Annotated in this window: 47 protein-coding genes and 1 tRNA gene; 26 read left to right on the forward strand and 22 right to left on the reverse strand. The window is 68.6% G+C overall.

The window, feature by feature from the left end:
• The first annotated feature begins 240 nt into the window (after positions 1-240).
• Positions 241-1,395 (forward strand): S-methyl-5-thioribose-1-phosphate isomerase, encoded by a 1,155-nt coding sequence (gene mtnA / locus KQ304_RS05865; RefSeq protein WP_259736181.1) that lies wholly within the window; start codon positions 241-243, stop codon positions 1,393-1,395.
• On the opposite strand, the gene corA is transcribed toward mtnA, so the two are convergent.
• Complete coding sequence (gene corA / locus KQ304_RS05870; RefSeq protein ID WP_259736182.1) at positions 1,360-2,463, reverse strand: magnesium/cobalt transporter CorA; 1,104 nt, start codon at positions 2,461-2,463, stop codon at positions 1,360-1,362. The genes mtnA and corA overlap by 36 nt on opposite strands.
• Positions 2,464-2,564: 101 nt before the next feature.
• Here corA and KQ304_RS05875 point away from each other — a divergent pair, with 101 nt between their 5' ends.
• A complete protein-coding gene (locus KQ304_RS05875; protein WP_259736183.1) occupies positions 2,565-4,646 on the forward strand; it encodes a bifunctional aldolase/short-chain dehydrogenase in 2,082 nt (693 codons plus the stop codon).
• A gap of 5 nt (positions 4,647-4,651) precedes the next feature.
• On the opposite strand, the gene KQ304_RS05880 is transcribed toward KQ304_RS05875, so the two are convergent.
• Complete coding sequence (locus tag KQ304_RS05880) at positions 4,652-6,079, reverse strand: sodium/glutamate symporter (protein ID WP_259736184.1); 1,428 nt, start codon at positions 6,077-6,079, stop codon at positions 4,652-4,654.
• A complete protein-coding gene (locus KQ304_RS05885; RefSeq protein ID WP_259736224.1) occupies positions 6,079-7,974 on the reverse strand; it encodes a prolyl oligopeptidase family serine peptidase in 1,896 nt (631 codons plus the stop codon). The genes KQ304_RS05880 and KQ304_RS05885 overlap by 1 nt, the downstream gene beginning before the upstream one ends.
• A gap of 115 nt (positions 7,975-8,089) precedes the next feature.
• Between KQ304_RS05885 and def the strand changes: the two genes are divergently transcribed.
• From def to rpsU, 4 genes are read left to right on the forward strand one after another with little or no spacing between them, the layout of a single operon-like run.
• Positions 8,090-8,695: a peptide deformylase gene (gene def / locus KQ304_RS05890; protein ID WP_259736185.1), complete on the forward strand. Its 606-nt coding sequence runs from the start codon at positions 8,090-8,092 to the stop codon at positions 8,693-8,695.
• A 6-nt stretch (positions 8,696-8,701) separates the two neighbouring features.
• Positions 8,702-8,899, forward strand: coding sequence for a hypothetical protein (locus tag KQ304_RS05895; RefSeq protein WP_006172075.1), 198 nt, complete (start codon positions 8,702-8,704; stop codon positions 8,897-8,899).
• 58 nt (positions 8,900-8,957) lie between these two features.
• Complete coding sequence (locus KQ304_RS05900; RefSeq protein WP_259736186.1) at positions 8,958-9,674, forward strand: DUF3747 domain-containing protein; 717 nt, start codon at positions 8,958-8,960, stop codon at positions 9,672-9,674.
• A 58-nt stretch (positions 9,675-9,732) separates the two neighbouring features.
• Positions 9,733-9,903 (forward strand): 30S ribosomal protein S21, encoded by a 171-nt coding sequence (rpsU, locus tag KQ304_RS05905; protein ID WP_006172073.1) that lies wholly within the window; start codon positions 9,733-9,735, stop codon positions 9,901-9,903.
• Between the two features lie 10 nt (positions 9,904-9,913).
• On the opposite strand, the gene KQ304_RS05910 is transcribed toward rpsU, so the two are convergent.
• Positions 9,914-11,473, reverse strand: a complete 1,560-nt coding sequence (locus tag KQ304_RS05910) for a YifB family Mg chelatase-like AAA ATPase (protein ID WP_259736187.1) — start codon at positions 11,471-11,473, stop codon at positions 9,914-9,916.
• Between the two features lie 79 nt (positions 11,474-11,552).
• On the opposite strand from KQ304_RS05910, the gene KQ304_RS05915 reads away from it, so the two are divergent.
• Genes KQ304_RS05915 through KQ304_RS05925 form a run of 3 tightly spaced genes read left to right on the forward strand, consistent with a single transcriptional unit; the run spans position 11,553 to position 14,141 of the window.
• The gene (locus KQ304_RS05915; RefSeq protein ID WP_259736225.1) at positions 11,553-11,897 is read left to right on the forward strand and encodes a histidine triad nucleotide-binding protein; all 345 of its coding nucleotides are present in this window, start codon (positions 11,553-11,555) and stop codon (positions 11,895-11,897) included.
• A 40-nt stretch (positions 11,898-11,937) separates the two neighbouring features.
• Positions 11,938-13,965 (forward strand): ABC transporter ATP-binding protein/permease, encoded by a 2,028-nt coding sequence (locus KQ304_RS05920; protein WP_259736188.1) that lies wholly within the window; start codon positions 11,938-11,940, stop codon positions 13,963-13,965.
• Positions 13,965-14,141: a chlorophyll a/b-binding protein gene (locus KQ304_RS05925; RefSeq protein WP_259736189.1), complete on the forward strand. Its 177-nt coding sequence runs from the start codon at positions 13,965-13,967 to the stop codon at positions 14,139-14,141. The genes KQ304_RS05920 and KQ304_RS05925 overlap by 1 nt, the downstream gene beginning before the upstream one ends.
• Before the next feature lie 4 nt (positions 14,142-14,145).
• Here KQ304_RS05925 and KQ304_RS05930 read toward each other — a convergent pair whose 3' ends face one another.
• The 4 genes from KQ304_RS05930 to psbX form a co-directional block, all read right to left on the reverse strand.
• Positions 14,146-14,667 (reverse strand): hypothetical protein, encoded by a 522-nt coding sequence (locus tag KQ304_RS05930; protein WP_259736190.1) that lies wholly within the window; start codon positions 14,665-14,667, stop codon positions 14,146-14,148.
• On the reverse strand, positions 14,664-15,188 hold the full coding sequence (locus KQ304_RS05935) for a Tol biopolymer transporter periplasmic protein (RefSeq protein ID WP_259736191.1): 525 nt from the start codon (positions 15,186-15,188) through the stop codon (positions 14,664-14,666). Before KQ304_RS05935 ends, KQ304_RS05930 begins: the two co-directional genes overlap by 4 nt.
• A 38-nt stretch (positions 15,189-15,226) precedes the next feature.
• Positions 15,227-16,228, reverse strand: a complete 1,002-nt coding sequence (locus tag KQ304_RS05940; protein WP_259736192.1) for a Ycf66 family protein — start codon at positions 16,226-16,228, stop codon at positions 15,227-15,229.
• A gap of 93 nt (positions 16,229-16,321) precedes the next feature.
• Entirely contained in the window at positions 16,322-16,444 is a 123-nt protein-coding gene (psbX, locus tag KQ304_RS05945; RefSeq protein WP_259736193.1) for a photosystem II reaction center X protein, read from the reverse strand.
• A 77-nt stretch (positions 16,445-16,521) separates the two neighbouring features.
• On the opposite strand from psbX, the gene KQ304_RS05950 reads away from it, so the two are divergent.
• Positions 16,522-16,848 carry a YggT family protein gene (locus KQ304_RS05950; protein ID WP_259736194.1) on the forward strand — a complete coding sequence of 109 codons (327 nt, stop codon included), beginning with the start codon at positions 16,522-16,524 and terminating at the stop codon, positions 16,846-16,848.
• Positions 16,849-16,887: 39 nt separating this feature from the next.
• Here the strand turns inward: KQ304_RS05950 and accC are convergent, their stop codons facing one another.
• Entirely contained in the window at positions 16,888-18,252 is a 1,365-nt protein-coding gene (gene accC, locus KQ304_RS05955; protein WP_259736195.1) for an acetyl-CoA carboxylase biotin carboxylase subunit, read from the reverse strand.
• 136 nt (positions 18,253-18,388) lie between these two features.
• Here accC and KQ304_RS05960 point away from each other — a divergent pair.
• The 3 genes from KQ304_RS05960 to msrB all read left to right on the forward strand — a co-directional run bounded on the left by KQ304_RS05960 (position 18,389) and on the right by msrB (position 20,220).
• Positions 18,389-18,470: transfer RNA gene (locus KQ304_RS05960), tRNA-Leu, on the forward strand.
• 17 nt (positions 18,471-18,487) lie between these two features.
• On the forward strand, positions 18,488-19,771 hold the full coding sequence (locus KQ304_RS05965) for a glycosyl transferase (RefSeq protein ID WP_259736196.1): 1,284 nt from the start codon (positions 18,488-18,490) through the stop codon (positions 19,769-19,771).
• Between the two features lie 29 nt (positions 19,772-19,800).
• Positions 19,801-20,220 carry a peptide-methionine (R)-S-oxide reductase MsrB gene (gene msrB / locus KQ304_RS05970; protein ID WP_259736197.1) on the forward strand — a complete coding sequence of 140 codons (420 nt, stop codon included), beginning with the start codon at positions 19,801-19,803 and terminating at the stop codon, positions 20,218-20,220.
• A 24-nt stretch (positions 20,221-20,244) separates the two neighbouring features.
• On the opposite strand, the gene KQ304_RS05975 is transcribed toward msrB, so the two are convergent.
• Positions 20,245-21,258 carry a PRC-barrel domain-containing protein gene (locus tag KQ304_RS05975; protein ID WP_259736198.1) on the reverse strand — a complete coding sequence of 338 codons (1,014 nt, stop codon included), beginning with the start codon at positions 21,256-21,258 and terminating at the stop codon, positions 20,245-20,247.
• 65 nt (positions 21,259-21,323) lie between these two features.
• A complete protein-coding gene (gene smc / locus KQ304_RS05980; protein WP_259736199.1) occupies positions 21,324-24,938 on the reverse strand; it encodes a chromosome segregation protein SMC in 3,615 nt (1,204 codons plus the stop codon).
• A gap of 98 nt (positions 24,939-25,036) precedes the next feature.
• On the opposite strand from smc, the gene KQ304_RS05985 reads away from it, so the two are divergent.
• The 3 genes from KQ304_RS05985 to KQ304_RS05995 are packed head-to-tail and all read left to right on the forward strand — an operon-like array spanning position 25,037 to position 26,495.
• Positions 25,037-25,453, forward strand: coding sequence for a YqjD family protein (locus KQ304_RS05985; RefSeq protein WP_259736200.1), 417 nt, complete (start codon positions 25,037-25,039; stop codon positions 25,451-25,453).
• Positions 25,450-25,863, forward strand: a complete 414-nt coding sequence (locus tag KQ304_RS05990; protein ID WP_259736201.1) for a phage holin family protein — start codon at positions 25,450-25,452, stop codon at positions 25,861-25,863. Before KQ304_RS05985 ends, KQ304_RS05990 begins: the two co-directional genes overlap by 4 nt.
• Positions 25,860-26,495: a hypothetical protein gene (locus KQ304_RS05995; RefSeq protein WP_259736202.1), complete on the forward strand. Its 636-nt coding sequence runs from the start codon at positions 25,860-25,862 to the stop codon at positions 26,493-26,495. The genes KQ304_RS05990 and KQ304_RS05995 overlap by 4 nt, the downstream gene beginning before the upstream one ends.
• Here the strand turns inward: KQ304_RS05995 and KQ304_RS06000 are convergent.
• Together KQ304_RS06000 and KQ304_RS06005 are read right to left on the reverse strand one after the other, a co-directional pair.
• Positions 26,492-28,126 (reverse strand): alpha-amylase, encoded by a 1,635-nt coding sequence (locus tag KQ304_RS06000; protein ID WP_259736203.1) that lies wholly within the window; start codon positions 28,124-28,126, stop codon positions 26,492-26,494. The two genes, KQ304_RS05995 and KQ304_RS06000, sit on opposite strands and share 4 nt — an antisense overlap.
• Before the next feature lie 72 nt (positions 28,127-28,198).
• A complete protein-coding gene (locus KQ304_RS06005; RefSeq protein WP_259736204.1) occupies positions 28,199-29,374 on the reverse strand; it encodes a class I SAM-dependent RNA methyltransferase in 1,176 nt (391 codons plus the stop codon).
• A gap of 545 nt (positions 29,375-29,919) precedes the next feature.
• On the opposite strand from KQ304_RS06005, the gene KQ304_RS06015 reads away from it, so the two are divergent.
• The 4 genes from KQ304_RS06015 to KQ304_RS06030 all read left to right on the forward strand — a co-directional run bounded on the left by KQ304_RS06015 (position 29,920) and on the right by KQ304_RS06030 (position 32,778).
• Entirely contained in the window at positions 29,920-30,879 is a 960-nt protein-coding gene (locus KQ304_RS06015) for a hypothetical protein (RefSeq protein ID WP_259736205.1), read from the forward strand.
• A gap of 117 nt (positions 30,880-30,996) precedes the next feature.
• Positions 30,997-31,707, forward strand: coding sequence for a MotA/TolQ/ExbB proton channel family protein (locus tag KQ304_RS06020; RefSeq protein ID WP_259736206.1), 711 nt, complete (start codon positions 30,997-30,999; stop codon positions 31,705-31,707).
• The gene (locus tag KQ304_RS06025; RefSeq protein ID WP_259736207.1) at positions 31,682-32,191 is read left to right on the forward strand and encodes a hypothetical protein; all 510 of its coding nucleotides are present in this window, start codon (positions 31,682-31,684) and stop codon (positions 32,189-32,191) included. The genes KQ304_RS06020 and KQ304_RS06025 overlap by 26 nt, the downstream gene beginning before the upstream one ends.
• Positions 32,182-32,778 (forward strand): hypothetical protein, encoded by a 597-nt coding sequence (locus tag KQ304_RS06030; protein WP_259736208.1) that lies wholly within the window; start codon positions 32,182-32,184, stop codon positions 32,776-32,778. The genes KQ304_RS06025 and KQ304_RS06030 overlap by 10 nt, the downstream gene beginning before the upstream one ends.
• Positions 32,779-32,889: 111 nt before the next feature.
• Here the strand turns inward: KQ304_RS06030 and KQ304_RS06035 are convergent, their stop codons facing one another.
• Complete coding sequence (locus KQ304_RS06035) at positions 32,890-33,372, reverse strand: hypothetical protein (protein ID WP_259736209.1); 483 nt, start codon at positions 33,370-33,372, stop codon at positions 32,890-32,892.
• A 138-nt stretch (positions 33,373-33,510) separates the two neighbouring features.
• Between KQ304_RS06035 and KQ304_RS06040 the strand changes: the two genes are divergently transcribed.
• The 4 genes from KQ304_RS06040 (at position 33,511) to KQ304_RS06055 (ending at position 38,579) form a co-directional block, all read left to right on the forward strand.
• Positions 33,511-34,494, forward strand: a complete 984-nt coding sequence (locus KQ304_RS06040) for a J domain-containing protein (protein WP_259736210.1) — start codon at positions 33,511-33,513, stop codon at positions 34,492-34,494.
• Positions 34,495-34,664: 170 nt separating this feature from the next.
• Positions 34,665-35,666, forward strand: a complete 1,002-nt coding sequence (gene hemB / locus KQ304_RS06045) for a porphobilinogen synthase (protein WP_259736211.1) — start codon at positions 34,665-34,667, stop codon at positions 35,664-35,666.
• Between the two features lie 64 nt (positions 35,667-35,730).
• The gene (locus KQ304_RS06050; protein ID WP_259736212.1) at positions 35,731-36,165 is read left to right on the forward strand and encodes a VOC family protein; all 435 of its coding nucleotides are present in this window, start codon (positions 35,731-35,733) and stop codon (positions 36,163-36,165) included.
• The gene (locus KQ304_RS06055; protein WP_259736213.1) at positions 36,162-38,579 is read left to right on the forward strand and encodes an endonuclease MutS2; all 2,418 of its coding nucleotides are present in this window, start codon (positions 36,162-36,164) and stop codon (positions 38,577-38,579) included. The genes KQ304_RS06050 and KQ304_RS06055 overlap by 4 nt, the downstream gene beginning before the upstream one ends.
• 21 nt (positions 38,580-38,600) lie before the next feature.
• Here the strand turns inward: KQ304_RS06055 and KQ304_RS06060 are convergent, their stop codons facing one another.
• Positions 38,601-39,869, reverse strand: coding sequence for an ABC transporter ATP-binding protein (locus KQ304_RS06060; protein ID WP_259736214.1), 1,269 nt, complete (start codon positions 39,867-39,869; stop codon positions 38,601-38,603).
• Between the two features lie 67 nt (positions 39,870-39,936).
• Between KQ304_RS06060 and cgtA the strand changes: the two genes are divergently transcribed.
• Positions 39,937-40,929 (forward strand): Obg family GTPase CgtA, encoded by a 993-nt coding sequence (gene cgtA / locus KQ304_RS06065; protein WP_259736215.1) that lies wholly within the window; start codon positions 39,937-39,939, stop codon positions 40,927-40,929.
• A gap of 95 nt (positions 40,930-41,024) precedes the next feature.
• On the opposite strand, the gene KQ304_RS06070 is transcribed toward cgtA, so the two are convergent.
• The 4 genes from KQ304_RS06070 to KQ304_RS06085 form a co-directional block, all read right to left on the reverse strand.
• Positions 41,025-41,243 carry a Calvin cycle protein CP12 gene (locus KQ304_RS06070; protein ID WP_259736216.1) on the reverse strand — a complete coding sequence of 73 codons (219 nt, stop codon included), beginning with the start codon at positions 41,241-41,243 and terminating at the stop codon, positions 41,025-41,027.
• An 89-nt stretch (positions 41,244-41,332) separates the two neighbouring features.
• Positions 41,333-43,297 (reverse strand): ribosomal protection-like ABC-F family protein, encoded by a 1,965-nt coding sequence (gene abc-f, locus KQ304_RS06075; RefSeq protein ID WP_259736217.1) that lies wholly within the window; start codon positions 43,295-43,297, stop codon positions 41,333-41,335.
• Positions 43,294-43,956, reverse strand: coding sequence for a DUF2301 domain-containing membrane protein (locus KQ304_RS06080; RefSeq protein WP_259736218.1), 663 nt, complete (start codon positions 43,954-43,956; stop codon positions 43,294-43,296). The genes abc-f and KQ304_RS06080 overlap by 4 nt, the downstream gene beginning before the upstream one ends.
• Positions 43,953-44,924 (reverse strand): glutathione S-transferase C-terminal domain-containing protein, encoded by a 972-nt coding sequence (locus tag KQ304_RS06085; protein WP_259736219.1) that lies wholly within the window; start codon positions 44,922-44,924, stop codon positions 43,953-43,955. The genes KQ304_RS06080 and KQ304_RS06085 overlap by 4 nt, the downstream gene beginning before the upstream one ends.
• Before the next feature lie 90 nt (positions 44,925-45,014).
• On the opposite strand from KQ304_RS06085, the gene KQ304_RS06090 reads away from it, so the two are divergent.
• Entirely contained in the window at positions 45,015-45,953 is a 939-nt protein-coding gene (locus KQ304_RS06090) for an aspartoacylase (RefSeq protein ID WP_259736220.1), read from the forward strand.
• 11 nt (positions 45,954-45,964) lie between these two features.
• Here the strand turns inward: KQ304_RS06090 and KQ304_RS06095 are convergent, their stop codons facing one another.
• The 3 genes from KQ304_RS06095 to KQ304_RS06105 are packed head-to-tail and all read right to left on the reverse strand — an operon-like array spanning position 45,965 to position 46,982.
• Complete coding sequence (locus tag KQ304_RS06095; protein WP_259736221.1) at positions 45,965-46,417, reverse strand: hypothetical protein; 453 nt, start codon at positions 46,415-46,417, stop codon at positions 45,965-45,967.
• Between the two features lie 52 nt (positions 46,418-46,469).
• Positions 46,470-46,799: a hypothetical protein gene (locus KQ304_RS06100; protein WP_259736222.1), complete on the reverse strand. Its 330-nt coding sequence runs from the start codon at positions 46,797-46,799 to the stop codon at positions 46,470-46,472.
• A gap of 45 nt (positions 46,800-46,844) precedes the next feature.
• Positions 46,845-46,982, reverse strand: a complete 138-nt coding sequence (locus tag KQ304_RS06105; protein ID WP_259736223.1) for a hypothetical protein — start codon at positions 46,980-46,982, stop codon at positions 46,845-46,847.
• Between the last annotated feature and the right edge of the window lie 315 nt (positions 46,983-47,297).

The raw sequence follows: 47,297 nt of genomic DNA on the forward strand, positions 1-47,297 counted from the left end.
CTCACGATGCAGTCGGGTCTGGGGATCCACGGGGGATTGGATTGGTTTCGCAGCCCCAAGCTCCCATGGCTCCCCGCCCACCCAATGAGCTGAGACCCATGCTGTTGCAAGGGCTCTCAGAGATGTGTCGGTCAGTCAGGCTCGAACCAGGTGACGGGGTTGATCGGCATCGCGCGTCTTGCCGGGAAGCTGACGGGCAGTTTGTCAGCATGAACCGGTTTCCGGGCGTGGGCGGCACCAATGAACATCGACGGCAGGGCCTGGCGCACGATCTGGCTGGAGGAGGGCGGCCGCTCGGTGGGGGTGATCGATCAGACCCTTTTGCCCCACCGCTTCTCCACCCGCTCGCTCACCACCCTCGATCAGGCGGCCGAAGCGATCGCCACGATGGTGGTGCGCGGTGCACCACTGATCGGTGTCACCGGCGCCTACGGCCTGATGCTGGCCCTGCAGGTGGATCCAGGCGATGCCTCGCTGGCCGCTGCCTTTGAGCAACTCAACGCCACCCGCCCCACCGCCATCAACCTGCGCTGGGCGCTGGAGCGGGTGCGTGATCGGGTGCTGCCGCTGCCGCCCTCCGAGCGGGCCACCGCCGCCGCTGCCGCCGCCGCCGCCATCGCCGAAGACGACGTGGCCATGTGCTCGGCCATCGGTGATCACGGCCTGGCGCTCTTGCAGCGGCTGGCGGCCGAGCGGCCTCCCGAGCGACAGCACGAGCCCCTGAATGTGCTCACCCACTGCAATGCCGGCTGGCTGGCCACCGTCGACTGGGGCACTGCCCTGGCCCCCATCTACAAGGCCCACCGCGCCGGTCTGGCCATCCATGTCTGGGTGGATGAAACGCGCCCCCGCAACCAGGGCGCCAGCCTCACCGCCTTCGAGCTCGGCCGCGAGGGGGTGCCCCACACGGTGATCGTCGACAACGCCGGCGGCCACCTGATGCAGCACGGCCGCGTCGATGCGGTGATCGTCGGCACGGACCGCACCACCCGCACGGGGGATGTCTGCAACAAGATCGGCACCTACCTCAAGGCCCTTGCCGCCCACGACAACGGCGTGCCCTTCTACGTGGCCCTGCCCGCCTCCACGATCGACTGGACCCTCGCCGATGGCCTGGCCGAGATCCCGATCGAGGCCCGCTCCCCAGGCGAGGTGACCCAGATCCAGGGGCTGGCTTTGGCTGGTGCCGCCGCCGCAGAGCTGGTGACGGTGCAGCTGCCGCCCCGGGGCAGCGCCGGCTTCAACCCCGCCTTTGATGTCACCCCGGCGCGGCTAGTGACGGCCCTGATCACCGAGCGGGGCGTGGCGCCCGCCAGTGAAGCGGGCCTGCGGGGCCTCTATGGGCTGGAGGCCACCTGTTCAGAGCCATCGCCTGCGGCGAAAGTAGATCAGTAGGCCCACCCCGATCGTGAACATCACGGCCAGGGCTCCGTGGTATCCAAGACGCCAGCGCAGCTCCGGCATGTTCTCGAAATTCATGCCATACACCCCGGCGATGAACGTCAGTGGGATGAAGATCGATGAGATGATCGTGAGGGTTTTCATCACCTCATTCATGCGGTTGCTGAGGCTCGAGAGGTAGGTGTCGTGCATGCCGCCGAGGATGTCGCGGTAGGTCTCCACCATGTCGATCACCTGGATGGAGTGGTCGTAGAGATCGCGCCAGTACACCCGGGTGCTGGCGCTGAGCACGGGCGAAGCCCCTTTCTCGATCGCACTGATCAGTTCACGGCAGGGCCAGGCCGCCTTGCGCAGCGACAGCACATCGCGCTTGAGGTAGTGGATGTCCTGGATGTCATTGGGGCTGGGATCCTCAAGAATCTTGTCATCGATTTCCTCGATGCGATCACCGATCTGCTCAATGGCCCGGAAGTAGTGGTCCACCACCGTATCCATCAAGGCGTAGGCCAGGTAATCGGCGCTGAGGTGGCGGATCCGACCCTTCCCCTTCCTGATCCGCTCGCGTACTGAATCAAAGACATCCCCCTCATCTTCGAGGAAGGAGAGCACCACGTTCTGGCCCACGATCAGGCTGATGTGCTCGATGCTGATTGAGGCGCTGCTGCGCTCAAATTCCATCATTTTCATCACGACCAGCAGATAGTGATCAAATTCCTCCACCTTGGGGCGCTGGGTGGTATTCACCAAGTCCTCCAGCGTCATCGGGTGCAGGCCGAAGTGCTGGCCGAGGCTTTCGATCAAGGCCAGGTCATGGATGCCGTTGACATTGATCCAGGTCACGCTGTTGTCGGCGAGGGCCTGCTCGAAGCACTGGTTCAGATCCACATCCTTGGCTTCACTCAGCTGCTCGGCGTTGTAATCGAGGATGTCGAGCCGGGCGCGCTCGCACTTGCGCTCGCCCACGAACACCATCGTTCCCGGCGCCAGTCCGGCCTTGATGCCACGGCCCACCGTGCGCGCCCTGCGGCGCCGAATGGACCTGCTGCTGTTGGATCTCCCCATCGCCGCGCTGGCAGCTGCCGGCCCCAGAGGGCTCGATGCTGGCACGGTTTGGCCGCGGCGCCCTTCCCTAGCCTCCTGGCCATTCGCCGCCATTCCGCCGGATGCCGAGTCAGAACCGCTGGTCGCAGGCCGATGCCGAGGCCGCCGTGGCCCGCTATGGCGCCGCAGGCATCAGCCAGGACCTGGCCCTGCGCACCTACAGCGCTCGCCTGCTGGGCGCCGACCCCGATCTGGTGCTGCATGGCGGTGGCAACACCTCGGTGAAAACCACGGTCACGGGCCTGCTGGGGGAGACCATCCCGGTGCTGTGCGTCAAGGGCAGCGGCTGGGACCTGGCCACGATCGAACCTCCGGGCCACCCGGCCGTGCGCCTGGAGCCCCTGCAGGCCCTGCGGGTGCTGGAGCGCCTCAGCGACGAGGACATGGTGGCCGCCCAGCGCTGCAACCTGATCGACCCCGCCGCCCCCAACCCGTCGGTGGAGGCCCTCCTCCACGCTTTTCTGCCCCACAAATTCGTCGATCACACCCACTCGATCGCCCTGCTGGCCCTGGCCGATCAGCCCGAGGCCGCAGCGCTCTGCCGCGAGGTCTATGGCGATCGCGTCGCTCTCGTTCCCTATGTGATGCCTGGTTTCGCCCTGGCCCTGGCGGCGGCTGAGGCCTATGAGGCGGCCGAGCAGCGGGCCCGGGCCGCCGGCGTGGAGCTCGAAGGCATGGTGCTGCTGCAGCACGGGCTCTTCTCCTTCGGCTCCACGGCCGAGCAGAGCTACGGGCGGATGCTGGCCCTGGTGGGCGCAGCCGAACAGCGCCTGGCCCGGGTGAGCGCCCGCAGCCAGCCACGGCCCCTGTCGGAGCCTCCCATCCCCGCGGCGGCTGTGCTGCCGGTGCTGCGCGGCCTGCTCAGCCGGGCCGCCGAGGCCGAAGCGGCCCCCCGCCGCTGGTTGCTCGATCTGCGCACCTCAGAGCCAGCCCTGGCGGTGGTCAATGATCAGCGCCTGGCCACCTGGGCCAGCCGTGGTGTGGCCACCCCCGACCACGTGATCCGCACCAAGGCCCAGCCCCTGGTGTTGCCGCCCGCCTCCACTGATCTGGCCAGCTGGTCGGCCGCCGCCGCCACGGCGCTGGAGGGGTTTATCGCCGCCTACAAGGCCTATCTGGCACGCCAGAACGCTCGAGTGGGCGGCGGTCGCACACCGCTGGATCCGCTGCCGCGGGTGCTGGCACTGCCCGGCCTCGGGCTGGTGGGCCTCGGCCGCTCCGCCCAGGAGGCCGCTGTCACCGCCGACATCGCCGAGGCCTGGGCCCGCACCCTGCTGGCGGCTGAGGCCCTGGGCCGCTTCCAGCCCGTCGGCGAGGACGACACCTTCGAGATGGAGTACTGGAGCCTGGAGCAGGCCAAGCTCGGCAAGGCCAGGGACCTGCCCCTGGCTCGCCAGGTGGTGCTGGTGACCGGCGGCGCCGGCGCCATCGGCGCGGCCACCGCCCGCGCCTTCGCCCAGCGCGGCGCCGATGTGGCGGTGCTCGATCGCCTGGCGGAGCCGGCCCAGGCGGTGGCCGCCAGCTGCGGCCGCCGCGCCCTGGGTCTGGCCTGCGATCTCACCGATCCCCAGGCGGTGCGTCAGGCCCTCTCGGCGGTGGCGGCTCACTTCGGTGGCCTCGACATCGTCGTCAGCAATGCCGGTGCCGCCTGGAGTGGTGCGATCGCCGAGCTCAGCGATGCCGACCTGCGCGCCAGCTTCGAGCTCAACTTCTTCGCCCACCAGAGCGTCGCCCAGGCGGCGATGGCCCTGTTCCGCGCCCAGGGCCTGGGTGGTCAGCTGCTGTTCAACGTCAGCAAGCAGGCGCTCAACCCCGGCCCCGGTTTCGGTGCCTACGGCATCGCCAAGGCGGCCCTGCTGGCCCTGATGCGTCAGTACGCCCTTGAGGGCGGCGGCGAAGGGGTGCGCGCCAATGCCATCAATGCCGATCGCATCCGCTCCGGCCTGCTTGATCAGGGCATGATCCAGAAACGCTCCGCCGCCCGGGGGGTCAGCGAGGAGGCCTACATGGCCGGCAATCTGCTGGGCGAAGAGGTGCGGGCCAGTGACGTGGCCGAGGCCTTTGTGGCCCTGGCCCAGCTGGAGCGCACCACCGGCGCGGTGCTCACCGTGGATGGGGGCAATGTGGCGGCGATGGTGCGCTGATGGCCTCAGGCGGCCGATCGCGAGCCGGCCATCAGGGCCAGCCCCAGGCCTCCCCAGAGCAACACCAGCGCCAGGCAGAGACCGGTCCAGGCCGGCAGCCCCCAGCTGCTCACCGCCAGCGGCGCCACCACCGTGATCACCCCGCCGGCCACGATCGGCTGCAGCAGCAGTTGCTTGATGGAAAACGGCTGCAGGGCCTCGCTGCGATCCAGGGGATCAGCCATGCGCAGCAGCAGCAGACCGCTGGCCGCCACGCCTGTGGCCTGGCCGAACTCGATGATCGCCCGCTCGAACCAGGCCGAGGGCAGGATGCGCGGGGCCAGCAGCAGCACCACCCCCAGATTCCAGGCCAGGCCGGCCAGGGCCAGGGTCGTGAGCGACACCCAGTCGTGGGCCAGCAGGGTCAGATCGAGGCAGGCCGTGGCTGCGGTGATCAGCAGATCGGCCGACACCGTGCCCAGACGGTTCTGCACCCGGGTCGAGACCCAGTGGTCCTTGCCGGATCGCTCCAGCAGCCAGCGCACCAGCAGAGACCCCACCAGGGCCAGGGGGAAGACCGGGAACACATCGATCACCATCGCCAGCCCACCGCCCACGTGGTCGGCCACCAGTCGCAGGCCGGCCAGGGCCACCACGCCGATGGCCACCGCGATCCCCGTCAGGGCCAGGTTCAGGGCCAGGGCCGGAAACCTCAGCTCCGGCGGTGGCGGCAGCGGCAACATGGCCTGGACCGGGGCGCCGTCGTCTGGCTCCGCTGGGGCACTGCGCTCCGTCTCAGGTGGGTTCTCCACGCCTGAGGCGATCGTGGAGCCCCCCATCAGCCAGCCCCGGCTGCGGGCCAGCAGCACCACCAGCCCCCCCACCACCGTGGAGATCAGCAGCCCCACCGTGGCCATGGCCAGACCCAGGGCCTCACCGCCTTCAAAACCCAGGCTGGAGTAGCTGGCGCCCATGGCGGCGGCCGAACCGTGGCCGCCCTCGTAGGCCACCTCGATCAGACAGGCCATCAGCGGATGGACCCCCAGCAGCGGTTGCAGCACCAGCAGCACCACCAGGCCACCCACCATGTATTGGCCGAAGGCCAGGGTGAGGGCCAGCAGCACCTGCGCCGAGAGCGGCCGCCACAGCCCGGCCAGCTTTGGCAGGGGTTTGGCCAGCAGCAATGTGGCGAACACCAGGGTCAGCAGCACCATCGGCAGCTGCTCCCAGATGTCGATCACTGGTTGGCTGAGCAGGGGCAGCAGCCCCACCGGCGCCACCATCAGGCCCAGCACCCCGGCCAGCAGGGCTTCGGGAATGCCCCAGTGGCGCAGACCGAGCACATCGCCGAGGCTGCGGCCCACCACCAGCACCAGGCCCAGGGCCACCAGCGCCACCGCCGGGGTTTCGACGGCCTCCACCAGAATCCTGACGCTGACGGGGATGAAGGGCATCAAAGGGCGAGGTGCTGACGGAAGAAGGTTTCCGTGGACTCCAGTACCTCAATCTGCACGGCGCCATTGCGGAATCCATGCCCTTCAGCGGTAAAACGATGCAGCTCCACCGGAATCCGCTGGGCGGTGAGCGCCGCCACGATCCGCTCGGTCTGCTCCGGGGGCACCACCCGATCCTGAAGACCCTGAAAAAAGATCACCGGGCAGCGGATCTGTTCGGCATGGCGCAGGGGCGAGCGGGCCTCGTAGGTGGCACGCTCCTGCGGCCATGGCCCCACCAGGCCGTCGAGGTAGCGGGCTTCGAAGCGGTGGCTGCTGCTGGCCAGGCCGCTGAGGTCGGCCACGGCGTAGCGGCAGGCACCCACACGGAAGGTGTCGCTGAAGCAGAGCGCGGCCAGCACGGTGAACCCTCCGGCGCTGCCCCCCTCGATCGCGATCCGCTCGGGGCTGGCGCGGCCTGCCGCCACCAGGGCCCTGGCCGCCGCGGCGCAGTCGACCACGTCCACCACACCCCAGAGCCCGTCGAGCCGTTCGCGGTAGGCCCGCCCGAAGCCCGTGGAGCCGCCGTAGTTCACATCCACCACGCCCCAGCCGCGGCTGGTCCAGAACTGGATCGCGGGGTTGAGGCCGGTGCGGGCCATGGCCGTGGGGCCGCTGTGGCCCTTCACCAGCAGCGGCGCTGCGGGGCTGCCTCCATCCTGCGGGGGGTAGTACCAGGCGTGGGTGGGGCGGCCGCCGTAGCCCTCGAACCAGAGCGCCTCAGCCACGCGGCCGCCCGACGCCTGCTGGGCCGGGGTTGCCTGCAGCCCAGCGGCCACCTGGTGCCGCCAGCGGCCGCTGACCAGATCCAGGCTGAGCAGACCCGCTTCGGTGCTGCCGCTGGCGGCCACGGCCACCAGCTGGCCGTCCTCGGCCCAGAGCCCCTCGAGATCATCGAAGGGGCAGTCCATCGGCTGCCAGCTCGCCGGAGCCTGCTCGGCCTCGCCAGCTGAGCCAGCGGTGCCAGGCAGCACGCGGCCCAGCTGCCAGCGGCCTTCGACGCAGGCGGCGGCCACCAGCTGGTGGCCGTCCCAGGCCGTGGTGCGCATCCCGTACACCCACTGCGGCATGGCGAACTCGGCCTCCATCGGCAGCAGGGGCTGCCAGGCCCCCGGGCCAGTGGTCCGCAGCCGCTCCAGGTTCCACCAGCCGTTGCGGTCGTTGGCCACCACCAGGTCCCCGCTGGCCAGCCACAGGGGCTGGAAGACCGAGCAGGCCTCCGGCTGCCCCGCGGCGCCGGAGCCGGCGACCAGTCGCGGCGGGCCCAGGTGGCCTTCGGGCTCCACGTCCGCCAGCCAGAGCTGGCTGCGGTCCCAGGGCATGTGCGGCTGCTGCCATTCCACCCAGGCCAGCTGGGCGCCATCGGGGCTGAGCGCGGCGTAGCCACAGAAATCGAGGGCTCGGCGCAGCAGCAGCGGCCCGCCCCCCTCCAGCGGCACAGCCACCAGCTGATCAACGGCGCCGGCCTCCATCACCCCGATCCAGCGCTGCCGCCGTGCATCGATCAGCCCGTCGGCGAAGTCCCGCTCCCCCGGCTCGGTGAGCCGCATCGGCGCCTCCCCGGGTCGGTCGGTCTCCAGCCGCCAGAGGCAGCGATCGCCATCGTTCACCACCACCACCCGCTCCCCGCCGCCGGGCCTGGCGGCCCCCCGCTCCACCGCCACCACGCCGCCGCCGTAGTCATGGACGCGGCTGCGCAGGTTCCAGTCGCCGGGGGTGAGCTCGATGGCGCCGGCTGTGGGCGCGGGCCTCAGCATCAAGGTGGTGCGCCCCTGCTCGGCGGGACGCTGCTCCAGCCAGAACAGCCGGCCACGGTGCAGCTGCGGTTCCTTGATCCGGGGTGTGTGTCCCACCACCGCCGCCGCCGCCAGGGGCCGGGCCCAGCTGGCGGCCGGATCCCCGCCTGCACCCCGGGCTGAACCGTGCTCCACCAGCGGCTCCTACAATCTGACCATCGTTTCAGGTGACGCTTTGGCCAGCAGCTTCGCCAAAATGGCCCGCCAGGCGGAGCAGACCAGCCGCACGGTCCAGGTGCCCAAGGAGGTGCTTGAGTCCCCGCCGCTCACGATCCACACGCTGGGCGATCAGGTGCTGCGCCAGCCCGCCAAGCGCATCAGCAAGGTGGACGACTCGGTGCGCGAACTGGCTCGCGACATGCTGCGCAGCATGTACAGCGCCCACGGCATCGGCCTGGCGGCACCCCAGGTGGGCGTGCACAAACAACTGCTGGTGATCGACCTCGATCCCGAAAATCCGGCCACGCCACCGATGGTGCTTGTGAACCCGGAGCTGAACGGCACCAGCGCCGCGCTCAACACCTACGAGGAGGGCTGCCTGAGCATTCCTGGTGTTTATCTCTCCGTGGTGCGCCCGAGCGAGGCGGAGGTCAGCTACCGCGATGAGCAGGGCCGTCCGCGCCGCCTCAAAGCCGATGGCCTGCTGGCCCGTTGCATCCTGCACGAGATGGACCACCTTAAAGGGGTGCTCTTCGTTGACCTGGTCGGTGATGAGCTCAGCCTCAACGAGGAGCTCAAGGATCACGGCTTCCGCCGTGATGATGTCCACTCCCAGCGCTGATTCCCCATGCCGATGCAACCCCTCGCCGGGGTCTTTCTCGGGCTGGCCTGCCTGCTCGGCATCGCCGCCACCGGCTCGGTCTTTGAGCTCTCCTACGGCGAGCCCGACCTGGGGGTGCTCACCACCCGACTGATTCTGGCGGCCTGTCTGCCGGGCACGGTGATCAGCCTGTTGGTCGCAATTCGTCTCAACAAGGCCAGTTGAGTGGCCTGGCGTCCCTGGATCGCACTTCTACGATCGGGCTCCATTGCTCCCTTCAACGATGCGTCTCGCGCCACTGCCGCCCGTCTTGAAAACGCTCCGCACGCTGGTGCCCTCCCTGCCGGTGCTCCTTGGCCTCGGAGCCTTCGGACCCGCTGAGGCCCAGGCCGCTCTCTTCAACGCCCTGGAACTCGATCAGTCGAAGTTCGTGCTGGTGGCGGCACCGATCGGCGACGGCCTGCGGGCCCAGCTGAACATCTACGAGCAGGTGAGCGACCGCCGCCCGTGCTTCTCCACCAGCGGCTCGTCCCCGGCCCGGGTGGAGCCCCTGCTGGGCAGTTTCGACTTCACCGGGATCTGCTCGCGTTACCTCGATGCCAACGGCTACTCCCTGCGGGTGGGCGGCAGTGATCTGGGCACCGTCTACCGGCTGAGCGTGGTGCGCCAGGGCAGTGACAACATCCTGCTGGCCGCTCCGGGCCGCAACCAGGGGGGGCCTGAGATGGTGGTGGCCCGCACCCAGGGCCACAGCGATGGCTTCCTGCAGTTGGTGCCCGAGCCCGGCTGGAGACTGATGCGCCGTCAATTCGGCACCCGTGCCCTCGGCCACGTCTATCTCTACCGGGACACCTGGCCTGGCCAGGAGGCCAACCAGCCGGAGGCGGCCCTGCCAGGCACCAGCGATCCCGCCCCCGGCTCCCAGTGGCCTGATGCCGTAGCCCCTGCGTCCCTGGTTCCACCGCCGGTCGTCCCTGCCAGCGCCCAACCCAGGCCCTGATCAGGCCCCGCTGGGTCGATTGCTACATTGACGTTCAACTAGCCCCACTGCGTGGTTCATGACCCAGGTCACCGTCGGCGAAAACGAAGGCATCGAATCGGCCCTGCGCCGCTTCAAGCGGCAGGTGTCCAAAGCCGGCATCTTCGCCGACCTCAAGCGCCTGCGTCACCACGAGACGCCCACCGAGAAGTACAAGCGCAAGGCCCAGCAGCGCCGTCGCCGTCGTTGATCGGCTTCGCTCAGCTCTGGTGCTCTCGGCAGATCTGGTCGAAGGAGCGGTAGGTGAGGGCCTCGGCCAGATGCTGAGGCCCCACGGCGCCGGTTTCCTCCAGATCAGCCAGGGTGAGGGCCACCCGTAACAGCCGTTCGCCGCCCCTGGCACTCAGGCTGCGTTGGCTGATGGCCTTCTGCCACAGCTGCAGCGATCCGGCTTTGAACTTCACCAGCTTTCTGAGGCTTGAGCCCGGCAGCTGTCCATTGGGTCTGCCACCTGGATTGCGCTGCGCCATTCTCTGCCGTGCCTGCAGCACCCTGGCGGCCACCACCGCTGAGCACTCGGGCTGCTGTGCCGGCCCCTGGGCTGATTCAGCCCCCAGGCCGTAGCTGCGCGCCAGAGCGCCGGGCTCCAGGCGGCCCATCACCACCTGCAGATCGAGGCGATCGAGCAGGGGACCCGAGAGCCGTGACCAGTAGCGGCGCTGCAGCGCTTCGCCGCAACCGCAGGGACGCTCTGGATCGCCGAACCAGCCGCAGGGACAGGGGTTTGTGGCGGCCACCAGGGCTGCCCGGCAGGGGAAGCGGCTCTGCTGCCTGGAGCGGCTGATCCACACCTCTCCTTCCTCCAGGGGTTGGCGCAGCTGCTCCAGCACCTCACGGCGAAACTCCGCCAGCTCATCGAGGAAGAGCACGCCGTGGTGGGCCAGTGACAGTTCTCCCGGCCTGGGCATGACGCCGCCTCCCACCAGGGCCGTGGCCGTGCAGCTGTGGTGGGGCGCCCGGAAGGGCCGCGAACCGATCAGGGCCCCACCGTCGCTCAGCAGCCCGGCCACGGAATAGAGCTGGGTGAGCTCCAGGGCCTCCTGGCGGGGCAGGGGCGGCAGCAGGCCCGCCAGCCGCCGCGCCAGCATGGTTTTGCCGCTGCCCGGTGGACCCACCAGCAGCAGGTGATGGCCGCCGGCTGCGGCGATCTCCAGGGCCCGGCGCCCGTGGGCCTGACCGATCACCTCGGCCAGATCGGGCTGGGCGGCCCCAGCCCGCGCCCGCGCAGGTGCCGGGGCCGGAATCCCCTCTGGGTCCGCCAGCCAGCCCATCAGCTGCCCCAGATCAGCCGCCGGCCACACCGCCAGCCCCGACACCAGCGCCGCCTCGCCGGCATTGGCCCGGGGCACCACCAGCGCCCTGGCCCCGCCCCGCTGGGCGGCCAGAGCCAGGGCCATCACTCCGCGCACCGGCCGCAGGCTGCCATCGAGGCCCAGCTCGGCGGCGCTCCAGATCCCCGCCATGCGCTCGGGTGCCAGCTGGCCCGAGGCCAGCAGCAGCCCCAGGGCGATCGGCAGATCAAAGGCCGGCCCCTCCTTGCGCAGATCCGCTGGGGCCAGGCTCACAATCACCCGGGTGAGGGGCACGCGGAACCCGCTGTTGCGCAGGGCCGCCCGCACCCGCTCGCGGGCCTCACGCGCGGCCGCCTCCGCCAGACCGACGATCTGAAGGCCCGGCAGGCCGGGGGCGATATCCACCTCCACCGCCACCTCCCTGGCTTCCAGGCCCTGCAGGGTGGCGCTGCTGCAGCGTGCCAACATCGGCGCTCGGGCGGCTTACACCCAGTCAGTGCCCTGCCTGTCCCATCCCCATCCGTTGCCGGGTTCCGGCGGAGGCGCCATGGCCGAGAGCGACACGATCTTCGCGCGCATCCTGCGGGGTGAGATCCCCTGCGATCAGGTCCATGCCGACGACCTCTGCCTGGCCTTCCGCGACATCCAGCCCCAGGCGCCGGTGCATGTGCTGGTGATCCCGCGCGAGCCCCTGGTGAACCTCACTGACGCCGAGCCCCGTCACCAGCTCCTGCTGGGGCATCTGCTGCTGGTGGCGGCCCAGGTGGCGAAGCAGGAGGGCCTGGTGGGATGGCGCACGGTGATCAACAACGGCGCAGAGGCGGGCCAGACGGTCTTTCACCTGCACGTGCATGTGATCGGTGGCCGTCCCCTGCTCTGGCCTCCCGGCTGACGCCCGCCAGCGGCGACAATGGGCTGACCCGCAACCGTTCATGAGTCCCCTGAAGGCCCTTCGCGAGCAGTTGGCCAAGCTGCAGCGCCTGGCCCAGCCCTACTTCCTGCCCCTTGACGAGGGGAGTCGCGGCAGCGGCCAGTTCTTGCTGCTGGTGATCGCCCTGCTGGCGGTGGTGGTGGGACTCACCTTGGTGCTGCTCACCGGGACGGTGGCCGCCACGGGTGCCTGGATCCCCGAGCTGCGCAACCGCTTCCTGCCCGGGGTCCCTGAGCAGGTGGCGGCGATCTGGAACGGACCGATCGGCGCGGTCGTGATGGTGTTGTTCGTCGCCGGCCTCGCCTGCTTCGTGGCCCTGCGCAGCAAGCTGCGCCAGGGACGCTGGCTGCCCTGGGTGCTGCTCGGGGTGATCGCCCTGCTGATCCTGGTGATCAATGGCATCAACGTAGGCATCAGCTACATCGCCCGGAACATCGACAATGTTCTGGTGGCCTACAAGGAGGAGGAGTTCTGGAAGATCGTTGCGATCTATGCCTTCTGTCTGGTGCTGGCCCTGCCGATCCGTGCCATCCAGAGCTATCTGATCCCCAAGCTGGGCCTCATGTGGCGGGAATGGCTGAGTGGCCGCATGCTGGGCCGCTACCTCACGAACCGGGCCTACTACGTTCTCAATCCCAACGACGAAAGCATTGAGGAGATTGACAACCCGGACCAGCGGATCTCCCAGGACGCGGCGAGTTTCACGGCCACCAGCCTGAGCGTAACGGTGGAAATCATCGCCGCCTTGCTCACCTTCTTCAGTTTCATCATCGTTCTCTGGAGCATCAACCAGACCCTGGCTCTCTGGCTGCTGGCCTATTCGGTGGGCGGCACAGCTCTGATCGTGTTCGCCAGCCGCAAGCTGGTGAACCTGAACTATCAGCAACTCAAGCTGGAAGCCGATTTTCGTTACGGCCTCGTCCACATCCGCGACAATGCCGAATCGATCGCCTTCTACCGCGGGGAGCGCCAGGAGCAGAAGGAGGGCGAACGCCGCCTCGACGGGGTGATCGTCAATTACAACCGGCTGATCATCTGGGAAGCCCTGATCCAGGTGATCCAGCGCTCCTACGACTACTTTTCCCGCTTCCTGCCCTGGTTGGTGATCGCGCCGATCTATTTCGCCAAGCAGGTGGATTTCGGCGTCTTCGGTCAGGCCAGCATCGCCTTCTCCCAGGTGCTGTTCTCGGTCAGCTACATCGTCAACAACATCGACCGGCTGGCCGCCTTCTCCGCCTCCATCAGCCGTCTCGAGGGTTTCCAGGGCAAGGTGGAGGCGATCAGTGCCGAGATGGCCGAGTTCATGGCCGCCGAGCAGGCCTCCGCCGGAGGGGCCATGGGTGCCGCCGCCGCGGCCGTCCGTCCCGAGTCGATTTTGGTGAGCCACGTTGATCTGGTGCCACCCCGCACCAGCCGCATGCTGGTGCGCGATCTCAGCCTGGAAGTGACGGCCCACCAGCGTCTCCTGGTGGTGGGCCCGTCGGGCTGCGGCAAAACATCATTCCTGCGGCTCGTCAGTGGGCTCTGGCCGCCGGCCGCAGGCCATGTGCAGCGCCCGCCGGTCGGCGAGCTGATGTTCATTCCCCAGAAGCCCTACATGCTGCTGGGCAGCCTGCGGGAGCAGCTCTGCTACCCCCAGCCCGCCGATCGCTTCAGTGACGGCCAGCTGCGCCATGTGCTCGAGGAGGTGCGCCTGCCGGATCTGGTGCGCCGCTACCCCGATCTGGACATCAAACAGGACTGGCCTCGTTTGCTGTCGCTCGGCGAGCAGCAGCGCCTGGCCTTCGCCCGGCTGCTGCTCAACTCCCCCCGCTTCGTGGTCCTCGACGAGGCCACCAGCGCCCTTGACGTGGCCACCGAAAAGGCCCTGTACGACCTGCTGGTGGAGCGCGAGATGGCCTTCGTGAGCGTCGGTCACAGGCCCACCCTGGTGGCCTTCCACGACACCGTGCTCGAGCTCGACGGCCAGGGCGGCTGGCGGCTGCTCCCAGCCAGCGGCTATGACTTTGGTCGCAACAGTGAGACCTGATGACATCTCCAGTTCCCTCCACCAGTGCCACCACCTCCGATGTGCCGGCCTTCGGCTGGAGCGGCTACGCGGAGCGGGTGAATGGGCGCTTTGCCATGCTCGGCTTTGCCGCCGTGCTGCTGATCGAGGCCCTCAGCGGCGACACCTTCCTGCACTGGGCGGGTCTGGTGCCCTGAGGCTTCAGGGCAGCTCGATCAGATCCACCTGCCAGAGCCCGCCGCGGCTGACCTGCACCGCCAGCACACGGCCGTCGGCGGCCAGCTGCAGCTGGCGGGGCACCCCGGGTGGATCCAGGGGCAGGGGCTGCAGGCTTTGCCTGCTGCGGCTGTAGAGCGCCAGTTCGGTGCGGCCGTCGCGCTGACGAATCAAAGCGATCCGCTCGCCGCTGGCATCGACACTGACGTTCAGGGTCTGGGCATCGGGCCGGTTCAGCCCCGGCAGGGGAACGGGCCGGTTCAGCTCCAGGTCGATCAGCTCCACCCGCTCCCGCCCGTCGCGGCCGCTGACCAGAGCCAGCCAGCGGCCGCTCAGGGACGGATCGCGGCTGCTGCCGTTCTGCTCCAGCCGTTGGTTGATGGCCGGCAGGGGCCGCAGGGGAGTGGCCGCACAGGCTGTGAGCAGGCCTGTGGCCAGCAGGAGCAGGGTTGCGCCCAGCGCGCCCAGCGCGCCCAGCGGCAGTGGGATTCGCTCTGAGGCTGTCATGGCCTGGCTCCGGCTGGGGTGCGCAGCAGCGCCCCGGCGGGCGGATCCACCTCCAGCACCCCCCCCAGCTCGAACACCTCCACCCGCCAGCGCCCGGCGGCCACCAGTTCCAGGGCCAGCCGCTGGCCATCGGGGGCCAGCGTCAGCCGCACCGGTTCGCGTCCGCCGGGCAGCGGCAAGGGCAGTAGCCGGTTGGTGAGGCGATCCTCGATCACCGCCTGGCGTCTGGCGCCCCGCTGCACGATCACGGCCAGGTAACGGCCTCTCCAGCTCAGGGATGGGGAGCTGTGGGGCTGCCAGCGGCTGAGGTGGCGCAAGGGCAACACCCGGCCAGTGCTGCGCTCCTGCAGCAGCACAGTGGCGCGCCCCTGGCGTTCGATGACGCTGGCCAGCAGGCGACCATCACCGCTGAGGGCTGGATCCTGTCGGCTGAGGTTGGCTGCCCAGCCAGCGGCGGGAGCAGGCCGGGACCGTCGAGCCCAGGGCAGGGAACAACCCCCCAGAGCCATGGCCAAGGCCATGGCCGTCGCCGCCAGGGAGGCGGCCTTCGGCGGGGTGATCAGCTGTCGAAACGGGAGCTGTTGTCCCTGGGCCGGTTGCTGGAGGGGGTGGGCCGCAGGGGAGTGAAATCGGCGTCGCTCACGGGGACGACAGGACTGCCAGCGGGGGGTTTGGCGCTGGAGCTGGCACCGGCTGGAGCGGCCGCTGCGGCTGGACTGTTGCTGGGGTTGGTGTTGGAGCGGCCGCGGATGGGGGTGCCCATGGGAACGCCAGGGGGAGGCCCGGAAGCCTGATCCGAGGCTCCGGCAGGGCCTGGTCGACGGCTGGAGCGCGGCATCGTCTCGGAGCTGGGTACCGGCCGGCTGCCGCGACGTGGTTCAACCCCGCTGTCGCGCTCCCGACGGCGGGAGCCGAAGGCCGGGCCGGAGGCTGGAGCGCCGGCTGAGGAATAACTGGCTGACGAAGGGCCGGAGGCCATGGCACCGCGGGAGGCGTAGGTCTCGGGTTCCGGGCGGGGGCTGGATTCGTCCTGCGCCCGCCAGCTGTCCTCAGGTCCCGAGCGTCGGCTGGCGGCCCGCTCGGGGATGGCCGGCCTGGCGGCCTCGCGGCGGGGCCTGTAGAAGCTGGGATCTTCCTCGGGTTCCTCGCTGAGGGGGGAGCGGATCCGCCTCCTCAGGGGCTGGGGCTCCTCGAAACGCTCCACGTCGTCATCCCAGCCGGTACGGCCGCCAACCCTGGGCCTGGCGGGCAGGGGCTCGTCGTCGTCGAAGTAGGAAGAGCGCCGCGCCTGCTCGGTGGTGACGCCTCGCAGGCGCACGCTTTCGTAGGCGAAGAAGACGGTGGTGCCTGCCAGGAGGAACTGGCCGAACTGAAGGATCGGATCGAGCCTCCAGCCCTGGAAGAAGAGAATCCCGCCGCAGAGCAGGCCAACGGCCGCAAAGAAGACGTCATAGTCGCGGGCGAGGGCTGGCTTGAAGCTCCTCATGAAATAGAGGAACGCACCACCGACGGCCAACACGATGCCGACGATGCTGGCCCAGTTCAGGCTGGCATTGACCACGTCTGAAACCTCAGGCGAACGACTTGGTCCGTTCGCCAGGGGTGAACGGCTGCACCCACTTTAGGCACGTGAGCCGGCAGAACCAGGGTCCGCTCAGAGCTTGCGGTCCACCTGGTCGCTCTGGCTGATCAGCACCAGAGCGATGCTGACTGGGATCACCACAATCATCGCCCCGTAGACGAGGCTGCTGAGAAAGTTGGAAAGGGAAGGGGTCATGGCGCCATGAGGTCCGGCTGGGATCTTAGGCAGAGGCGTCCACTTCCTACGATGGGACCACCGCTGCTTACCGCTTTGTGACGGCCGATTCCCTCCTGGCCTCTGCCCTGCCGTTGCTGCACACCGTTTTGGCCCTGGCCCTGGCGGCCTGGACCCTGCTCTTTCTGTTTCGCATCGTGCTCACCTGGTATCCGCAGGTGGACCTCAACCGTGGCGCGATGCGGCTGATCGGTTGGCCCACCGAGGGGTTGCTGCGCCTCAGCCGCCAACTGATACCCGCCATCGGCGGTGTCGACGTGACCCCGGTGATCTGGGTGGGGCTGATCAGCCTGCTGCGGGAGCTGGTGGTGGGTCAGCAGGGCCTGCTCACCCAGGTGATGCGCCAGAGCCAGTCGCTGGCCTGATCGAGGGCTCAGGCCAGAGGCCGTCGCTTCGAGGCTGAGTCAGGCCCGGGGTTCCGCTGGCGGCAGCATCTCCTGCTCCACGAACTTGGTGTGCACATCGCCGCGCTGGAACTCGGGCCGATCCAGCAGCGCCAGGTGGAAGTCGATCGTGGTGGGGATGCCTGTGATCGCACATTCGCTCAGGGCCCGGCGCATGCGCCTCAGGGCTGCCTCGCGATCGAGCCCCCAGACGATCAGCTTGCCGATCAGTGAGTCGTAGAAGGGGGGGATCTCGTAGCCCGTGTACACGTGGCTGTCGACCCGCACCCCTGGACCCCCCGGGGGCAGCCAGCCGGTGATCCGGCCCGGGGCCGGCCGGAAATTCTGCTGGGGGTCTTCGGCGTTGATGCGGCATTCGATCGCATGGCCCCGCAGCTGCACGTCCTCCTGGCGCATGCTCAGGGGCTCGCCGCCGGCGATGCGCAGCTGCTCGGCGATCAGATCAAACCCGGTGACCATCTCGGTGACGGGATGCTCCACCTGGATGCGGGTGTTCATCTCCATGAAATAGAAGCTGCCGCTGCGATCGACCAGGAACTCGACGGTGCCGGCGCCTTCGTAGGTGATGCTGCGGGCCGCGGCGATCGCCGCTTCGCCCATGCGCCGGCGCAGCTCCGGATCCAGGGCCGGGCTGGGGGCTTCCTCCAGCAGCTTCTGGTGGCGGCGCTGGATCGAGCAGTCGCGCTCACCGAGGTGCACCACGTTGCCGTGGCGGTCGGCCAGGATCTGCACCTCGACGTGGCGGGGCCGGTCGATGAACTTCTCCATGTAGAGGCCAGGGTTACCGAAGGCCGCTTCCGCTTCCCCCTGGGCGGCTTTGAACAGCCCTTCGAGCTGCTCGGGCTCCTGCACCAGACGCATGCCCCGCCCGCCACCGCCGGCCGTGGCTTTGATCATCACCGGGAAGCCCATGTCTGCCGCCAGCACCGAGGCTTCCTGGGCGTTCTCCAGCAGACCCTCACTGCCGGGAATGGTGGGGACGCCCACCCGCTGCATGGTGGTCTTGGCGGTGGATTTGTCCCCCATGGCCCGGATCGCCTCGGGGGAGGGACCGACGAAGGTGAGGCCGTGGGCGGCGCAGATTTCGGCGAAGCGGTCGTTCTCGGCCAGAAAGCCATAGCCGGGATGGATCGCATCGGCGCCGCGGGAGATCGCCGCGGCAATGATGTTGGGAATATTGAGGTAACTCTTGCTGCTCGGGGCTTCGCCCACGCAGACCGCCTCATCAGCCAGCTGCACGTGCAGGGCGTTGCGATCGACCGTGCTGTAGACCGCCACGGTGCTGATGCCCAGTTCTCGGCAGCTGCGCAGGATGCGGAGGGAGATCTCGCCACGGTTGGCGATCAGCAGCTTGCCGATGGGCATCCGTGGAGGGTCCAGGCCGCTGCGGACTGTATCAGTGCTGACCCTTGGGACCTACGGCCGGCGCAGGGCAGCGGAGGGCGGGACGGTTGATGGGTATATTGACGAGCCGAAGGGAGTCCAGACTCCTGACGGCCACGCGGATGTGGTGGAATTGGTAGACACGCACGTTTGAGGGGCGTGTGGCTTCGGCCTTGCGAGTTCAAGTCTCGCCATCCGCATTTCTCTTCCCCACAATTTGAGAGAGCCGCCGCTGAGCCGCACGCCCACCACAGCGATCGTGCTGGTGTGCAACGGTCCCGGCGAGCTCACCACCTGGGTGCGGCCCTTGGCCCAGCGTCTGCATCGGCAGCTGGAACTTCAGCCCGTTGTGCCGGGGGCGGCCTGCTCCCTGGAGCTGGTGCTGGTGCCCTGCCCCAACGCCACCGGCAGCGAAGCCCGGGTGGCCCGCGACCTCGGTCTCTTCTCGCGCATCGTGCCCGCCCGCCGCTTCTGGGATCTGCTGCTGCGGCCCCGGCGCCATGGACCCTGGCCGGCCCAGGGGGTGGTGGTGTTCCTGGGGGGAGATCAGTTCTGGACCGTGCTGCTCTCGGCGCGCCTCGGTTACCGCCACCTCACCTATGCCGAGTGGGTGGCCCGCTGGCCGCGCTGGAACGACCGCATCGCCGCCATGGGGCCCCAGGCCGCCACCCGCTTGCCGTCCCGCTGGCGTCAGCGCTGCACCGTGGTGGGCGATCTGATGGCCGATCTCTCCGAGGAGGCGCGGGCTGAGGCTCCTCTGCCCGAGGGGGAATGGGTGGCTCTGCTGCCCGGCTCGAAACGGGCCAAATTGCAGGTGGGCGTTCCCTTCCTGCTCGACACCGCCGATCGTCTCGCCCACCTGCGGCCCGGTTGCCGCTTCCTGCTGCCAGTGGCGCCCACCACCAGCGTGGCCGACCTGCTGGCCTACGGAGGCCCTGGCAACCCGATTCAGCACCACTACAGCGCTCAGCCGCCCCGGCTGCTGGAGCCGGAGCCGGGCAGCGGCCAGCGCTGGCTGATCAGCGGCGCTGGCACCCCCATCCTCCTGTTCGAGCAGCATCCGGCCCACGGCCCGCTCAGCCAGTGCGCCCTGGCCCTCACCACCGTGGGGGCGAACACGGCTGAGCTCGGGGCCCTCGGCGTGCCGATGATCGTGCTGGTGCCCACCCAGCATCTGCAGGTGATGCAGGCCTGGGATGGCTGGCTCGGTCTGCTGGCGCGGCTGCCGCTGCTGCGTTGGTTGCTGGGGCTGGCGCTGACGGCCTGGCGCATGCGCCAGCGGGGGTTCCTGGCCTGGCCGAACATCTCGGCGGGCCGCGCCGTGGTGCCTGAGCGGGTGGGGGCGATCACGCCGGCGGAGATCGCCGCCGAGGCCAACGAGTGGCTGGCCCATCCCGAGCGGCTGCGGGGCCAGCGCGACGACCTGCGCAGCCTGCGGGGTCAGCCCGGGGCCGTGGCGGCCCTGGCGGCGATGGTGCAGGAGCTTCTGCCCGCTGCCTAAATTGATCGCAGCAGTCCCTTTCTTGCCCCATGGCCAGCTCCGACACGGCCGGCGCCACGCCAGTCCCCTCTTCTGATGCCGACTGGCGCGAGCGGCTGACGCCCGAGCAATACCAGGTGGCCCGTGGGGGCGGCACCGAGCGGGCCTTCACCGGCACCTACTGGAACACCAAGCAGGAGGGCCGCTACGACTGCATCTGCTGCGGGTCGCCCCTGTTCGGCTCCAGCGCCAAGTTCGATTCCGGCACCGGCTGGCCCAGCTTCTGGGACGGACTGGATCCGGCCGCGATCACCACCATTGAGGACCGCAGCCATGGCATGGTGCGCACGGAGATCCGCTGCGCCAACTGCGAGGCGCACCTGGGCCACCTCTTCCACGACGGTCCCGGTCCCACGGGCCTCCGCTACTGCGTCAACTCGGCCTCGCTGGATTTCAAGCCGGCGGAGTGAGGCCAGGCCGGTCGATCCCGCGGTTCACCAGGGATCGGAGAAGCGTTCCTCATTCGTGCGGGGCCGCGCCGGTGGTTCATCCAGCACCTCCGGTTCGGGCTGCTGCCGCTCCCGGTAGGGCTCGGGCTCCACATCAAGGGGCTGGCCCTGGTCGCCACTGGAGCGCAGCGGCGCCTGGCGGGGTTGCTGCGGCAGGGGGTTGCGGCGGCGAGGCTCGTCGTCGAACTCGTCCTCGTCGAGGTAGCGGCGCTGGCGCAGGGGTTCCTGCCGCCGACGCTCCAGCTCCACGTACTCCAGTTCCTCCTGCTCCTCCACCTGCACGGCCCGGCTGGAGGCGGGCTGGATCCGGCGCTGCTCCTGGACGCTGGGCTGGCCGGAAGCCAGCTGGTTCTCCACCGGCACCATGGTCTGGCGGAAGCGATCGCGCTCCTCCTGCTCCCAGCTGGGGCCGCCGATGCCCAGTTTCTCGAGCAGGCCGCTGCCCAGCTGCTTGAGTTTTTCCTCAGCGCCCTCGTAGACGATGATCCGATCGGGACCGCTGCTGATGATCTCCTCGACGCTCAGTTCCCAGGTGCTCAGCACCCCTTCGCCCAGCAGGGGCACCCCGAGGGCCCCCAGCACCAGGGTGGTGAGCTCACCGGTTTCGATGTCGAAGCTGAAGCCCAGCACCCGGCCCAGCTGCTCGCCCGATTCGCTGATCACCTGGCAATTGATCACCTTGCTGTAGCGCTCGGGGTTGAACCCCTCCGCCAGGGAATCGGCGGAATCCACCAGCACCACATCGCCCACCTGGCGGATCCGGTCGAGCGGCATCCAGCGGGGCAGGCCCGGCAGGAAGCGGGTGAGGGGGTTGTCGCGCAGGCCGAGCGCCACCACTTCGCGGCGGTCGATGTCGACCACCACTTCGCCCACCACCCCCAGCCGGCGGCCGGTGTCGCGGGTGATCACCTGGGTTCCCATCAGCTCGGAGCGCAGCCAGAGCCTGTCGCTCGGGGCGGCGCCGGAAGGGTCGGCGGAGGGAGGGAAGGAAGAGGTCAAAGGCCAGATCCCGGGCGGGTGTCGGCGAGGTGGACGGTTGGATCATTGTGACCCACCGCACCGGTTCAGGCGGCGGTGGGCATCCCGACCACCTGGGTGTGGGCACCGCGGGCCTGGGTCACCCCCACCGTGCGGGTGGCGGCGGCGATCATCGGCCGGCGGTGGCTGACCACCAGGAACTGGGCCTGGTGGGCCTGGCTGGCGATCAGGGCGGCCAGCCGCTCCACATTCACCCCATCGAGGAAGCTGTCGACCTCATCGAGGGCATAGAAGGGGGAGGGACGGAAGCGCTGCAGGGCGAACAGGAAGCTCAGGGCCGTCAGTGATTTCTCTCCACCCGACATCGAAGCCAGCCGGCGCACGGTCTTGCCCTTGGGGTGGGCCACCAGGGTGAGCCCACCTTCGAGAGGCTGAGCCTCGTTCTCCAGCTGCAGGTGCCCCTCGCCTTCGGAGAGCCCGGCGAAGATCGTGCGGAAGTGGCCATCCACGGCGTGGAAGGCCTCCAGGAACGCCTCCTGGCGCAGGGTGGCCACGGTTTCGATGCGCAGCAGCAGCTCCTCCCGCTCGCTGGAGAGCACCTCCAGCCGGCCGGCCAGTTCGGCCAGGCGCTGCTCCAGCTGCTCCAGCTCCTCCAGGGCCAGCATGTTCACCGGCTCCAGGGCCTCCATGCGCTGTTGCAGCCGCTGCAACTCCTGCTGCAGGGTCTCCAGCCCCGCTGCGCGCAGTTCCTCGGGGATCTCCGGCAGGGGGTCGGGCAGGGCCCGCTCCATCGCCTCCAGCCGCAGGGCCAGGGCCCGCTCCTGCTCGCCGAGCGCCAGGCGCTCTTCTCCCAGCCGCTGCAGCTCCCACCGGCGTTGCTGCAGGGCCTGCCGTTGCTGGGCCACCTGGGCTTCGGCGGCATCGCGGCTGCGGCGGCGCTCACCGAAGCGTTCCTGCAACTGCTGCTGCTGCCCTTCCAGTTCATGGCGCCGCTCCTGGCCCAGGCGTTCCTGCTCCCGCCGCTGGCGGTGCTCTTCGGTCAGGCTGAGCACGGCCTGCTGCAGCCGCGTCTCCTCCAGGGCGAGCGCTTCGAGCTGATCGCCCAGACGGGTGAGGCTCAAGCTGCGTTCCCGCTGGGCCAGCAGCAGGCTGTCCCGCTGCTGACGGGCCGCGGCCAGCCGCTGATCAGCCACCTCCAGATCCTGCTGCAGGCCCTGCCAGCGGGCGCTGTCACCCGACGCCTGGGCCTCGGCCTCGGCCAGCTCCAGAGCGGCCACCTCCTGCAGCAGGGGTCCCAGCTCGCGCTCCAGCTGCTGGCTGCGCTGGCGGCCACTCTCCAGGCCGGCCTGGGTGTGGCTGAGCCGTTGCTGGAGCTGCTCCAGCCGTTGCAGCTGGGGCCCCAGGGCCCGCTCTGCCGCCGCCCGCTCCGCCGTCAGGCCAGCCCGGCGTTGCTGGCTCTCCTGCAGCGCCGGGCGCAGCTGCTCCAGCTGGCGGCCCAGGTCGGCTTCGCGGCGACGGCAGACCACCAGGCTCTCCCCCAGCTCGAGCAGCCGGCGGCGCTGGGGCTCCGCCTCGTCCTGCTCCCCGGCCCGCCCGAAACTGAGCTGGCCGGAGCGCTGCTGCAGGCTGCCGCCGGTCATGGCGCCACTGCGCTCCAGCAGTTCCCCCTCCAGGGTGACGGCCCGGCAACGGCCCAGCTCACGGCGGGCGCTGGCCAGGTCTTCGAACACCAGGGTGTCGCCGAAGACATGGCGGAACACCTCGGTGTAGACGGGCTCGAAGCGCAGCAGCTCGACGGCACGGCCCACCAGCCCGCCTGGGCCTGGGCGGCCTGCCCCGCCACCCCTCTCCAGGGCGGCGCTGCTGCCACCACCATGGCCACCACCGCGGATCTTGTTGAGCGGCAGGAAGGTGAGGCGGCCGGCACGGCGGCTCTTGAGCAGCTCGATCGCCTGGGAGGCGATGCGGTCGTCGTCGACCACCACCTGGGCCAGGCGGCCGCCGGCGGCCACTTCCAGGGCCACCCGGAAGCGCTCCTCCACTTCAGCGAGCTGAGCCACGGGGCCGTGCAGCCCGCCCAGGCCCGATTCCAGCAGCAGGCGCAGGGCACCGGTGCCGCGGCTCTCCTGGAGGGTGTCGCGGCGGCTTTCGATCCGGGCGATCTCTCGCTCCAGCTGGGTCTGCTCCTGCTCCAGGCGGCTGCGGGTGCGTTGCTGCAGGGCCAGGGCTTCGGCCAGCTGCTGGGCCTGGCGCTGTTGCTGCTCCACCCGGGTCTGCACGGCCTCGCCTTCGGCCAGCAGCTCCTGGAGCCGCCCCTGCTGTTCCTGGTCGGCGCTGCCGCCACTGGCCAGCTCCGCCTCCAGCTCCACCAGGCGCTCCTCGGCCTGGCGCAGCCTCTCGCTGAGCTGCTGCTGTTCCGCGAGCAGCGGTGCCACCGCCTGCTGCAGCTCCTGACGCCGCTGGCTGCGGCGCTTCTGCTCCTCCAGCCAGGTGCCCGAGCGGCCCGCCACCTCCCCCAGCCGCCGGCGGGAGAGTTCCACCGCCCCCTCGGCGCTGAGGCAGGTCTGCTCCGCCGCCGCCAGGGCGCCGGCGTGCCGCTCATCGGCGCTGAGCTCCTGGCGCTGGCGCTGCAGTTCGGCGTGCTGACCCTGCAACTGCTGGCGCTGGCCCTGCAGGGCCTCCGCCTGCTGCTGTTGTCGCTCCGCCTGGCGCTTGAGCTCGCGGGCGCTGGTCTCGAGCCCGGCCAGTTCCGCCTGCACCACCAGCAGGCTGTCTTCTCCAAGGGCCTTGACCTCCGCCTGCAGCAGGGCCAGAGCGGCGCTGGCCTGCTCCAGAGCTGTTTCGGCGGCGGCGAGGGTCGTGCGGTCGCTCTGTTCCTGGGCCTCCAGCGCCTGCTGGCGCCGGCGCAGGGCCCCCAGCTGGCTGCCGGCCTGCTCGTGGGCGAGCACCTGCTCCTGCAGGCGGCCCAGCTGCTGACGCTGACGCAGGTCCTGGTAAGTGCGGGCCTTTGCGCAGTCGCGCTCCAGCCGCTGGCGGGCCCCCAGCAGTTCCTGCTCCACGATCCGGCAGCGTTCCTGGCGCTCCTGCACCTCATCGAGCTTGGCCCGGGTCTGGTCGATGCGGGAATCGAACAGGGCAACTCCGGCCAGTTCATCGATCAGACCGCGGCGGTCACGGGCGCCCATCGAGACGATCCGGGTCACATCCCCCTGCATGACCACGTTGCTGCCTTCCGGGTCCACCCGCAGGCGCCGCAGCTGGCTCTGCAGTTGCTGCAGGTTGCAGGGCACTCCATCGGCGCTGTAGGTGCTGCTGTAGGTGCCGCCGGGAGCCAGCCGCAGCCGCCTGCTCACCGTCCATTCCTTCTGTCCTGTCTGGATCCAGGGCCCCTCCGCCGGGGGCTCGAGGCCGGCTTCGGCCGGATCGGGCTGCCAATCGCTGAGATCGAAGCGCACACTCACCACCGTTTCGGCGGCTTTGCCCTGGCGCACCGTGGCGCTGTTGATCAGATCGGGCAGCCGCTCGGCGCGCATGCCACGGCTGCTGGCCAGGCCCAGACAGAACAGCACCGCATCAAGGATGTTGCTCTTGCCCGAGCCGTTCGGGCCGGTGATGACGGTGAAAGATGGCTCCAGTCGGATCGCCATCGCTCCACCGAACGACTTGAACTGAGCGAGTTCGACCTGATTGATGTAAACCAACAGGCCCGCGTGCGGTGCTGAGCACTCAGAACCTAGCGGACCTGCTGACGATCTCAAGCCCCTACCTATCGTGGGAGCCACAGTCCCCGTGGAATGTCATGGAAACCGAAATTCCCACCGTCAGTCGTGATCGCTTCCGCGAGCGCTTCGACGCCCTGCTGCCCACCATCCAGCGGGAGTGGCCCCAGGTGGCCCGCGAAACCCTCGAGGCCACCCGCGGCAGTCTTGATGAGGTGGTGTCGGTGATTGCCAAGCAGACCGGCCGTACCGCCAGTAGCGTGCAGGAGCAACTGCTCGAGCTGGTCCATGTGGCGGGCGACCGCACCCGCGACCTGGTGGATCGCATCGGCCCGCTGGAGGAGCAGCTGGAGCATCTGCTCGATGACCTCAACACCAGCCTGCGGCCCCGCATCGAGAAGCCCGTGCGTGATCGCCCCCTGCTGGCGGTGGGCGTGGCGGCGGCGGTGGGTCTGATCGCCGGGTTGCTGCTGGCTCCGGGCCGGCGCTCCTCATGAGTTCAGCCGACGATGAGCGCCGGGGGCGGCGCTCCAGCGGCGCCGGTGCGGGTCGGGTGGCGGCGGGTCGGGTCACGGCTCTGGTGACCTCGGTGATGGACCTGCATGTGCGCATCGCCCTGCAGGAGGTGGACCAGGAGAAGCGGCGCCTGATCAGCGGGGGCGTGCTGCTGGCGGCCGGCGGCACGCTGATGCTGCTGGCCTCGGTGGCCGGCCACGTGGCCCTGGTGCTGTGGCTGCACCAGAGCTTCGGCTGGGCGTGGCTGCAGGCGGTGCTGCTGCTGCTGATGGGTGATCTGGTGCTCTCAGGTGTGCTGCTGCGCATCGGCGGTCACCTGATCAGTGGCCCCTATCTGCCCCAGACCACGGCCGGACTGAGCAAGACCACCCGCGCTCTGCTGGGCCGATGAGCCCGAAGCCGTTCCCCAGCTCCAGCCACGCGTCTGGAGAGCTGGAGCAGCAGCAGGACGTGCTGGATTTGCCGCAGCATGAATCAGCGGAGCAACGGCGCCAGGACGTGTTGCTCACGGAACTCTGGTGTCAGATGCTGATCGATTGCCACGACCTGGCCGCGGCACTGCCCGAGGAGCTGCCGCCGGAACCGGTGCCCAGACGGATCTGGAGCAGCCTGCGCCGCGAGTCGGTGCCCAGTGCCACCAGCCTGGCGCGGCTCTCAGCCGAGATCCGCGCCGAATTGCGCCTGCAGACCGGCTGCGCCTGCGGCTTCCACCACCTGCAGCAGATCGGCTACGCCGATGTCTGCGAGCGGGCCAACCAGCTGCAGGAGGCTGGGGATGAGGGCTCCTACCTCGGCGGCTGCCTGCTGCTGCTGCTCTCCCTGGTGCTGAGCCTGCCCCCCAGCGAAACGATGGTGGCTCAGCTCAGCCAGCACTACAGCAATGCCGACGCCGATCTGGAGCGCAGCGAGCAATTCCTCTTCGAGCTGATCCTCTCGCTGCTGGCCCGCCACGCCCAGGAGCTGCTCCAGGCCGCCCCGGAGCCGGACAACGGGGACGAGGCCCAGGGCCTGGCCCTGAATTAACCCTGCGGCAGGGCCTCAGCCTCCACCCAGACCGAGACCGAGCCGCCCTGACAGCGAAACTCTGCCCAGCCCTCGCCGTTGCTGCTGATCAGCTCAACCACGTGGCCGGTGAGATCGCGGAAGAGGGTGTGGGGTTGGCCCACCTCCATCCACTTGCTCCCCGCCGGGCCGGCGCTGAGCAACACGGCCATGGCCCGGGGATGCTCCTGGCTGCCGAGGCGGGTCCAGCCGATCGTGTGAACATGATCGAAATAGTCGTACTGGTCGCCGTAGGCGAACAGGTTGCGGGCCAGCAGCAGCTTGTCGAGGATGGCGCGGTGACTGTCGAGCCGGATCTCATAGGTGTTGCCGTCGCGGCCCTTGTCGATGTAGTGGGCTCCGTAGTAGTCGGGATGGAAGATGCAGGGATAACCTTCCCGGCGCAATAAGATCATCGCGTAGGCCAGGGGCTTGAACCAACTCTCCACCACCGATTCCAGGGCCTGCAGCGGTTGGGTGTCGTGGTTCTCCACAATCGTGACCGCCAGCAGTGGCATCTCCTTCATCAAGGTGCCGTCAAGGATGGTGCGCATGTCAAAGGCTTCGCCGCCGCGGCTGGCCCGGTGGAAGTTGTTGTGCAGTGGGGCATCGAACAGGCTGAGCTTGCCGTTGGTGTTGGCGGCGTACCAGCTCAAGGTGGCCAGGTCGTAGGTCCAGTATTCGCCCACCACAAAGAGATCACGCTTGGCGTAGGTCTCCAGATGCTCCACCCATTCGCCGAAGAAATCACTGCTGATGTGCTTGATCGCATCCAGGCGAAAGCCGTCGACACCCACATGATCCAGCATCCACTCGCCCCAGCGCTTGAGCTCCTCGCGCACCTCGGGGTGATTGATGTCCAGATCGCAGCCCATCAGATAGTCGTAGTTGCCGCTCTCCAGATCGACATTGCCATCAAAGTCCTTGCCCTTGATCCGCCAGATCGCCTGGGTGCCTGGATCCAGGCTGTTGTCATCCACTGCATCGAAGTGCCACCAGTGCCAGTCCATGCTGGAGTGGCGCTTGTTGCGGGCCGGGAAGTTGAATCCCGTCCAGGAGCGGATCCCCCTGGCCTCCCCCATGGTCTGGTAGCGATCGGAGGGGCTGCAGGGAATGGCCTCGAAGTCTTCTTCGAAATCAGCTGCCATCTTGTGATTCAGCACGGCGTCGGCATAGATCTCAATGCCATGGTCGTGGCAGCTCTTGATCGCCGCCATCAAGTCATCCTTGGTTCCATATTTGGTGGCCACAGTGCCTTTCTGGTCGAATTCACCGAGGTCGTAGAGGTCGTAGGTGCCGTAGCCCACGTCGTTGGCGCCAGCGATCCCCTTGCTGGCTGGTGGCAGCCACAGGCCGGTGATGCCCAGCTTGGCGAGGGCTGGCGCTTCGGCCAGCAATCGGCTCCAGTGGCCCCCATCGGCCGGGGTGTACCAATGGAACCACTGCATCATCGTGCCGTTGTATTCGCCGGCGCCTTTCTTGCTGAGCAGATCTTCGCTGTGGGAATTGAGCCAATCCTTGAGCAGGGTGATGGCGGCCTCCGCCGCATCCTGCGCCGGATCGCTCTCGGCCTCGAGAACAAGATCCCTCAGTTCAGCAAAGATGGGGTCCATGGGTTAAAAACTGTCCAACGCAATCCTATTCCCGTTTGCGAGGGTGATCTGCACTCCTGGATCAATCCTGGGTCAGTGGATCTCGTACTTCAACCAGCGGCAATCGATGCCGCCATTGCTCACCGGAAGGCGCCGACTGGCCTTCATCCGCAGGGCGCCGGTCAGTTCCGGGTTGCCGCTCAGCAGCCAGAGGGTCCAGCCGGAGCAGCGCTGCTTGACCATGGCGCCGAGATCGGCATAGAGCGGCTCCAGGTCTTCGCCGGCGCCGAGGCGCTCGCCATAGGGCGGATTGCAGACGATCACTCCCGGCGTCTCGGGCGGCACGAAGTCGCGGCAGTCGCCGCCCTGCAACTCCAGCCACGGAGCCACCCCAGCCGCCTCCGCGTTCGCCCGGGCCTGCTCCAGCACCCCCGGATCCCGCTCCATGCCAACGATCGGCGCCACGGGGCTGCCGTCCGCCAGCTCCTGGCGGGCCAGGCCGGCGGCTGCCGCCGATTCCCGCTCCCACAGCTCGGCATTGAAATCGGCCCAGCGCTGCAGGGCGAGGGTCCGAGCAGGGGTGCGCCCCAGCGCAGCGCAGGCCGCCTCGATCAACAGGGTGCCGGAACCGCAGAGGGGGTCGGCCAGGGGCACGTGCCCATCCCAGCCGGTGGCACGGATCAGGCCGGCCGCCAGGTTCTCCTTCAGCGGCGCCAGACCCATGGCCGCCCGCCAGCCGCGCCGGTGCAGGCTGCCGCTTGAGCCATCCAGGCTGAGCACGGCCTCATTGCCGGCGCGCTGGCCGCGGGCGCCACCACTGGCGCGGCCGAGGTGCAGGTGGAGGCAGAGGTCGGGGGCTTCGAGGTCGATCGAGGAGCGCTCCCCCCAGTGCTGCCGCTGCAGATCCACCAGGGCGTTCTTCACCTGCAGGGCAGTGAAGTGGCTGTGGGTCAGCCCGGGGGCGGTGCCGCTCACCTCCACCCGGAAACTGCGCTGGGGAGGGAGCCAGTGGTTCCAGTCGGCGGCCGCCTGGACACCGGCATAGAGATCCTGGGGGCTGTCGCAGGGGAAACGCCCCAGCTGCCGCAGGATGCGGAAGGGCAGCAGGGCCCGCAGGTGCAGCCGGTAGAAGCAGGCGAGATCGCAGCGAAACGCCACCGCACGCCGCAGGGGCTGCACCGCCTCAGCTCCGAGCTCGGCCAGTTCGGCGGCACCCAGCTGCTCAAGTCCCGGCGGCAGCACGGCGATGCAAGTGAACGGAGCGGGCATGGGTCCGGCGAGGGGGGGATGGTGTTCGGTCATGCCCACCCTGCCGGGCCACGGCCGTTCCCGGCCTGAGGTGCCATGATCAACAGGTCCGTCCTTGGGCGGACTAGGTGACTCACACCAGTGCTTCGGACAGCGGTTCGATTCCGCTCAGCTCCATTCCCCGCCTCGGCGGCTTCATCGGGGGGCTGCAATGGTTTCGACGGGGTAAGAGGAGGGTGACTGAAGCCTGCTCGGTAAGAGCAAATCCGTAACAGCGAACAACATCGTTGCTTTCTCCCGTCAGCCCGCCCCTGTGGCCGCCTGACTCCTTAGGGAGATGGGGTAAGTCAGCCTTATCACCCAAATGACTCACGGGGGGCTGGAAGGCCCCCTTCCTTTTGGATAAAGCTGAGAGGCGCCCATCTCGGTTTGTGTTGTCGGGTCCTTCGCAGGAGAGCGGCTCAGAGCAGCCCCGATGTCGCCGATACTGCTGGGAGATCGGTAATGAATCCGCATGATTCGTGATGGCTCGCGGGAACTCTGAGGCAGCAGCGGCGAACGAGCTCATGGCGGAGCGATTCGGCCGTCTGCTGCGCAGCCTCAAGGAGACCTATGGATGGTCGGCCATTCGCTCCATGCCAGCCCAGGATCTGATCGTGCTGCTGACGCGATCCAGCCGCAGCGATGAGGATCACGTGGCGGTCGATGCGTTTGGACCCTGGATTCAGCTGGGGCTGCTGGACCTGCTGTCGGCGCCTCCACGGCAACGCCAGGGGCACTGGAGAAAGCTGTCGGCGGACCTCGGCAGCCCCGCCGCTGTGCTCGAGGCTTCGGCGCAGCGGATGGATCGTGTTCTGGCGCTCTCCCGTGCTGATCGGCGCGACCTGCCAACCCCCGCGGCCGTGGCCGCGGATCATTCACCCAGCGCTCCCGCTGGGCGGATCATGCCCCTGTTGATCGGGGCCGGCGTGCTCGGCATGGCGGCCGGTCTGGCGCTGACCATCCAGATCGGTCGTTACCGGCAGGAAGTGATCCGTCAGCAGCAGGCCAGCCGCGAACAGAAGGCGGAGCTGGATCGCGTCAAGCGCCAACTCTCCCAGCGCGACCAGGCGGCCGGCCGCTCTGGCTCCGAATCCCCGAGGCGCTCGCTCGCCCCTGAGGCTCTGCCAACACCAGCCTTGCCTGAAGGGGCTCCCGATCCCCCTGTGCCAGAGCCTTCCCCCTCCCCCACCAGGGCTTCTGGCGAGCCCGAGATCCCCCGATGGAGCGGCTGCGAGCCGGTGGCGGCCGGCAGCGGGGCGAGCCCCCAGCCCGGTGATCTCTGGTGGCCGGTGGTGGGCCCTCTGACCTCCCTGGAGGCGGTCCGCCGTCACTGCCGCGCGGATGCCTTTCGAAACAGAGATGGAAACACGCAGGTGGCCAGCTTTCGCGATCGCTCGGCGGCGACGGCCTTCGCCGACCAGCTCAGCGCCGACCCTCAGCACCCCTACACCTTCTACGTGGGTGAGTCCACTCGCTACGACTGAACCATGCCCACGAATCGAGCGTCACCCTCTGCCGCCAGGGAGCTGCTGCAGCTCCCCCCGCGCCGTTGGATCCGATCCAATAGCTTCACTTCGATCCTGATCGGAGCCACAGCCACGGTGGTGATCGCGATCATTCTTTTCCCGCTGCGATCCAGCCCTCTGGGGGCCTTCTTCCTGGGCCGCGGCCTGACCCAGCCGTTCACCCTGGCCATTGCCATCACGGTGGCCCATTACTGCCTGCTGCGGCTGCTGCGCAGCGGCCGTGAGCGCCGCCTGGTGGGTCGTGACTGGATCCCCTACGGCATGGCGAACCTCCGCCCCAGCGATGAGGACATCCAGATCCTGCTGGGCCTGATGGGTGGTCGAGACACGCTGATCGGCAACCGCCTGGCCCGGTTGCTGATGTGTTTCAGCGATTCAGGTTCCAGGGCGATTGCCCGTGAATTGCACCAGGACGACACGGCCCTGACCCAGGCCGAGATCGAGGACAGTTTCCTGGTCACCCGCACCATGATCTGGGTGCTGCCGATGCTGGGTTTTCTCGGCACGGTGCTGGGCATCTCCGTCTCGATCGGTGGTTTCTCCGGCTTGCTGGCCGATGTCACCGACCTCTCGAAGGTCAAGGCCGGTCTGACTCAGGTCACAGGGGGGCTGTCCACGGCCTTCGATACAACCCTGCTGGGGATCATCTGGGCGGTGGCCTGCATGGTGCTGATGAGCGTGGCCGAGCGATCGGAGTACCGGCTGGCCGGGGACCTCGAGGCGACCATCAATGACGACCTATTCCCTCGACTGGCACAGGATGAGACGACCGCGGCGAAGCTCTAGGAACGGGGTTGATCTGATCGGCTTCCTCGACATCCTCAGTGCGGTGATGGTGATCGTGCTGCTGGTCATCTCCGTGCTGGCCCTCTCCATCGGTGTGCAGGGAACCAGCCAGGTTCCAGTTGATTCGCCGGCTCCTGCCAGTCCTGTGGAGTCCGCGCCAGCGCAGGCCAGGCCTGCCGTACCGCGGGTGGAGATCAGCACGGTGGATGGGCGGGATGTCACGGCATCCACGGCTTTTCTGCTCTGCAGAGGGGGGCTGTTGGAGCAATTCGACCCGAGCACAGGTCAGAGGATCGGGGTCTGGAGCCTTGGCTCTGACAGCGCCGCCGGGGTGGCCCGCGAGTTGGCGGCTGCCAACATCTACCTGGCTGTGGCGGGATCCTGTTTCCCTTCCCTCGACGCGCTGGTGGAGGCGTTCCGAGCCAATGGGTCGCAGCTGGGTTATGAGCCCATCGGGGAAGACGCCGTGCTGCCATGGGAGTGAAACGTCAGGCAAGGCGGCGCTCTGGTGGAGCGGAGCTGAGCTTCGACAGCCTGATCGACGTGTTCATGAACGTCCTGGGCGTTCTGATGATCACCGCTGTGGTGCTTGCCCTGGCGACCCCTGGGCAGCAGAGCCGGCCCCAACCCCAGGCGCCATCGCCGCCGCGCAGCACGCCTGCAGAGCCGGAGCCGGACGTTCCAGCGGTCCGGCTCTCCTTGCCCCAGGTGCAGAACGCGTCCACACGACCGCTCTATCTGTTGATCACAGGGGATGGAATCCGGCCCTTCTCCACCGATGATCTCGAGACTGTCGATCGTTATTTTGTATCCAGAGATCTGGGATCAAGTCTGGAGCTGCAACCGATCCCCGGCCGCGTGATGGGTGAGGCTGAATTGCGTTCATGGCTGCGCCAGCACGACTCTGGCCTTCGTCACGTCACCGCAGCGATCACACCGGAGGGCATTCGCTATTACAGGCAGGTGCGCACGATCGCTGCAGAAGAGGGCTTCCGCTCGGGTTGGTTGAACCACCAGGGAGACTCCGTGATCCTCGGCAGCAGTGGCCGAACCGGATCTCTGGTTCAGTGATTCGAGGAGCTGCTCACGGGGGTTCAGGGCTGTGGTGTTGAACCTGAAGGTGACCTGAACCTCAGAACTGAATCAAGAATCAGGTGCAGCGGTTGTCAGCGTGCCATCGCTTCAGCGGCTGCTGCTGCCAGCGGTGGCTTTCGTTTTGAAGCCACTCCAGATCGCCAGTTCCTCAATGGTCAACAGGCCCTCCCGGCGCTCACCATCGAGATCCCAGGTGGGGAAGGCGCGGATCTTGGCCGCCTGGCAGCGTTCCCGCCCGGCCTGCTCCTTGTCGCATTCCACATAGGGGAGACGCCGGCCCGCTTCGGTACCAAACAGGTTCTTCTGGTGGAAGCAGTGGGGGCACCACCAGGCGCCGTAGAAGATGGCCCCGCGGCTGCGCAGATGCTCCACCAGCGCCTTCTGCTCCGCCGTCGAGGGGCTCACCGCTTCCCCGAGGCTGCCGCTGGTGCTGCCCGCTGCATTGCCGCCGCGGGCCAGGGCTGGCTGGCGGCTGCTGCCGGCGGCCCCCACCAGCACCAGGCTCAGGCCCATCAGCGCCAGGGACAGCAGCCGGGTGGCTCGCCGGTGGCGGGAGGTGGCGATGGGCATGGAATTCCCAGACTCAGGTGCTGCAGAGGCTAGGGGTGCGTTCGGGCTTCCGCCCTTTCTGGGACCACCCCTTGGAGCCTTTGGCTGGGACACTGGGTCCCTGATGTGTCCACCGCGTTAACCAGTGAGATTGCCTCGATGAGTGCCAACGGCTACCGCGACTACTTCAAGGTGCTGGGCGTCGAGCGCAGCGCGGATGCCGATGCGGTCAAGCGCTCGTTCCGCAAGTTGGCCCGTCAGTACCACCCGGACGTGAACCCCGGTGATGCCACCGCCGAGGCCAAATTCAAGGAGATCAGTGAGGCCTATGAGGTGCTCTCCGATCCCGACAAACGCCAGCGCTACGAGCAGTTCGGTCAGTACTGGAGCCAGGCCGGGGCTGCTGCAGCTCCGGGCTTCGATGTGGATTTCGGCCGCTACGGCAACTTCGACGAATTCATCAACGACCTGCTCGGCCGCTTCGGTGGTCCCCAGGCCAGTTCCGGTTTCGGGGCGGGCCCCGGCGGCTTCGGATTCTCCGGTGGTTTCCCCGGCGGCTTCCCCAGTGGTTTCGGCGGACCGGCGACGGGTCGCGGCGGCACTCTTAACCTGGATGCGGAAGCCACCATCAGCCTCAGCTTCGCCGAAGCCTTCCGCGGCTGTGAGCGCACCCTGGCTGTCAATGAGGAGCGGGTGCAGGTGCGCATCCCAGCGGGGGTGCGCAGTGGCAGCCGTCTGCGGCTCAAGGGCAAGGGCAACCTGCAGCCCGGCACCGGTCGCCGCGGCGATCTCTACCTCAACCTTCAACTCCAGAATCATCCGATCTGGCGCCTGGATGGCGATCAGCTCAGTGCCGACCTGCCCCTCAGCCTCGATGAGCTGGCCCTCGGCGGTGAGGTGAGGGTGGCCACCCCCGATGGCGAAGCCACCGTGCAGGTGCCGGCGGGTGTGGCCCTGGGTCGCAGCCTGCGGCTCAAGGGCAAGGGCTGGCCCACCAAGGAAGGCCGTGGTGATCTGCTGCTCAGCCTCAGCCTCAAGCTGCCCGAGAGCTTCAGCGACAACGAGCGTCAGCTGCTGGAGAAATTGCGCGAGGCCCGCAGCCTTGACCCCCGCCATGAGTGGATGCGGGCGGCCCAGCTCTGATCGCCACGATCTGAATACCATCCTCTGAATTCTCACCATTCCAGATTGTTCTGGTTTGGTTAATCTTTGGCGACGCTCGATCACTTCCCTGGGAAGATTGCCGACCCCATGCGATGGCCCATGGGAGGCGGAAGCCTGGGCTCTAGGATGGTTTCAGGTGATTCGATTGCATGGAGCTGTCCTACCGTCCGCGGCGTCTGCGCCGCACACCGGCGCTGAGGGCCATGGTGCGCGAGTTTCAGCTGAGTCCGGCGGATTTCATCCTGCCGCTGTTCGTTCATGAAGGCGCCAGCAACGAGCCGATCGGCGCCATGCCCGGGGCCTTCCGCTGGAGCCTGGAAGGGCTGGTGGAGGAGGTGGGCCGTGCCTGGGATCTCGGCATCCGCTGTGTGGTGCTCTTCCCGAAGGTGGCCGATGGCCTCAAGACCGAAGACGGGGCTGAATGCTTCAACGAAGGTGGCCTGATTCCTCGAGCGATCCGGCGGCTCAAGCAGGACCATCCCGGCATGGCGATCATGACCGATGTGGCCCTTGATCCCTACTCCTGCGATGGCCATGACGGCATCGTCAGCACCGACGGGGTGGTGCTCAACGACGAGACTGTGGCGATCCTCTGCCGCCAGGCCGTGGCCCAGGCCAGGGCCGGCGCTGATCTGATCGGCCCCAGCGACATGATGGACGGTCGCGTGGGCGCCATCCGCGAAGCCCTCGATGAGGAGGGGTTCGAGCATGTGGGGATCATCAGTTACACCGCCAAGTACGCCTCCGCTTACTACGGCCCCTTCCGCGAAGCCCTCGATTCCGCCCCTCGCACCGACTCCAGCAAGCCCATCCCCAAAGACAAGAGCACTTATCAGATGGATCCGGCCAATGGCCGCGAGGCCCTCACCGAAGCCCTGCTGGATGAGCAGGAAGGTGCCGACATTCTGATGGTCAAGCCCGGTCTGGCCTACCTCGACATCATTCACCGCCTACGCGGCGAAACCGAACTGCCGATCGCCGCCTACAACGTCAGTGGTGAATACGCCATGGTCAAGGCGGCCGCCGAGCGGGGCTGGATCGATGAGCGGGCGGTGGTACTGGAAACCCTGCTCTGCTTCAAGCGGGCCGGGGCTGATCTGATCCTCACCTACCACGCCTGCGAGGCCGCCCGCTGGCTGCGGGAGGGCTGATGCCGGTGCGGCGGCACCTGGGCCCATCCGCCGATCACAATGGCGCCAACGACAGGGAACGGCGATGGCCGTGCAGCGACTGGGCCATGTGGCCGTGCGAGTTCAGGACATGGACCGGGCCAAGGCCTTCTATGAGGCCCTCGGTCTGAGGGTCACCTGGGAGGCCGAGGACTGGACCTACCTCCAGTCGCCCGACTCCGGCGATGGCATCGCCCTGCTGGCCCCCAGCTACCGCCAGGCGGGCCCCCACTTCGCCTTTCACTTCGAGGACCGCGCCGGTGTGGATCGGGTCCATGCCCAGCTGGAGGCCAGCGGCCACCGGGTCGGGCCCGTCCATGACCACCGTGATGGCACCGCTTCCTTTTACCTGCAGGATCCCGAGGGCAACTGGCTGGAGATGCTCTACGAGCCCCCCACCGGCATCGCCTCCAACACCGGAGCGGCGGTGATTCCGCTCCAGGCCCGGGCCCGGGCCGCTGGAGGGCCGGAGCCGGTTTGAGCCCCTCCGCCCTGACGGCGATCGCCGCTGAAGCCCTGGAGCTGCTCGAGTGGCAGCGGCTCGGTCAGCACCTGGCCAGCTTCGCCAGCACCACGGCCGGCACGGCCCACTGCCGGGCCCTGCCCCTGGCCGCCGACCGCGCCGAGAGCTTGCGCCTGCTGGCGGAAACCAGCGAGCTGCTGGGCCTCGATGGCCTGATCGAGGGCGGGCTCAGTTTCCAGGGGGCCGCCGATCTCACTGGCACCTTGCTCCACTGCGCCAAGGGGGGCACTGCCGGCGGCGAGGACCTGCTGGCGGTGGCCTCCACCCAGGCGGTGGCCCGCCGCCTGCGCCGGCAGATCGAGGCCCCGGAACTGCGCCCCGTCTGCAGCCAGCTGATGGCCGAGCTGCGTACCCTGCCGGAGCTGGAGCAGCGCCTGCGCTTCTGCCTGGAGGAGGGAGGCCGGGTGGCGGACCGTGCCAGCCCTGAGCTGGCGGGGGTGCGCCAGCAGCTGGCTGGCCTGCGCCAGCAGCGCCGCGATCGCCTTCAGGAGTTGATGCGCCGCCAAGGAGGCCTGCTGCAGGACAGTGTCGTCGCCGAGCGCAACGGCCGCCCGGTGCTGGCGGTGAAGGTGACGGCCGCTTCCCAGCTGCCGGGCCTGGTGCACGACAGCTCCGCCTCGGGCAGCACCGTGTTCATCGAGCCCAAGGCCGTGATTGGCCTCGGCAACCAGATCCGCGAACTGGAGGGGCGGGAGCGCCAGGAGGAGTGGAAGGTGCTCGCCGGCCTCAGTGCCCTGGTGGCCGAGGAGGCGCCAGCCCTGGAGGAGCTGCATCGGGTGCTGGTGGCCCTCGACGGGGCCCTGGCCAGGGCCCGCTATGGCCAGTGGCTGGGGGCCGTGCGGCCGGAGCTCTCCGCCGACCCCCAGGCGCCGCTTCTGCTGCGGGACCTGCGCCATCCGCTGCTGCTCTGGCAGGAGCGCCGCGGCGGCGAGGCCCCGGTGGTGCCCGTCACGGTGTCGGTGGGGGCGGAGTTGCGGGTGGTGGCGATCACCGGCCCCAACACCGGCGGCAAGACCGTGACCCTCAAGAGCGTGGGTCTGGCGGCCCTGATGGCCCGGGCCGGACTGTTCCTGCCCTGCTCGGGCACCCCCCGCCTGCCCTGGTGCTCCCTGGTGCTGGCTGACATCGGTGATGAGCAGTCGCTGCAGCAGAACCTCTCCACCTTCAGCGGCCATGTGCGCCGCATTGCCCGCATCCTTGAAGCCCTCGAGGCCCCCCCGGCCGCTGGCGCCACCCTGGTGCTGCTCGACGAGGTGGGCGCCGGCACCGATCCCACCGAGGGCACGGCCCTGGCCATCGCCCTGCTGCGCCATCTGGCGGAGCGGGCCCGGCTCACCATCGCCACCACCCACTTCGGCGAGCTCAAGGCGCTCAAGTACGCCGACAGCCGCTTCGAGAACGCCTCGGTGGCCTTCGACAGCGACAGCCTCTCCCCCACCTACCACCTGCAGTGGGGCATCCCCGGCCGCAGCAACGCCCTGGCGATCGCCAGCCGCCTGGGGCTGGATCCTGGGGTGATCGCCGAGGCCAATGGCCTGCTGGCGCCCAGAGGCGAGGGGGAACTGAATCAGGTGATCCGCGGCCTCGAAGATCAGCGCCGTCGTCAGCAGGAGGCAGCCGAGGAGGCGGCGGCCCTGCTGGCGCGCACTGAACTGCTGCATGAGGAACTGCTGCAGCGCTGGCAGCAGCAGCAGGAGCAGTCGGTGGAACTGCAGGAGCAGCGGCGCCAGGCCCTGGAGCACTCGATCCGCGACGGGCAGCAGGAGGTGCGCCGCATCATCCGCCGCCTGCGCCAGGGCGGCGGCGATGGGGAGCGGGCCCGCCAGGCGGGTGTCCGCCTCAAGCAGCTCCAGGTGGAGCATTCGCCCCAGCCCCAGCGCCGGAGCCCCAGCGGCTGGCGGCCGGTGGTGGGGGAGCGCATTCGCCTGCTCTCCCTGGGCAAGGCGGCCCAGGTGCTGGAGATCAGCGCCGATGGCCGTGAACTGAGCGTGCGCTGTGGTGTGCTGCGGCTGCAGGTGGAGCTTTCCGGCATCGAGAGCCTGCAGGGGGAGAAGCCCGTTCCGCCTGAGGCCGCTCAGCCTGTGGTCGAGGTGCGCGCCAGCGGGCGCCACCTGGGGGGTTCAGGCCCCCAGGTGCGCAGCGAGCGCAACACCGTCGATGTGCGCGGGATGCGGGTGCATGAGGCGGAAGCCGCTGTGGAGGAGCAGCTGCGCAACGCCAATGGACCGCTCTGGGTGATCCACGGCATCGGCACCGGCAAGCTCAAGCGCGGTCTGCGTCAGTGGCTGGCCAGCGTGCCCTGGGTGGAGCGGGTCAGTGATGCCGAGCGCGGCGACGGCGGCCAGGGCTGCAGCGTGATTTGGCCGAAATGATCGGCAGCCACGGGCAGGGCTTCAGCTCAACTCCGGCAGCACCACCTCCATCTCCTCCTGGTGACCCCTGGCGCCACTGGGCTCGGGCCTGGGCAGGGCCTCGCCGTTGGCTTCAAAGAAGCGCCATCCCCTGGGATCGATCTCCAGGTGAATCGTCTGCCCGGTCTCCAGGCGCTGGCCCGGGTCGGTGCGCACCTGAATCAGATGGCTGCCCTCGATCAGGCGGCAACTGATCAGCACTTCGTTGCCGAGGGCTTCGAGGTGGGTGATCTCTGCCGTCAGGTTGCGGTTGGTGGCGGGCGCCAGCTTGAAATGCTCCGCCCGCAGCCCGGCCGTGAGGCTGACGCTGCCATCAGCACGGCCCCCGGCGGCGGCGCGGGCTTCGAGGGCCTGGGCCATCTCCCCTTCCACCAGAAAGCGTCGGCCGGCCAGCTGAATCTGATCGGCGCCGGCCTGCTCCACCGGCAGCAGGTTCATGGGCGGGCTGCCGATGAACTGGGCCACGAACAGGTTGGTGGGGTGCTCGTAGAGCTCCATCGGCGTTCCCAGCTGCTGCAGGCGTCCCTGGTTGAGCACGGCGATGCGGTGGCCCATGGTCATCGCCTCCACCTGGTCGTGGGTGACATAGAGGGTGGTGATGCCCAGCTGCCGCTGCAGCGCCACGATCTGGGCCCGGGTGCCGGTGCGCAGCTTGGCGTCGAGGTTGCTGAGCGGTTCATCCATCAGAAAAACCTTTGGCTCACGGGCAATGGCCCGGCCCAGGGCCACCCGCTGCTTCTGGCCGCCGGAGAGCTCCTTGGGCAGGCGATCGAGCAGGGGGGTGAGCTCCAGTTGTTCCGCCACCGCCTTGATCCTCGCCTCGATCCGGCGCTCCCGCTCGGAGGGGACCCGCAGTCCGGCGGGCAGGCGCCGTGTGAAGCGGTGCAGTCCGTCCTGCAGTTCCTGGAGGCTGCTTCTGCTGCGGCTGCGCCGCAGCCCGAAACCGATGTTGTCGGCCACGCTCAGGTGGGGGTAGAGGGCGTAGCTCTGGAACACCATCGCCACATCGCGCTGGGCCGGCCGCAGCCCGCTCACGGCGCGCTCCCCCACCCGGATCTCGCCGCTGCTGGGGGTTTCGAGGCCCGCCAGAATGCGCAGCAGGGTGCTCTTGCCGCAGCCCGAAGGCCCCACCAGCACAAGGAATTCACCGTCGTGCACGGTCAGATCCAGCTGCCGCAGCACCTCCACCGGCGCACCCCCCCGCCGGGGGGGGAAGGTCTTGCAGACCTTCTGGAAGCGCACCTCAGCCAAGATCAGCCCTCCGACGGGCCGATCCTAGGGTTGAGGCCCCATCTGGCCCAGTCCCTGCGGTCTTCCCTTGCAGTTCATTGATCAAGCCCGCATCGCGGTCCAGGGTGGCCGCGGCGGAGATGGCATTGTTGCCTTCCGCCGTGAAAAGTACGTGCCTGCCGGTGGTCCCTCCGGCGGGGATGGCGGCCATGGCGGCACCGTCTGGCTCGAGGCCGACCCGAACCTGCAGACCCTGCTCGACTTCAAATACAGGCGGCTGTTCGAGGCTCCGGAAGGACGCCGCGGCGGGCCCAACAGGCGCAGTGGCGCCGGTGGCGACGACCTGGTGATCCGGGTGCCCTGCGGCACCGAGGTGCGTCTGCAGGAGAGCGAGGTGCTGCTCGGTGACCTCACCGAACCGGGGGACCGGCTGCGGGTGGCGGCCGGGGGCCGTGGTGGCCTCGGCAATGCCCACTACCTCAGCAACCGCAACCGGGCGCCTGAGAAATTCACCGAGGGCAAAGACGGCGAGGAACGCCAGCTGCAGCTGGAGCTGAAGCTGCTGGCGGAGGTGGGCATCATCGGCCTGCCCAACGCCGGCAAGAGCACTCTGATCAGCGTGCTCTCCGCCGCCAAGCCCAAGATTGCCGATTACCCCTTCACCACCCTGGTGCCCAACCTGGGGGTGGTGCGCCGCCCCAGTGGCGATGGCACCGTCTTCGCCGATATCCCCGGCCTGATCGCCGGCGCGGCCCAGGGGGCCGGCCTCGGCCACGACTTCCTGCGCCACATCGAGCGCACCCGCCTGCTGGTGCACCTGGTGGATGCCTCCAGCGCCGATGTCACCCAGGACCTGGCGGTGGTGGAACAGGAGCTGGTGGCCTACGGCCATGGCCTCGATCAGCGCCCCAGAATCCTGGCCCTCAACAAAAGTGAGCTGCTGCTGCCCGATCAGCTGGAGGCTGCCCGCGACGCCCTGGCTGCCCTCTGGGGTGGTGAGGTGCTGCTGATCTCGGCGGCCACCAACTCAGGCCTCGACCTGCTGCTGGCCGAGGTCTGGAAGGAACTGGGGATCCAGTGAATGTCAACGGCCCAGGACAGGGTTCAGATGAGGCCATGAAAAAACCCCCCAATCGGGGGGACGTGGCCATCAGGCCAGCCGTTGGTCAGATCTGATCAGTCGTCGTAGACCCGGCACTCGGGGGCTTCGGGATTGAGATCGCAGTAGACCTCGAGGGCATTGGGATCGCGATCGTCTTCAGGGTGATGCGATTTGTATTCCTCAAGGGACTTGAGCTCGTCTTCGAGATGGCGCACCTTCGCCTCGTTGCCGACGGCCTTGGCCGTTTCGATCTCGATCTGATCCTTGCGGATGTGCTCGTCGATGGAAGTCATAGGAAGGCCGGCCTTCGGCTACCGGAGCTGTTCACAACCACCATACGGGGCTCCTTCAGCGCCCTGGGGGCAATGTGATCCGGCGCTGATCAAGCGACCAGCTCACTGAGCTCCAGCCAGCGTTCCTCAGCGTGCTCGATGCGCTCCAGCAGGGCAGCCAGGTCGTGGGTGAGGCCCTCGAGGCGGGCGTAGTCACCGCCGGCACCGCCTGCCAGCTTCTGCTCCAGCTGCGCCCGCCGCGCCTCCCACTCCGGCAGCGACCGCTCCAGTTCCTCCAGCTCCCGGTTTTGCTTGAAACTGCGCCGCCTGGGCGCTGGGGCTGCTGGGGTCTGGGTCGGCGGGCCCTTGGCTGCCGGCATCCGGGCTGCTGGTGCTGGCGCTGCTGTCGTGGCCGTGCCCGCTCCGGCGCCCGCGGCCACCCGCTCCAGGTAGGCGCTGTAGTTGCCTTCATGACGTTTGAGCTCTCCGTCTTCAAAGCAGAACAGCCGATCGACGGTGCGATCGAGGAAGTAGCGGTCGTGGGAGACCACCACCACACAGCCGCGGAAATCCTCCAGGAAGTCTTCGAGCACCGTGAGGGTGTGCACATCGAGATCGTTGGTGGGCTCATCCAGCAGCAGCACGTTGGGGGCGCTGATCAGCAGCCGGCAGAGGTAGAGCCGCCGTCGCTCACCGCCGGAGAGTCGCCCGATCGGGCTGTGCTGCTGGGCGGGGGGGAACAGGAACCGCTCCAGCAGCTGGGAGGCACTGACCGACGCCCCATCCACTTCGATGCGACTGGCCTCCTCCTGCACGTAATCGAGCAGTTTGCGCTCCATTCCCCGGCCGCTGGAGAGCCCTTCGGCCTGCTGATCGAAGTAGGCCAGCCGCACCGTGCTGCCCAGCTCCAGGCTCCCCTGCTGGGGCTGGCGGCGGCCGGCGATCAGATCGAGCAGGGTGGATTTTCCCGACCCGTTGGGGCCGATGATCCCCACCCGGTCCTCGGGGCTGAAGTCGTAGCTGAAATCGCGCAGCAGGGCCGGCCCGGACGCTGAGGTCCCGTCAGCGGCGGCGGGACCGCCGCTGGGTTCAGCCCAGACGCTGAGGTGCTCGGCCGTGATCGCTTTCTTGCCCAGGCGGCGGTGGGCGGTGGCCAGGCTGAGTTGGCCCTTGCTCTGACGTTTCGGGGCCTCCTGCATGGCCTCGATCCGCTGGATCCGGGCCTTCTGTTTGGTGCTGCGGGCCTGGGGACCACGGCGCAGCCACTCCAGCTCCCGCCGCAGGGCGCCCTTGAATTTGGCGGCGCTGGCCGCTTCGATCGCCTCCTCGTCGGCCTTGGTCTGCAGGTAGGCGGCGTAGTTGCCGGGGTAGTTGCGCGCCACGCCCCGGTCCACCTCAACGATGCGCCTGGCCACCCGGTCGAGCACATAGCGGTCGTGGGTGATCAGCACCAGGGCGCCGGGGAAGCGCTCCAGTTGCCCCTGCAGCCATTCGATGCAGAGAGCGTCGAGGTGGTTGGTGGGTTCATCGAGCAGGAGCACATCGGGTTCGGCCACCAGGGCCGCGGCCAGGGCCAGCCGTTTGCGGAAGCCGCCGGAGAGGTCGCCCACCCGCCGGTGCACATCGCTGATGCCCAGACGCTCCAGCACCTCATGGCACTGTTGCTCCAGGCTCCAGGCGTTGGCCTGGTCCATGCGCTCCTGCAGGTCGCTGAGCTCCCCGAGCAGGGCCTGGTTGCTGGGGTCGTCGGCCAGGCCCTGGCTCACTTCGGTGAAGCGGCGCAGCAGCGCCATCTTCTCGCCGCTGTCCTCGAACACCTGCTCCAGCACGGTGCGCTCGGGATCGAGTTCTGGCTCCTGGGCCACCATCACCACCTTCAGCCGTCCGGAGCAGCGCCGCTCCCCTTCTCCGGGGGGCTCCAGGCCCGCCAGCAGGCGCAGCAGGGTGGATTTTCCGGCGCCATTGGGGCCGATCAGCCCCAGGCGGTCGTGCTCCTGCAGGTGCAGGTCGAGATCTTCAAAGAGGGTGCGAAGGCCGAAGTCCTTGCTGACCCCCACCAGGCTGATCAGGGTCACGCTTGTGAGGGAGGTCTCTGACTCTCCAGGTAAGCAAAGACACTTTTATCGCCCACATCGGCGGCCGCCTGCATCGGGAATTTGCGCAGGGTCAGGATCAGCAGCAACGCCGCTTCGATGGCCAGCAGGGTGAAGGTGGTGCGCTCATCGAGTAGGCCCACCAGGCGGCCCAGCAGCGCCACCGGCAGCAGCAGGGTCACCCCCACGGCTTCGGGCCGCTGGAAGCAGAAGAATTCCTTGAAACCCACCCCCGCCAGGGCGGCGAAGAAGGGTCCCACTGCCCAGATCCAGCGGGAGTCGGCCGCCAGGGTGTCGAGCATGGCGCCCTGGCCCACCAGCAGCGCCAGGGCCACCCCACCGGCACAGCCCAGCAGCCAGAACAGCTGCAGGGCCCGGTGCAGCGGGCGCAGGTAGATGTGAATCCAGCGCAAGGCCAGCCCCAGGCCCACGGCCATCAGCACCAGCCAGGGCCAGAGCCCCTGGCTGCCCCAGTTGGCCCACTGCAGCAGCAGGCCCGCCTGGGCCAGTGCCACCCCCAGCAGGGCCAGGCGGTAGCCGAGCACCTCGCGGCGATCCAGGTCCGTGATCGTGAACGGTCCGTAGACCCCCTCGAACACCGGATCGCTGGGGCTGCCCTCGGGTTGTGATCGATCGGTCATGGCTGGGGTCGCTCGGGAGCTGGGCCTGCCACCAGTGTGGCCAGATCCGCCCCCGCCGGAACGATCCCTGAGGGGTGCAGGGGAAAGAGGGCGCCGAAGTAGTCATTGCGCCAGGAGTCTGGAAAGCAGGTGGCTGCCACCCCGGGGAGGGCATGGAGGCGGGCACGCCAGGCCATCAGGGCCGGAAAACTCCAGAGCGGGCGCCGGCTGCAGCCGAACAGGGGCGCATAGACCAGCTCCAGGCGGATCAGGGTGGGGAAGAGGACCACATCCGCCAGGCTCAACCGCTCGCCGCACAGCCACGGCCCCTGCTGCTGCAGGGCGGCCTCCGCGGCCTCGAGGCTCGCGAACAGTTCGGCTTCAGCGCGGTCGTAAGCGGCCTGGTTGCGGGCGAACCCGCAGCGGTAGACCCCATCGTTGACCGTGTTCTGAAACCGCTGCCGCCAGTGGCTGATCGCCTCCAGCTGGCCCTCGGGAAGGAGATTCGGTGCCCCCTCTGGCGCGGGCCAGCGGTTGAGCAGTTCGATCACGCGGGCGCTCTCGTTCACCAGGATCCGGCGGCCGGGACGGTCGTAGAGGGCGGGCACGGTGGCCCGGGCCTTCGGGTCGCCGCCGCTGCGTCGGTAGAGCTCCACCAGGGCGCTGGCCCCCTCGTAGGGAGTGTCGAAGCGCCAGCGGCCCGCCCTGGGATCGGGCTCCGCCACCACCAGCTCCAGGCTGCCGGCGAGCTGGCGCAGGCTCCACACCAGCCAGGCCCGGTGGGCCCAGGGGCAGCTGCGCCCCACGATCAGCCCATGGACGCCCCTGGAGGCCGCGCTGGCAGGCAGCTCCGGGGTGGCGGCGAAGGCGCTCTCAGGCCGCCGGTAGTGGCCGGCGGCGTCCGCTGGTCCCAGACCCTTCATCAGCTGCTGCCACTGGCAGCGCCAGGCAGCGCGCACGCTGGCCACCAGCAGGGGGGGTACGGCCATGACAGTCTCCGGCGCAGGTCACAACTCTGGCCCGCGGCGGCCAGACGCTGCGCCAGGCTGAGCGCCGATCCGATCCGCAGGAGGGTGGCGATGGGCGCGGCAGAGGTTCTGGTGGTGGCCGGCACCCACGGCAATGAGCGCAATGCTCCCTGGTTGCTGGAGCACTGGCTGGCCCATCCTGCCGCCCTTGGGGCCTCCGGACTGGCTCTGCAGCTGGTGATCGGCAATCCAGGCGCCCTCGCGGCAGGACGGCGCTACCTCGATCGCGACTTGAACCGTTCTTTCACCAGCGCTCTGCTGGAGGGCCACGGTCCGGCGGATCGGGAGGTGCAGCGGGCCCGGGAGTTGCTGGCCCTGCACGGACCGGCCGGATCGCAGCCCTGCGCCCTGGTGCTCGACCTGCACAGCACCACCGCCGCCATGGGCAACTCCCTGGTGGTTTATGGGCGGCGGCCCGCGGACCTGGCCCTGGCGGCAGGGATCCAGGGGTTGCTGGGTCTGCCGATCTACCTGCACGAGGCCGATGCCAGCCAGCAGGGGTTTCTGCTGGAGCGCTGGGCCTGCGGCCTGGTGATCGAGGTGGGCCCGGTGCCCCAGGGGGTGGTCAATGCCACCGTCTGCCATCAGACCCAGCTGGCTCTGGAGGCCGCCCTGGCGGTGCTGGCCTCCGCCCGGCGGGGAAATCTGGTCCTGCCTCGGGGCCTCAGCGTGCACCTCCACCAGGGCAGCCTTGATCTACCGCGCCACGACGATGGCCGCCCGGCCGCCTGCCTGCATCCCCTGCGCCAGCATCGCGACTGGCAGATGATCCGTCCTGGCGATCCCCTGTTCATCACAGCGGGCGGTGAAACCCTTCGCTACGAGCCCAGCGACCCTGAGCCGCTCTGGCCGGTGTTCATCAACGAGGCGGCCTACGGCGAAAAGGGCATTGCCCTCAGCCTCACCCGACGGGAGCGCTGGCCTTGCCAGGACTCCTGGGTGGAGAGCCTGCAGCAGCTTGCGGCCGGACTGCTCGCTGCCTCGCTTTGAGACGCCTGGATTCAGAGGGCAGGTGCGCCAGGGTCAGCGTTGTCGAACCCAGGCTCAGGAGTTGCTGGCAACTGCCGGGGAAGTGGCTGGGGAGGCAGGTCAGCAGAGCGAGGGGCTCCGTTGTAGATGACCCTCACCACGGAGCGGCCATCGGCTGAGACTTCGATCTCGCTCTCGGATGTGGGTGCCAGCCCCAGGACCTGCCAGCCGGGAGGTCCCCCCAGGAAGCGGAAGATGTAGCCCCCGGCGTCGCCCTTGACCAGGCAGTCGCCGCCGCCTCGGTTGTACATGCAGCCATCCGGCCTGTAAACGCTCAGGCCGCCATTGAGACGCTCGGCATGCATGCGAGCCACATTGGTGGCCCGCTGGCGGGTGAATGGGAACAGCTCGTAGCTGTCCTGGGCCAGGGTTGGCCTGGCCGCCAGCAGTGCCAGGCAGGCCGAGAGAGCGAGGAGTGGACGCATGACTCTGACGATGGATCAGCTGTGTGCGGCTCTGGGGTGCCCTGTGTCCAGATCAGCCACAGGCCCAGGTGCCCTGCTCCTGAGTGCAGGGCAGGTCCGTGGAACTGCCATCGGCCCAGTAGATCCTCAGGCGATCGTCCTGGCTGCCCATGCGGAAGGTGAGTGATTTGACCACTCCAGCGGGGGGCTTGCCGGCGGGGTCAGCTGGATCGGGGCGCGCCGGACTGGCCAGGCGCTGCTCAATCTGCTGGAGGCGCTGCTCCAGTTGCTGCAACCGCTGGCTCTCTTTGGTCGGGGTGCTGGGGCAACCGGCCAGACCCAGTGCAAGCACAGCCAGGCCTCCGGCGAGAAGCGGTCTTGTGGCGCGTGAACGCAGGGGCATCGCCGTGGCGGCTCGAATGGGGACTCCGAACACTTAGCAGCGCTTTCAGGCGTTGACCAGGCGCTCGCTCCAATAAATAACGGCACCGAGGCTCTCCAGCTGGAGGCGGCGCCGGCGCACCTGATTGACAGGAAGGGTTTCTGTTGAGCGGTTACCGCCCAGATCCCAGCAGATCAGGACCATGGGTTCACCATCTCGAAAGGTCTGAAGAAAACCTTAAGCGCGACTGGTGTCCGTCGGTACCGATTGCCCTGCAAATGTCGCGAAGGCAACACCTGCTCCATGGCCTCACGGCTCCAGCGCGTCCGGAGCGGCTCCCTGCCCCGGCCCCGCTGCCAACCCGCAGCAAACCTTAATGAGTTCATACATCCCGCAATGGTCTGTTACATTGAGTCAGGCGAAGGGCTTTCGGGCCCACCAGCTGGGATTTCCCCATCTGGATTTCGTTCTACTTAACCGACCCCTTCGGGGGCCACTACCCACGCTCTCATGACCACC

The organism is Synechococcus sp. CS-1329 (assembly GCF_025128055.1).
Taxonomy (GTDB): domain Bacteria; phylum Cyanobacteriota; class Cyanobacteriia; order PCC-6307; family Cyanobiaceae; genus Regnicoccus_A.

What these genes read in the sequence shown, in the direction of transcription:
- mtnA (WP_259736181.1), top strand. Translation starts at nt 241, where the DNA reads ATGAACATCGACGGCAGGGCCTGGCGCACGATCTGGCTGGAGGAGGGC.
- corA (WP_259736182.1), bottom strand. Translation starts at nt 2,463, where the DNA reads ATGGGGAGATCCAACAGCAGCAGGTCCATTCGGCGCCGCAGGGCGCGC.
- KQ304_RS05875 (WP_259736183.1), top strand. Translation starts at nt 2,565, where the DNA reads ATGCCGAGTCAGAACCGCTGGTCGCAGGCCGATGCCGAGGCCGCCGTG.
- KQ304_RS05880 (WP_259736184.1), bottom strand. Translation starts at nt 6,079, where the DNA reads ATGCCCTTCATCCCCGTCAGCGTCAGGATTCTGGTGGAGGCCGTCGAA.
- KQ304_RS05895 (WP_006172075.1), top strand. Translation starts at nt 8,702, where the DNA reads ATGCCGATGCAACCCCTCGCCGGGGTCTTTCTCGGGCTGGCCTGCCTG.
- KQ304_RS05900 (WP_259736186.1), top strand. Translation starts at nt 8,958, where the DNA reads ATGCGTCTCGCGCCACTGCCGCCCGTCTTGAAAACGCTCCGCACGCTG.
- rpsU (WP_006172073.1), top strand. Translation starts at nt 9,733, where the DNA reads ATGACCCAGGTCACCGTCGGCGAAAACGAAGGCATCGAATCGGCCCTG.
- KQ304_RS05910 (WP_259736187.1), bottom strand. Translation starts at nt 11,473, where the DNA reads ATGTTGGCACGCTGCAGCAGCGCCACCCTGCAGGGCCTGGAAGCCAGG.
- KQ304_RS05915 (WP_259736225.1), top strand. Translation starts at nt 11,553, where the DNA reads ATGGCCGAGAGCGACACGATCTTCGCGCGCATCCTGCGGGGTGAGATC.
- KQ304_RS05920 (WP_259736188.1), top strand. Translation starts at nt 11,938, where the DNA reads ATGAGTCCCCTGAAGGCCCTTCGCGAGCAGTTGGCCAAGCTGCAGCGC.
- KQ304_RS05925 (WP_259736189.1), top strand. Translation starts at nt 13,965, where the DNA reads ATGACATCTCCAGTTCCCTCCACCAGTGCCACCACCTCCGATGTGCCG.
- KQ304_RS05930 (WP_259736190.1), bottom strand. Translation starts at nt 14,667, where the DNA reads ATGACAGCCTCAGAGCGAATCCCACTGCCGCTGGGCGCGCTGGGCGCG.
- KQ304_RS05935 (WP_259736191.1), bottom strand. Translation starts at nt 15,188, where the DNA reads ATGGCCTTGGCCATGGCTCTGGGGGGTTGTTCCCTGCCCTGGGCTCGA.
- psbX (WP_259736193.1), bottom strand. Translation starts at nt 16,444, where the DNA reads ATGACCCCTTCCCTTTCCAACTTTCTCAGCAGCCTCGTCTACGGGGCG.
- accC (WP_259736195.1), bottom strand. Translation starts at nt 18,252, where the DNA reads ATGCCCATCGGCAAGCTGCTGATCGCCAACCGTGGCGAGATCTCCCTC.
- msrB (WP_259736197.1), top strand. Translation starts at nt 19,801, where the DNA reads ATGGCCAGCTCCGACACGGCCGGCGCCACGCCAGTCCCCTCTTCTGAT.
- KQ304_RS05985 (WP_259736200.1), top strand. Translation starts at nt 25,037, where the DNA reads ATGGAAACCGAAATTCCCACCGTCAGTCGTGATCGCTTCCGCGAGCGC.
- KQ304_RS05990 (WP_259736201.1), top strand. Translation starts at nt 25,450, where the DNA reads ATGAGTTCAGCCGACGATGAGCGCCGGGGGCGGCGCTCCAGCGGCGCC.
- KQ304_RS05995 (WP_259736202.1), top strand. Translation starts at nt 25,860, where the DNA reads ATGAGCCCGAAGCCGTTCCCCAGCTCCAGCCACGCGTCTGGAGAGCTG.
- KQ304_RS06000 (WP_259736203.1), bottom strand. Translation starts at nt 28,126, where the DNA reads ATGGACCCCATCTTTGCTGAACTGAGGGATCTTGTTCTCGAGGCCGAG.
- KQ304_RS06005 (WP_259736204.1), bottom strand. Translation starts at nt 29,374, where the DNA reads ATGCCCGCTCCGTTCACTTGCATCGCCGTGCTGCCGCCGGGACTTGAG.
- KQ304_RS06015 (WP_259736205.1), top strand. Translation starts at nt 29,920, where the DNA reads ATGGCGGAGCGATTCGGCCGTCTGCTGCGCAGCCTCAAGGAGACCTAT.
- KQ304_RS06025 (WP_259736207.1), top strand. Translation starts at nt 31,682, where the DNA reads ATGAGACGACCGCGGCGAAGCTCTAGGAACGGGGTTGATCTGATCGGC.
- KQ304_RS06030 (WP_259736208.1), top strand. Translation starts at nt 32,182, where the DNA reads ATGGGAGTGAAACGTCAGGCAAGGCGGCGCTCTGGTGGAGCGGAGCTG.
- KQ304_RS06035 (WP_259736209.1), bottom strand. Translation starts at nt 33,372, where the DNA reads ATGCCCATCGCCACCTCCCGCCACCGGCGAGCCACCCGGCTGCTGTCC.
- KQ304_RS06040 (WP_259736210.1), top strand. Translation starts at nt 33,511, where the DNA reads ATGAGTGCCAACGGCTACCGCGACTACTTCAAGGTGCTGGGCGTCGAG.
- hemB (WP_259736211.1), top strand. Translation starts at nt 34,665, where the DNA reads ATGGAGCTGTCCTACCGTCCGCGGCGTCTGCGCCGCACACCGGCGCTG.
- KQ304_RS06050 (WP_259736212.1), top strand. Translation starts at nt 35,731, where the DNA reads ATGGCCGTGCAGCGACTGGGCCATGTGGCCGTGCGAGTTCAGGACATG.
- KQ304_RS06070 (WP_259736216.1), bottom strand. Translation starts at nt 41,243, where the DNA reads ATGACTTCCATCGACGAGCACATCCGCAAGGATCAGATCGAGATCGAA.
- KQ304_RS06080 (WP_259736218.1), bottom strand. Translation starts at nt 43,956, where the DNA reads ATGACCGATCGATCACAACCCGAGGGCAGCCCCAGCGATCCGGTGTTC.
- KQ304_RS06085 (WP_259736219.1), bottom strand. Translation starts at nt 44,924, where the DNA reads ATGGCCGTACCCCCCCTGCTGGTGGCCAGCGTGCGCGCTGCCTGGCGC.
- KQ304_RS06090 (WP_259736220.1), top strand. Translation starts at nt 45,015, where the DNA reads ATGGGCGCGGCAGAGGTTCTGGTGGTGGCCGGCACCCACGGCAATGAG.
- KQ304_RS06095 (WP_259736221.1), bottom strand. Translation starts at nt 46,417, where the DNA reads ATGCGTCCACTCCTCGCTCTCTCGGCCTGCCTGGCACTGCTGGCGGCC.
- KQ304_RS06100 (WP_259736222.1), bottom strand. Translation starts at nt 46,799, where the DNA reads ATGCCCCTGCGTTCACGCGCCACAAGACCGCTTCTCGCCGGAGGCCTG.
- KQ304_RS06105 (WP_259736223.1), bottom strand. Translation starts at nt 46,982, where the DNA reads ATGGTCCTGATCTGCTGGGATCTGGGCGGTAACCGCTCAACAGAAACC.